The following is a 57,519-nucleotide window of genomic DNA, read 5'->3' on the forward strand; positions in this document are numbered from 1 at the left end:
GGGCCGTTGACGGCGGCGATGGTGACGTCGTGGTGGTCCTGGAGGAGGGGCAGGATGTCGGTTTCGGAGGCGCCGACGGCGACCATCGCGCCCCCCGCGGGCAGTGCCTGCATCAGCCGTCCACGAGCCGTGACAAGCGCACTCGCGTCCTCAAGCGTGAGTACGCCCGCCACGTGCGCTGCCGCGATCTCGCCGACGGAGTGTCCGGTGACGTAGTCGGGGGTGATGCCCCAGGACTCGAAGAGGCGGTAGAGGGCGACTTCGACGGCGAAGAGGGCGGGTTGGGTCCAGCCGGTGTCGTCGAGTGCGTCGCCGGAGGCGATGACGTCGGCGAGCGGCCGGTCGAGGTGCTGGTCGAGTGCGGCGCACACGGTGTCGTAGGCGTCGGCGAAGACGGGGAAGGCGTCGTACAGTTCCCGGCCCATCCCGGCGCGCTGGGCGCCCTGACCCGTGAACAGCACCGCCAGCGCGCCGTCCGACGGGCGGTCGGTGACCGTCGTCGGACCCGTACCGCCCTGGGCGAGGGCGCGCAGCTCGGCGAGGGCACGCTCCCGGTCGCCGGCGGTCACCACCGCCCGGTGCTCCAGATGGGCGCGGCTGGTGGCCAGCGCGAACCCGACCTCGCGGGCACCAAGCTCCGGACGGTCCGTCAGGAAGGCCGACAGCCGCGCGGCCTGGGCGGGCAGCGCCTCCGCCGACGACGCGGACAACGTCCAGGCGGTGACCGGGACCTCAGGGCCGTCGGCGGGCGCCGGGCCCTCTTCCACGGCCGGCGGCTGCTCGATGATGACGTGGGCGTTGGTGCCGCTGACACCGAAGGAGGAGACCCCGGCACGGCGGGGGCGGCCGGTCTCCGGCCACGGGCGGGCCTCCGTGAGGAGCTCGACCGCGCCCGCCGACCAGTCGACGTGCGGGGTCGGCTCGTCTACGTGCAGGGTCCGGGGCAGCACGCCGTGGTGGAGGGCCTCCACCATCTTGATGACACCGGCGACACCCGCGGCGGACTGCGCGTGACCGATGTTCGACTTCAGCGAGCCCAGCCACAGCGGACGGTCCTGCGGCCGGCCCTGCCCGTACGTGGCGAGCACCGCCTGCGCCTCGATCGGGTCACCGAGCCGGGTACCGGTGCCGTGCGCCTCGACGGCGTCCACGTCGGCGGAGGACAGGCCCGCGTTGGCCAGGGCCTGGCGGATGACCCGCTGCTGGGCCGGGCCGCTGGGCGCGGTCAGGCCGTTGGAGGCGCCGTCCTGGTTGACGGCGCTGCCGCGGATCACGGCGAGCACCTGGTGCCCGTTGCGGCGGGCGTCCGACAGCCGCTCCAGCAGGACCAGACCGACGCCCTCGGACCAGCCGGTGCCGTCCGCGGCCGCCGCGAACGCCTTGCAGCGGCCGTCGGTCGCCAGCCCCTGCTGACGGGAGAACTCCACGAACGACGTCGGCGTCGCCATGACCGCCACGCCGCCCGCGAGCGCCATCGAGCACTCACCGCCGCGCACCGCCTGCGCCGCCAGATGCAGCGCCACCAGCGACGACGAGCACGCCGTGTCGACGGTGACCGCCGGGCCCTCGAGGCCCAGGGTGTAGGAGATCCGGCCGGAGACGACACTGCCCGCCGTGCCGATGCCGATCTGCCCCTCGAGCCCCTCGGGCGTGCGGGGCAGGTTCGAGCCGTAGTCGTGGTACATCACCCCGGCGAACACACCGACGTCACTGCCGCGCAGCGACACCGGATCGATCCCGGCCCGCTCGAGGGTCTCCCACGCCGTCTCCAGCAGGATCCGCTGCTGCGGGTCCGTAGCCAGCGCCTCGCGCGGCGAGATACCGAAGAAGTCCGCGTCGAACTCGCCCGCGTCGTAGAGGAACCCGCCCTCACGGACGTACGACGTGCCGGTCCGGGAGGGATCCGGGTCGTACAGCTCGGCGAGGTTCCAGCCGCGGTCGTCGGGGAACGCCGAGACCGCGTCCACGCCCTCCTCCACCAGCCGCCACAGCTCCTGCGGCGAGGTCACCCCGCCCGGGAGCCGGCAGCCCATCGCCACGATGGCGACCGGCTCGTCGTCGTGGGCGGCACGCACCGCCGCGGTGACGGTGCCGGCGGGTGCGGTGCGCAGCAGCAGCGAGCGCAGGTGCCGGGCGACCGCCTCCGGGGTGGGGTGGTCGAAGGCGAGGGTGGCGGGCAGCGGCAGACCGGTCGCCTCGGTGAGCCGGTTGCGCAGTTCGACCGCCTGGACGGAGGTGAAGCCCAACGCCTTGAAGGCGCGCCGCGAGCCGACCGCGCCCGGTCCGTCCAGCTCGGCGGTGCGGGCCGCCTCCGTACGCACCAGCTCCAGCAGCATGCGCACACCGCCGTCGTCCGGCAGCGCGTCCAGGCGTTCACGCAGGGCCGCGGCGCGCGCGTCGTCGGCCTCGCCGCCGCGCGGCGCGGTGTCGACGAGGTCGTCGAAGAGCGCCGGCACGGCGTCCGCGTGCAGCGTGGCGGTGTCCAGCTGCACCGGGAACAGGCAGGTGGCGGAGGCGAGGTGGGCCGCGTCGAACATGGCGAGCCCGGTGTGCGACGCCAGGGTGCCGACGCCGGCCGGCAGCGGGCCGGACCCCGGCCGCTCGCCGCGCTGCTGCCACGGGCCCCAGGCCAGGGCGCGCGCCGGCAGGCCACGGGCGGCCCGGTGCTGGGCCAGGGCCTGCACGAACGCGTCGGCCGCGGCCTGCGCCGGGTCGGCGGCGAGACCGAGCAGACCGTCCGCCGAGGAGAACAGGACGAACGCCACCGGATCGGCCGCGCGGGTCAGCTCGTGCAGGTGGAGCGCGGCGTCCGCGGCGGCCCGCAGCGGGCCGGCGGACCAGGCGTCGTCGGGGTCCGGGGCGTGCACCACCGTCCCCACCGGTCGCTCCACGCCCGCCAGGACCACCGCGAGGGCCGCCCGGTCCGTGAGGTCACAGGCGTGCAGGGCCACCTGGGCGCCCTGCCCGGCGAGTTCGGCGCGCAGCGCCTCGGCGGCGGGGTCGGCCTCGCCCTGGGCGCTGATCAGCAGCAGGTGCCGGGCGCGGTGCGCCGCCACCAGGTGGTGGGCGGCCGCCGCGCCCCGGGGCCCGGCGACACCGGTGACCACGACGGTGCGCTGCGGGTCCACGAGCGGGCGCGGCACCTCGTCCACGGCGGCCGACACCCGGGCGAGCCGGGCCCCGAGCAGCACGCCGTCGCGCACCGCGAACCGGTCCTCGCCCGAGGCGAGCGCCGTGCGCAGCCCCGCCGCCACCGCGTCGGGCTCCGTACGCCCGTCGACGTCGACGAGCACGATCCGCCCGGGGTGGGCCGCCCGCAGCGCCTCCACATGACCGCGGACCGCGGCGTGCGCCAGGTCGGGCGCCTCGGTGTCACCGGAGGTGGACACCGCCCGACGGGTCGTCACCACCAGCCGGCCACCGTCCCGGCCCGCGTCCGCGAGCCACGGCTCGACGGCGGCGGCGACCGCCCGTACGGCACGCTCCACGGCCTCGCCGTCGGGGCGCGCGGAGCCCGCCGTGGCCTCGGCGACGATCCCGTCCACGGACAGGACGGTGACCGCGGGGACCGCAGCGCCCGAGGCGACGGCCGCGAGGAGGTCCGGCATGCCGGCGTACCCGACGGCCTGCCCGCCCGGCGCCTCGAAGGCCGCGGCATCCGTGCCGACCACCGCCCACGGCCCGGCCACCGGCGCCCCGGCCGGACGCGCGCGCTCGGACAGCGGCACCCAGTCGCAGCGCAGCAGCGCCTCGAAGCGGCCGCTGCCCGCCGCGCGCAGCCGCCCGGGGCGGGCCAGCAGCGCGTGCCGGGTGATCTTCCCGGACTGGGTGCGGGGCACCTGCTCGATCTCGTACAGCTCCTCGGGCACCTTGAAGTACGCCAGCCGCTCCCGGCACGTCTCGAAGACCAGTTCCGGGTCGATGCCCTCGGGGCCGGGCACCAGGAAGGCGACCGGCACCTCGCCGAGCACGTCGTGCGGCTTGCCGACGACCGCGCAGTCCGCGACGCCCGGCACCTTCCGCAGCACCTGCTCGACCTCGCCCGGGTGGATGTTCTCGCCGCCGCGGATGATGAGTTCCTTGATGCGTCCGGTGACGGTGAAGTAGCCGGCGCCGTCCCGGCGGGCCAGGTCACCGGTGCGGTACCAGCCGTCGACCAGCGCCGCCGCGGTCTCCTCCGGCTTGTTGTGGTAGCCGGCCATCACGTTCGGCCCGCTCACCCACACCTCGCCCTCCTCGTCGGTGCCGACCTCGGCCCCGCTCTCCGGGTCGACGAGCCGCACGTTCAGGCCGGGCACCGGCAGCCCGCAGGAGCCCTCGACACGGGCACCCGTGGGCCAGTTGATCGTGATCGAGCCGCAGGTCTCGGTCGAGCCGTACGCGTCGAGCAGCGGCGCCCCGAAGGACTCCTCGAACGCCTGCCGCAGCGACGCCGTGGTGATCGCGCCGCCGACCAGGCACATCCGCAGCGTGGGCGCCCGGAAGCCCCGCTCCCGGGCCGCCTGGACCAGGTAGTGGTACATGGTCGGCACGCCGCCGAGGAACGTGGTCCCGTCCTCCTGGAGCCCCTTGAGGATCTCCTCCGCCGAGAAACCGTCGACGATGCGGGCGGAGGCGCCCACCGAGGTCACGGCGAGCACGCAGAAGATGTGCGACAGGCTGTGGAACAGCGGCAGCGGCCACAGCACCCGGTCCGCGGCGCTCAGGCCCGGCACCGGCACGTAGCACGCGGCCACCGACCACAGGCAGTTGCGCTGGGTGGAGCGCACGCCCTTCGGCCGGCCGGTGGTGCCCGAGGTGTAGAGGATCCAGGCCACGTCGTCGAGGCCGAGGTCGTCCCGGGCCGGCTCGGCCGGTTCGGTGGTGGCCAGCCGCTCGTACGACGCGGCACCCACCGCCGCGCCCGCGCCGTCGGCGCCCACGACCACGATCCGCAGGGCCCGCCCGTCGGCGAGCAGCGTGCGCACCTGGTCCAGGTGGGCCGCGTCCGTGATCAGTACCCGGGCGCCGCTGTCCCGCAGCAGATAGTCCAGCTCGGCGTCGGTGGAACGGGGATTGATCGGCACCCCGATGGCGCCCGCCCGCACGATGGCGAGGTAGCTCTCGACGGTCTCCACCCGGTTGCCGAGCAGGATGGCGGCACGGTCGCCCGGCTGGAGCCGCAGCCCGGCCAGATGCCCGGCCAGCCGGGCCGTGCGCCGCTCCAGCTCGGCGTAGGTGACACTCCGCCGCTCGTCACTGAATGCCGTCTTCTTCCCGAAGGAATTCGCATGTGATTTCAGCAGTTCGGGCAACGGCTTTATCAGTTCCGTGCGCAGCATGACGGACACCCCTTGTTCGGAAAAGACACGAGTACGCGCTCGAAAGCCCAGTCTTGTCCGGTGCGAGGTGGCCGCACCCCCCAGCCCGCCCCCCTACAACCACCCTCATTCAGCGGGTTCATGGGCCGGTGGCGACCGCTCGATGGAAGCCGGATGACCGGCGCCCTACGCTCGGTCGCAGCCCGCTCCCGAAAGGGAGAGTACCGGGCCGAAAGGGAAACGCAACCGTAACCGACGGAGAATAGCGACGCTATTCCGAGGGGATCCGCGATGACGCACAACTGGCTGTTCTGCAGGCTGCCGGGACAGGCCTGGGCCGATACGGAAGCCGCTTCGGCACCCCGGCTGCCGGAGGGAGTCGCCGCGGCCCTGGCCGCGGTCCGTGACGAGCCGGACGGCCACTGGTTCTTCCACCCGTTCCGGGACGGCACCCCGGGCACCGAACTGTGGGTCGGCGCGGGCGACACGGCGGTCCGGAACATCCTCACGCGGCTCGTCGAGGAGACCGGCCGCACCGGCGGCCGGCTGCTGCACCGCTGCGAGGAGCGGGCCCCGGCCCCCACCGACGGCCTGTCCACCCGCTCCAGCGAACTGGCACTCGCGATGGCCCGCTCGGGCGGACTCACCGCGGCCGACCGGCTCGCCCTCGCCGTGCTGCACCTGCGCCACGCGGCCGGTCTGCTGCCGGCCGGCGACCGCTCCGCGTTCCTGTTCCTGTGCTGGCAGCACTGGGCCGCCCCGCTCGACGCCGGGCAGCGCCTCGCGCTCGGCCGGCGTGTCGCCGAGCGGGGCGAGGAGCTGATCGAGGCGTCCGCACTGCTCACCATGGACGCCGCCGTGGCCGAGGCCTGGCAGGCCTACCTGGCCGAACTCGCCGCCCTCACCGCCGACGACACCGAGGGCGAGCACCCCGGCCGGTACCTGCTGTTCGAGCACCTCCGCCTCACCCACCGGCGCCTGGGCGTCCCCGGCCGCACCGAGGCCCTCGCGGCACTGGCGGTACGCGGTGCGCCCGAGTCGGCTCTGGCCCCGGGCGGGCCGGTGCTGCAGAGCGCGTGAGCCGACTCCGGCATCCCCCATGTATTCCGACGTCATCGAAAGGGAGGCCACGTGGCCCTGACATCCGCGCCGGCGAGCGGCGCGCCCTCCGCGCCCCCGGAACAGCGGCGCAGCGTCGCCGTGAACCTGGGCGACCGCTCGTACACCGTCCACATCGGCCCCGGCGTACGGCGGTTGCTGCCCGGCATCGTCGAACAGACCGGCGCCCGCCGGGTGGTGGTCGTCTCCGCACGCCCCGAGGAGTGGGTGCCCGACCCGGGAGTGCCGTACCGGCTGATCGAGGCCCGCGACGGGGAGACCGACAAGAACCTCGCCTCCGTCGACGAGCTCTGCCGCGCCTTCGCCCGGTTCGGACTGACCCGGCAGGACGCGGTGGTCAGCTGCGGCGGCGGCACCACCACCGACACCGTGGGGCTCGCCGCCGCCCTGTTCCACCGCGGCGTGCCCGTCATCCACCTGCCGACCTCCCTGCTCGCCCAGGTCGACGCCAGCATCGGCGGCAAGACGGCCGTGAACCTGCCCGAGGGCAAGAACCTCGTCGGCACGTACTGGCAGCCGAAGGCGGTCCTGTGCGACACGGACTACCTCGCCACCCTCCCCGAGCGCGAACTGATCAACGGCTACGGTGAGTTGGCCCGTGCCGCGTTCATCGGCACCGGCGACATCCGGCACCTCCCGCTGTACGAGCAGATCGCGGCGAGCGTGGCGATGAAGGCGGCGGTGGTCATGGCCGACGAACGCGACAGCGGCCCGCGCCATCTCCTGAACTACGGCCACACGCTGGGCCACGCGCTGGAGATCGCCACGGACTTCGCCCTGAAGCACGGGGAGGCGGTCGCGATCGGCACGATCTTCGCGGCCCGCCTCGCCGCCGCCCTGGGTCGCATCGACGACACGCGGGTCGCCCAGCACCTGGAGGTGGTCTCCGGCTACGGCCTCCCCACCGCCCTGCCCCCCGGCCCCAGCCCCGCCGACCTGATCGCCCTGATGCGCCTGGACAAGAAGGCCACCACCGGCCTGGCCTTCGTCCTGGACGGCCCCCGGGGCCCCGAACTGGTCCAGGACGTCCCCGAACCGACAGTCCTCCACACCCTGCAGTCAATGCCCCGCCGCTGACCCCCACCCGAAGGAGCCCCATCCCCCAGGGATGGGGCTCCTCCCCATGCCCACCCTCACCCCGCGGAACGGACCGCCCCCGAAACCCTCTCCGCACCCGCCCGTGCACCCCAGGGCCGGGCCACACCCGATCGCTCCCGCACGCGCGAGCCGGCGAAGCCAGTCGGGCGTCCTCCGATCGCTCCCGCACCGGCAAGACGGCGGAAGCAGTGGGGCCGCCCCCGAACGCAACCGCACTCGCGATGCGGCGGAAGCGGTCGGGCCGCCGCCCGAACGCACCCGCACCGGCAAGACGGCGGAAGCGGCGGGCCGCCCCGAACGCACCCGCACTCGCGAGGCGGCGGGAGCGGGTCGTGGCGGTGCGGCGCAGCCCGTCGCTCAGCGCTGCACAGCCCACGTCCACTCCCACCAACGGGCAGCCGTACGCCCAACACGCGACGGGTTCGCCGCACCGCCACGACCCCGGCCCCACGACGACCCCCAGGCGACCGCCGCCAGGCGACCGCCCAAAGCTGCCCCCGGCAGCCACCCCCCCCCGCAGCCCCCGCAGCCGCCCCCGGCAACCACCTCCCCCGGACGGCGAACGCCAAAAGTCCCGGCCCCCGAAAGGGAGCCGGGACCAAGGCCCGCCCAGCCGAGCGGAGCTACACCGCCGGTGTCGTGCTGCCGAGCAGCCCGAGCAGACCCTCCGGGGACGACAGCACCGCATCCGGCCCGGCAGCCAACAGCTCCGCCTCGTCGACGTCCGCCCAGACCGCCGCGACCGCCGCCACTCCCGCCCCCCGGGCACTGCTCAGGTCGGTCACCGCGTCACCGACCATCAAGGCCTCGTGCGGCTCGACCCCCAGCAGGGTCAGGGCACGCCGCACGATGTCCGGCGCGGGCTTCGGCCGGGGCACCTCGTCCGAGCCGATGATCTCGTCGAAGAGGTCGAACACCCCGAGCTGGGACAGCAACGCCCGCGCCCGCGGCCCGCTCTTGCCGGTGGCCACCGCCGTCCGCACGCCCCGCGCCCGCAGCTCCCGCAGCAGGTCCACCACTCCGTCGAACAGCCGCACCTCGTGGGAGCGGCGATAACTCTCGCGGACGAAGGGCTCCTCCATGGCCGGAGGCAGTCCCATGATCCGCATGATGTCGGGAAAGTAGCGCCCCTGGTGCCGGTTGTACTCCTCGAAGGGCACCGCGCCGTCGCCGACGACCTCCCGGTACGCCACCGTGAAGGCGTGACGCATGACGGCGAAGCTGTCCACGAGGACGCCGTCGAGGTCGAAGACCACCGCCCGCACGTTGCGTTCACGCCAGTCGGCGGGCTCGACGACGGTCATGCCGGTGTTCTGGGTCATGGAACTGTCCTCAAGTGTCATGGAGCTGTCCTCAAGCGAGAGTCGGGGCAGGGGTCGCCTGCCCGCCCGTCCGGTTGCGGGGGCCCGCGGTGTCCCCGGCGCCTGCGGCGTCCGCAGAACCCACGGTGTCCACGGCGCCCACGGTGCCCGCGGAGCCCACGGCGTCCGCGGAGAGGGATCCCGCCGAGCCCGTGGTCCGGGCCGCGCGGGCGGAGTCGTACAGGCGCTCGATCACCTGGATGGTGCGGAGCGTCTCGGCGGCCGCACGGCCACGGCTCGCCGGGTCGGCCAGCAGCGCGGGGATGCCGTCGAGCTGGCGCATGTACTCGGCGCCCACCGGTTCCTGCGGGAACGGTACGGCGCTGACCTCGCCGTCCCGGGTGAGCGTGAGCTCGGAGTCCACCCGGTTCGGGCTGAACCCGAAGGTGCAGCGCAGTGTGGCGGTGCCCGCGCTGCCGTCGACCCGGATCAGGGTGACGTCCCGGGGCTCGTGCGAGGCCCAGCCGGCCCGCAGCGACACCGACACCCCGCCGTCGGCGACGATGAACCCCCGCACCGTGTCCTCGACATCACCGTCCACCTGCCCGTCGGCCGGACCGCCCGCCGGACCGCCCGCCGGACCACCGGCCGGACCGCCCGCCGCACCCGCCTCCGCACCCGCCGCCCCGGCCCCCACCGCACCGTCGCGCCACGCCGCCCGAGCCGCCGCACTGCGCACGAAGTCGTCGGAGACCGTCGCCAGCGCCTGCTCGAACCCGACCTCGCCGAGCAGCGGCGCGACCGTGTCGAGGAGGTGCCAGCCGAGGTCGACCAGGGCACCGCCGCCGGAGAGACTGCGCCGGGTGAACCAGCCACCGGCGTCCGGGATCCCGCGGGACCGTACCCAGGACAGTTCGACGTGCCGGATCCGGCCGAGCCCCCGCACCAGGTCGCGCAGTGCGAGCACGTCGGCGCGGTGGCGGGCGGCGGAGCCCGCGAGCAGCACCGCCCCGCCCGCGCTCTCGGCGACCATCAGCCGCCGGGCCTCGTCGGAGTCGAGACAGACCGGCTTCTCCACGAACACCGGGATGCCGTTGGCGAGCAGCCGGCAGGCGATGTCCGCGTGGAGATGGTTGGGCACCGCGACGATCGCGAGATCGGCATGGCGGGACGTCAGTTCGTCCACGCTGGACAGCAGGTGGGTCTCGGTGAGGGACTGGACGGCGTTGGCGCAGGCGACCGGGTCGGGGTCGACGACGGCGCTGACCGTGAAGGCCGGGTGGGCGTGCAGCCGCGGCAGCCAGATCGACTTGCCCGCCCAGCCGAGCCCCACCACCGCCACCCGCACCGGGGGCTGCGCCCGCGAGACGGAGCCCGGAGCGCTCATGCCGAGGCCAGGGAGGAGGAGACGACGTCGGCGACGGTCTCGGCGATCCGGTGGATCTGCTCCTCGGAGGCGAGCAGCGTGCGGTGGTGCAGCCAGATCGCGTCGTTGTTGATCGCCTCGGAGTTCGGGCAGCGGGCCGCGATCTGCTCCACGGTCTCCTCGGGCGCCCCGGTCTCCCAGAAGCCGTCGGAGCGGTAGATGGCGCGGAAGGCGATGAACGCCGGCAGCCCGGCCGCGACCAGCTCGTCGACCAGCGCGTTGCGCCGCTCCTCGCTGAGTCCCGGCACCCGGAACATCGCCATGTAGTGCGGGTGCGAGGTGACCCGCGGGTCGTGCTTCTGCGGCACGACACCCGGGATCTCGGCGAGCAGCGAGCTCAGCAGCGGGGCCCGCTCCTCACGGGTGGCGAGCTGCTCGGGGTAGCGCTTGAGCTGGGCGCGCAGCACGGCCGCGGAGAACTCGTTCATCCGGAAGTTGGACCCGGACGTCCGGTGCAGGTACTGGCGGTCGGTCGCGGGCCGGCCGCAGGAGTGGCGCAGGAACGCCTCCTCGTACAGCTCACGGTCGGGGAAGAGGACGAGTCCGCCCTCGCCGGCCGTCATCAGCTTGCCGTTCTGGAAGCTGAACGCGGCGACCGAGCCGAGGTCGCCGTAGCCGCGGTCCTGCCAGCGGCCGCCCTGGCCGTGCGCGGCGTCCTGGATCAGCGGTATCCCGTGGGCGGTGGAGATCTTCTCCAGGGCGTCCATGTCCGGGAAGTGGCCGGCCATGTGCACCGGCATGATCGCCCGGGTCCGCTCGGTGATGGCGGCCTCGGTGGCCGCGGGGTCCAGGCAGTACGTCTCGGGGTCGACGTCGACCGGGACGGCGACGGCGCCGAGCCGCTGGGCCGCCTGCGAGGAGGAGATGAAGGTGAAGGCGGGCACGATCACCTCGGTGCCCGGCCCGATGCCGAGGATCTGCAGGGCGAGTTCGAGGGCGTGGGTGCCGTTGGTGACGGCGAGCGCGTACTCGGCGCCGTGGAACTCGGCGAACTCCCGCTCGAACGTGGCGACCTCACTGCCGCCCATGCGCCACCACTGGCCCTGCTCCAGCGCCCGGATCAGGCCCTGACGCTCTTCGTCCCCGTACTGGGGCCACACCGGGATCTCGAGCGGCTTACGGTCAGACATGCGCAACCATTCCTTTTCGGGGAGAGGGTCGTCGAAGACGGCCCGGAATTCATCGGGCCCGGCGGGAAACATGACCAAAAAGGCCGAGGTATTCACACCGCCGCTAGCACGCTACACCGCCGATGACGAGGCTTCGCATCCCCTACCGGCCCCCCAGAAACGCCCCTGTCCCGCCCTGCGCGAACCCCTGGCATTTCCGGCGGATTCCATTCGATGCTACAAGTTTTCCCATCCTCCGAGACAGAAATCTCCGAGACAGAAAGGCGGGATCGTGACCGCGATACTCCTGCTGAACGGGCCCAACCTGGGCATCCTCGGGCGGCGCGAGCCCGAGATCTACGGCACGGAAACCCTGTTCGACATCGAGAAGGCCATCGAGAAGGAGGTCGCCGAGCGCGGCTGGGACATCGTCTCGGTGCAGCGCGACTCCGAGGGCGAGCTCATCCGCTCGATCCAGGAGCACTACTACACCGCGGGCGCCATCGTGAACCCCGGCGCGCTCATGATCAACGGCTGGGGGTTGCGGGACGCCCTCGCGAACTACCCCAAGCCGTGGATCGAGGTGCACCTGTCGAACGTGTGGGCCCGCGAGCAGTTCCGCCACGAGTCGGTGATCGCCCCGCTCGCCGACGGCGTGGTCGTCGGCATGGGAGCCCTCGGCTACCGCCTCGCCGCCCGCGCCCTGCTGGAACTGACACCGCCGATCGGCTGACCGCGTCCCCCGAGGTGAACCCCTGTGAACCAGACCGAAGTCGACCACGACACGTGGATACGGCGTTACCACCCGGCCCCGGACACCGCCGTCCGGCTGGTCGCCCTGCCGCACGCCGGCGGGGCCGCCACCTGGTACCGGCCGTTCTCGGCGGCCCTGACGCCGGACGTCGAGGTCCTGCCGGTGCAGTATCCGGGCCGGCAGGACCGCCGGCGCGAGGAGGTGATCACCGACGTCCACGACCTCGCGGACGCGATCACCGAGGCCCTGATCCCCTACCTGGACCGCCCGTTCGCCGTCTTCGGCCACAGCATGGGCGCGACGGTGGGCTTCGAGACCGTACGACGCCTTCAGGCCCGGGGGCTGACACCGCTCAGGTTCTTCGCCTCGGGCCGGCCGGCACCGTCGCTGGACCGGGACCATCTGGTACACCGGCTCGACGACGCCGGTGTCCTCGCCGAGCTGCGGACGCTCAGCGGCACCGACCCGCTGCTCTTCGAGGACGAGGAGCTGCAGCAGCTGATGCTGCCGGTGGTCCGCGGCGACTACCGCGCGGTCGAGACCTACCGCTGCGCGCCCGGCGCCACGGTGGACTGCCCGGTGACGGTGCTGGTCGGCGACAGCGACCCGAGGGTCTCCGTCGACAGCGCCGCCGCCTGGTCCCGGCACGCTCCGGCCGGCGCCGACCTGCACGTCTTTTCCGGCGGTCACTTCTTCCCGGCCGACCACCAGGAGGCGATCACCGCCCTGGTCCGCGACACGGTGCTGCCCGCGCCGTGACCGCGCGGGGGCGGCCGACGCCTCCCGGCCGCCCCCACCCCGTACGCCCGCCGACCGCGGCCCCGACCCGTTCTCACCGGTGCTTTTCCCGGGGGGCCGGGGGAGAGGCGGGCGGGACGTGCCCGACCGCGGCGGCGACGGCCTCGACCGACTGCACCAGGGCGGCCCGTAAGGGGGCCAGCGGGTCGGACGGGTGGTCATCGGTGCTTCCCGCGAAAATGCGCAGCACCGTTTCTCCCGCCGCGGCGGGACTTTCCGTACGCCACTGCTGCAGGGACATGGCTCCTCCGACTTCCCTGTCCGGTATTCGGCGTGGGTGGAACACTCTGCTGCCGAACGTATCCGTGACCTCCGGGACGCGATTCCCGGGAACACCCCCCTGCCCGCCCCCGGAAGAAAAGCCGGATGACCGGAGAAAAGAATTTCCCCGCACAGGAGAAGGGACGTCATGACTCACCTCGGAATGGACGTCGGCGGCACGAAGGTCGCCCTGCGTGCGCTGGCTCCCTCGGGCGAGCACACCGAGACCGTCTTCCGCTGGCCCGAGGAGCGCAGCGTGGACGCCGACCTGGCGGCGCTCGCCGCCCACACCCGGACGCTGGTGCCGGCCGGGGCCGTCGAGGCGGTCGGGGTGGCGATGCCCGCGACGCTGGACGCGGAGGGCCGGGTCGTCGCCTGGCCGGGGCGGCCGTTCTGGAGAGGGGTCGACCTGCGGGCCGAGTTGACCGGACTGCTGCCCGGCGCGCGGGTCGACTGCGCCGACGACGGTGACCTCGGCGCCCTCGCGGAGGCCGACGCGGCGGGCTGCCGCGACCTCGTCTACCTCGGTGTCGGCACCGGCGTCGGCGGAGGCATCGTGCTGGACGGCCGGCTCGTGCCCGGCCTCGGCCGGGGCTCCTGCGAGGTGGGACACATCGTCGTGGACCGCTCGGGGGAGCGGTGCGCCTGCGGGCGGCGCGGCTGTGTGCAGGCGGTCGCCTCGGGCCCCGCCACCCTGCGCCGGGCGGCAGGGCTCCGCGACACCCCGGTCGAGTTCACGGAGCTGCGGGACGCGTTCGTGGCGGGCGAGGAGTGGGCCACGGCCGCCGTCGACGAGAGCTGCGCGGCCCTGGCCGCGGCGGCGGTCTCCCTGACCGAACTGGTCCACCCCCGGCGCGTCGTGGTCGGGGGCGGCTTCGCCGCGGGCATCCCCGGTTACGTGGCGAGGGTGGCCGCCCACACGTCCGCCCTGGCCCGCCCCGGCGCTCCGGCCCCCGAGATCCACGCGGCACGCCTGGGCGGCCTGTCCTCCCTGACAGGAGCACTGCTCCTGGCCCGCACGGCGGAACCCTGACCCCCGGTCCCCCACGAGGACGCTGCCGCTCGGGCCCGCCCTTCCCGACGGGAGCGCTGCTCGTGCCCGGCCGGAACGGCCTTGGCGGCCCGTCGGGAGGGAGCCCTGCTCCCGTCCCGGAGGGAAGGCCCTGGAGGGGCCCACCCTTCCCGACGGGGGGACTGCTCCTGTCCCGGAGGGAAGGTCTTGGAGGTCCGCCCTCCCCGACGGGGGACTGCTCATGCCCTGCCCGGAACGGCCTCGGAGGCCCTCCCGTCGGGGCCCCGCTCCTGCCCCGGCCGAAACGGCCCCGGAGGCCCGCCCTCCCCGACGGGGCCCCGCTCCCGCCCCCGGCCGGACGGCCCTGAGGCCGGGGCGGGCAGCCCCAGAGGCCGGTTCCCCCGCCGGGTTTCAGGGGCGGAGCCCCTGAAGAAGACCCCGCCGTCGTGCCGGCGGCACCCTCACGCCGCCGTCCCGCTGCCCGTCTCCACGCCCAGCCCGGCCGGCAGGTCCTTGCGGCGCTTGATGCCGAGCTTGCGGTACGTCCTGGTGAGGTGCTGCTCGACGGTGCTGGGGGTGACGTACAGCTTGAGGGCGATCTCGCGGTTGGTGTAGCCGCGTACCGCCAGCGCCGCGACCCGGCGCTCCGCGTCGGTGAGTCCGGCGCCGGCGCCCGGCTCCCTGGCGGGAGACTCGCCGCCCAGCGCCTCGGGCGCGGACAGCAGTTCCTCGCACAGCGGCTCCGCCCCGCACAGCTGCGCCATGTGACGGGCCCGGCGGAACAGCATCCGGGCCCGGCGGCTGTCCCCGGCCTCGAACTGGGCGCGGCTGAGATCGGCCAGCACCCGGGCCTGCTCGTACTGGTCGCCGCACTCCTCGAAGAGGTCGAGCGCCTCGTTGAGGAGGGCCGGCATGCGCTTGACCGGGCTGACCGCCGCCATCATGCGCAGCGCCAGCCCCCGGGTGTGCGGCCGGGCCGCGTCGGGCCGGCCGAGCTGGTCGTAGGCGAGCTTCTTCGCCTGGTCGGCGTTGCCCAGCCGCAGCCAGGCCTCCGCCGCGCCGGTGCGCCAGGCGGGCAGGCCCGGTCCGTCCAGGCCCCAGGCCCGCATCCGCTCGCCGCAGGCCATGAAGTCGGCGAGGGCCGCGTGGCTGTGTCCGGTGGCCAGCCTGCAGTGCCCGCGGGCGTACAGGTAGGAGACGCCGTAGCGGCTGGCGAGCATGGCGTCGGGGACCGACTGGGTGAGCTGCCGCGCCACCTCCTCGAAGTCGCCGGTGCGGGCGGCGGCGAGCAGCAGGCTGCCGAGCGGCAGCCCGACCGCGGTGCCCCACGCCTTCGCCGGCAGCAGCACGAACGCGAGCCGCGCCTGCTCCAGCGCACCGGCCAGCTCGCCCAGCCGCAGCGCGGCCTCCGCCCGTGCCGCCGCGATCAGGGCGCGGGTGGTCACCGGCAGCAGGTGGACGTCCTCGGCGACCAGCCGTTCGCACCAGGCGAGCGCGTCGCCGGGCCGGTCCGCGGCGGTGAGCACCGTGAGCGCGGTGAGCATGGCCTCCGCGCTCCACTCCCCGGCCCGGCTCCGCGGCAGGTCCCCGAGGACCAGTTCGGCGAGGTCGGTCACCCGCTGCGGCCGGCCCCGGGTCAGGGCGTCCGCGAGCACGCCGGTGACGTGCAGCAGCGGGCCGGAGCGGGTCGGCGCCCCGAGGAACGGCGCGGTCGCGGCGGTGGCCTGCGGCCGGTTGTCCATGGCGAGTTCGGGGTGGTTCCAGGCGAGCCAGTGCTCCAGGTCGAGCAGGTCCGTGCGCTGGCCCGGCTGCGGGGTGCGGGCGGTGGCGCGCAGCCGTTGCAGTACCCGGCCCGCCTCGTCGGTGCGGCCGTGCCACAGCAGCCGCTGGACCAGCGCGAGACGCTCCGGCCGTTCCAGCCGTCCGGCGTCGGCGGCCACGCCGAGCGCGCTGAGGTGCCGGGCCGCCCCGGCGGGGCTGCTCAGCCATTCGGCGTGCAGGAGCCGGGCGAGGATCGCGGGCCGCTCGCCCTCGTCCGCGCACGCCCGGTGCGCGAGTTCCAGACAGGCGACGGCGGTGGCCCGCTGGTCGGCGACGAGCGCGCGTTCGGCCGCCTCGCGCAGCGCCTGGACGGCCCAGTCGCCGGGCGCGGACTGGGTCTCGACCAGGTGCGCGGCCACCCGGGAGACCGGCCCGCCGCGCTGGTGCAGCAGCCGCGCGGCGGCCAGGTGCAGCCGGTCCCGTTCGGTGTGCCCGAGCGCCTCCAGTACGGCGATCCGCGCGGCCGGGGCCCGGAAGTCGCCCTCCGCGAGCAGCCCCGAGCCGTTCAGCGTGGCCAGGACGGTGCCCACCTCGGCCTCGGACACCCCGGCCAGCTCGGCGACCTCGGCCGGGCTGCGTTCGGGTCCGAGGACGGCGAGCGCGCGGACCACGGCGAGCGGGGCGGCGTCGCCGCGCTCGAGGTGCCCGGCGAACGCGGCGCCGTACCCCTGTGCCCGGATGCCGCCGCTGGTGGTGAAGTCCTCGATCAGGCTGCTGAGCAGCAGGGTGTTGCCGCCGGTCAGCCGGTGGAAGTCGGGGGCCAGCGCCGGTGCCCGCTCGGCACCCAGCCGTTCGGCGACCAGTTCGTGCACCCCGGCGGCGGTGAGCGGCTCCACGGCCAGCCGGGTCACATACGGCTGGCGCTGCAACTCCCCGCGGAAAAACGGCAGTTCGGTGGAGGTAGCGGTGTCGTCGCCGAGCACGACGTACACCGGGAGCGATCCGATGCGGCGGATCAGGTGCAGCAGGCAGTGCAGGCTGGCCGCGTCGGAGTGGTGCACGTCGTCCACCGCGAGCAACAGCGGTGCGCGCGTGGCGATTTCGAGGAAGACGCGGCAGAGGCGGTCGAAGAGCTGCACCGCCTCGGTTCCCGGCGCGGTGTCCACGGCCGGCCCCTCGGCGGCCCGTTCGAGCCAGGTGGCGGCCTGCCGGCCCAGGTCCCCGGGCAGGGCGGCACCCCGCACCAGCTGGGCCATGATCCCGAGCGGCAGCGCCCGTTCGGGCCGCGCTCCCACGGCCCGCAGCACCTGGAAGCCGAACTGTTCGGCCTGCCCGATGGTGTGGTCGAGCAGCTCGGTCTTCCCGTTCGGGCCGGTGCCGTGCAGAACCACGGCGCGGCCTCGGCCCGTTGAGCATTCGGACATCAGACGGCTGAGCGAGTCGATGTGCTGATGTCGTTCCGCCAGTCCCACGCGTATCCCCCTTGAACTGGTGCCCGCGCCCGGCGCGAGGCGATCGATCAGGAAGCGGTTTTGACGCTAGCCGCGGCCGGGTAACTGGATCGTTCATCGGGCGCCACCGCCGGAGAACCGTCGCGCGCCGCCGTGGCAACCGGCCGGTAATCGGCCGGGCACCGGCGCTCCTCGGCCCCCTTCCCGGCGTCGCGGACGCGGCTAGAGTGCGAGCAGGCCATCGATTCCGGCCTTGACCTGGTCCGGTGTCAGGTCCTGTTCGACCGTGAGGTGTTCGAACAGGCTCGGCACGAACGGCGCGAGCAGCAGGTGCGCCAGGACCGTCGGGTCCTCCTCCGGTCTCAACTGCCTGACCAGCATGGCCACATGGGTGTGCATGGTGAGGTAGGCCCCGCTGGAGTAACGGGCTTTCGGTGACGCGGCCTCGGCCGCGCGCATGATCGTCAGTTGCTCGACGATCCGGTCGGCGACCGCGTGCAGGAACGCGCGGAGCCGCTCGGCGGGCGGGGCGCCGGGGCCGAGCGGAGGGGGCCCGGTCATGAACGCTTCCTGGAAGCGCTGCTCTCCGTCGTCGAGCAGGGCGAACAGGAGCCGGCTGACGTCGCCGAAGCGGCGGTAGACGGTGCCGACGCCCATGCCGGCGGCGTGGGCGACGGCGTTCATGGTCACGGCCTGCGGGCCCTCTTCGGCGACCAGGCGCGCCGCGGCGTCCAGGATCTTCCGGCGGTTGCGGGCGGCGTCCGACCGCTCCGGCGGTGTCTGGCCGATGACGGGGAGTTCGGGGGTCATGGTTCGAGGTTAGCGGATACCTATCCGTTTTCCTCTCCTGAACCGCTTGTAAACCGGATCGCTATCCGTTTTACTCGAGGTACGACGAAGCGGATACCGATCCGCTTCGTCGCGGCAGTCTGTTTCGCTCTTAACGATCTCTGCTTGGAAGGGGCCTCATCATGAGTGCCAAGGTCGCGGTCATCTACTACTCGTCCACCGGTAACGTCCACAAGCTCGCCACGGCGGTCGCCGAGGGTGCGGAGAAGGCCGGCGCCGAGGTCCGGCTGCGCCGGGTGCCGGAGCTGGCCCCGGAATCCGCCATCGACTCCAACCCGGCCTGGCGCCAGCACGTCGAGGCCACCAAGGGCATCGAGGTCGCCACGCTCGACGACCTGTCCTGGGCCGACGCCTACGCCCTCGGTTCGCCGACCCGCTTCGGCAACATCGCCGCCCAGCTGAAGCAGTTCATCGACACCTCCGGCGGCCTGTGGCAGCAGGGCGTCATGGCCAACAAGCCCGCCACCGGCTTCACCAGCGCCTACAACACCCACGGCGGCAACGAGTCGACGACGCTCGCCCTGTACAACACGTTCCACCACTGGGGCTCGCTGATCGTCGCCCCGGGCTACGCGGACCAGGTCGTCTACCCGGCCGGCGGCAACCCGTACGGCACCTCCCACGCGGGCGCCGACGCCCCGTCCGAGGAGACCCTCGCCGCCGCCCGCTACCAGGGCGAGCGCCTCGCCACCATCACCGCCCGCCTGCTGGCCGGCACCAAGTGACACCCTGACCGCACGCAGGTCCCGGTGGCCGCCCCGATCCACGGGGCGGCCACCGCTGCTTTCCCCGGCGCCCCACCGTCCCCGACCTCCCCTGGTGACCATGGAGTTACGCCGGCGAGAACCCGGCATTCCCGGCCTCTGTTTGCATGATCGGAGTCGCAGGCAACCGACGCCGTACCAGGGGGAGGAACGATGGCCGTCCAGACGGAGCAGCCCACGGAGCAGCCCACGGACCAGCCGACGCAGCGGCGGACACAGCGGCCGGCACAGCGGCCGGCGGACGCGTCCGGCACCACGCACGCGCCCTTCTGCGTCCTGCTCGGACCGGACTACGCGGGCAAGTCGTCGGCGCTCGGGCACCTCGGCCGCAGCGAACCCCGGTGGCGGATGCTCTCCGTCGACGACGCCTTCCTCGCCCCGGAACACGCCCTCATCGGCAGGCTCCGCCGGCACGCCCTCGAGGACGTGGCCGCCCACCAGAACGCCTGGTCACCCGAGTTGTTCGCCACCCTGGTGCAGGCCGGCGTGGTCCACCTGCGCGACGAGCTGCTGCGCGCCGACCCGGACACGCCCGTGCTGGTCGACTCCTACTACTACAAGCTGCTGGCCAAGTGCCGGCTCGCCGGCGCGTCCGACGGCCCGCTCTTCGCCTGGTGGCGGACCTTCCCCCAGCCGCTGCGGGTCGTCTACCTCGACGTCACGCCCGAAACCGCCTGGCAACGTTGTCGGCGGGGCGCCGACCTGAACCTCCTGGAGTACTACGGCCCCCACCCGGAGTGGGACGCCTTCCGCCGCTACCAGAACGACCTCGCCAAGAGCCTGCTCGGCGAGATCCAGCACCTTCCCCTGACCGTGATCGCAGAACAGGACCGCCCGGAGGACACCGTGGCGGCGATACGAGAGGTGCTCACCCGTGAGTTCGCCTGACGCCTGGACGGACCCCGACCGGCTGCGCCGCTACCGCGACCGCGTCCTCACCGAACGGCGGCGCCTGCGCGCCGCGTTCACCGACCCCGACGCCCACCAGCGCCGGGTCCTCGCCGACCTGCTGGAGTACAACTCCCGCACCGCGTACGGACAACGGCACGGCTTCGACCGCATCCGCACCCTCGAGGACTACCGCAGCGCCGTACCGCTCCAGACGTACGCGGACCTCGAACCGTACATCGAGCGGGCCGCCGCCGGAGAGCCGGACGTCCTGACCGCCGACCGCCCCGCGGTCTTCTTCACCAGCAGCGGCAGCACCGGCGCGCACAAGAAGATCCCCGTCACGCCCCGCTTCATGCGCACCACCTTCTTCCCCTTCTACTACGCCGCCTGGGCGCCCCTCATCGAGCACGTCCCGGAGGTCCTCGCGCACCCGGCCGCCGTCCTCAACCTCAAGCACGACCCTGTCGCCGCCCCGCCCACCACCGCCTCCGGGCGCCCCCACGTGGGCGCCAGCCAGGTCGACTTCGGGGCCACCTTCGGCGAACCCCTCTCGGCGGAACCCGGCACCGGCGCCTCCTGGGCGACCCTGCCCGTCCCGGTCGCGGCCGGCGACCACACGGAGAAGATGTACCTGCGGCTGCGCCTGGCCGCGGAGCACGACGTGCGGTGCGTCATCGGGATCAACCCGGCGATGGTCGCCGCCCTCCCGTACCAGCTGCGCCTGTGGTGGCCGCGCATCCTCAAGGAGATCCACGACGGCACCCTCGGCGGACTGCCCCACGGCTCCCCGAACCCCGCCCGCGCCGCCGAACTCGAGCAGCTCGCCGGCCGTCACGGCACGGTCCGCCCCGCCCACGTCTGGCCCCGGATGCGCGCTCTGTTCTGCTGGACCACCGCCGTCGCCTCGCTGTACATGCCGCGGCTGCGCGAGGAGTTCGGCACCCACGTCACCGTCCTGCCCGCCCCGGTCGCCGCCTCGGAGGGACCGGTCGCCGTCCCGCTGGACCGCCACCCCACCGCGGGCAGCCTGGTGGTGACCGCCTCGGTGTACGAGTTCGCCGACGCCGACGAGGACCTCGCCCCGGACACCGCCACCCTGCGCCCGCACGAGCTGGAGGCGGGCCGCGACTACCACGTCGTCTTCAGCCACGTCGGCGGCCTGTACCGGTACGCCGTCGGTGACGTCGTCCGCGTCGTCGACCACCAGGACGGCGTGCCCCGCCTGGAGTACGCCGGCCGCGCGGTGCGCTCCGACCACGCCGGGGAACGGCTGCGCGACGCGCAGGTGATCCGGGCGCTGTCCGCCGCCCTGTCCGCCACCGGCCTCGAACTGCGCAACGCCGCCTGCCGGGTGCCCAGCGGCCCACGGCCGGCCTACACGTTCGCCCTGGCCCCGCTCACCCCGTGGAGCCCGGAGGAGTCCGAGCGCTTCACCGGCCTCCTCGACCAGGCCCTGGCCCGTGAGTCCTCCGGTTACCGCGCGGCCCGCGCGGACGGACGGCTCGCCGCGCCCGCGCTGCTGCTCCTGGACCCGGAGGCGTTCCAGCGCGACTGGCAGGACCGCGTCGACAGCGGCATCCGCCCCACCCAGGTCAAGGACCGCCTGTTCCGCCAGGACCCCGGCCAGTGGTCCCGCCTCACCGGCCGCACACCCGCCTAGCACCCCCGACCGAGAGAGGGACACCCCCATGACCGCACGACTCGACGCCGTCGAGCGGACCGCGCTGCTCACCGCCGCCCTGCGGGCCGCCGAGACCCGCCGCCCGGACCGCCTGTACGCCGACCCGTTCGCGGACCGGCTCGCCGGGGACATCGGCCCCGACCTGCTCGCCGAGGTCGTCGCCGCCACCTTCCCGCCGGGCCGGCGACGGACGCTGCCCAGCACCCCCGACTACAACGCGATCCGCACCCGGTTCTTCGACGACTACCTCCAGGACGCCGCCCGGGACCCGCACACCACCCAGATCGTCCTGGCCCCCGCCGGCATGGACTCGCGCGCCCACCGCCTCGACTGGCCCGACCGGGTGCGCTGGTTCGAGGTCGACCGGCCCTCCGTCCTCGCCTACAAGGACGACCGCCTCGGCGACGCCGAGCCCCGCGTCCGCCACCACAAGGTCGCCGTCGACCTCACCGACCCCGACTGGGCCGACCGCCTCCAGGACGCGGGCTACGACCCGGCCGTCCCCTCGACCTGGCTCCTCGAAGGGCTCCTCTACTACATCCCCGAACCGGACGTGCACCGCATCCTGGAGCAGGTCGCCGCCGTCTGCGCCCCGGGCAGCCGCATCGCCGCGGACGTCGTCAACGCCGCCGCCCTCACCCTGCCCGGCATGCGGGGCCTGCTGGAGGTGTTCGCCGGCTGGGGCTGCCCCTGGCTGTTCGGCACCGACGAGCCGGAGGCCCTCTTCGACGCGTACGGCTTCGACGTGCGGGCGGTCCAGCCGGGGGAGGAGGGCGCCGACTTCGGGCGCTGGCCCGACCCGGTGCCACCCCGCTCCGAACGCGAGGTGCGCCGGGTGTTCTTCGTGCACGGCAGGCGCCGCTGACATGGCGACCGCAGTCATCGCGGGCGGCAGCATCGCCGGGCTGGCCGGCGCCCTGGCCCTGTCCCGGCTCGGGCTGAGCGTCCTCGTCCTGGAACGCGCGTCCGCACCCCCCGAGGGCCCGCTCGACGAGGCGATCGCCCGCTGGGAGCGCCCCACCGTGCCGCAGGCCCACCACTCGCACACCCTCACCTCGCTCGGCGTCCGCGTCCTGCGCGAGCGCGCCCCCGGCCTCCTGGCCGAGGCCCGGGCCGCCGGAGCCGCCCTCCTCGACCTGACCGACGCCCTGCCCGCCACGGCCGGCGACCGCACGCGCCGGCCCGGCGACGAGGACCTGGTGGCCCTCGGCTGCCGCCGCGCCTGCCTGGAGCTGCTGCTCCACCGCGCCGTCCGGGCCCTGCCCGGTGTCACCGTCCGCCACGACACCGCCGTCGCCGCCCTGGAACTGGACCGGCGCACCCCACGCGTCCGCGCCGTCCTCACCACCACCGGCGAGCGGATCCCCGCCGACCTCGTCCTGGACGCCACCGGCCGCAGGGCCCTGTCCCGCACCTGGCTCGCCGACGCCGGTGTCCCGATCGCCCCGGACCGCACCAGCCCCTCCGGCCTGACCGGCTACACCCGCTTCTACCGCCTCGCGTCACCGGTCCTGCCGGGCCCGTTGAACCGCGGCAACGCGGCGGGCGACATCTTCGGCCACTACGCCGGCGTCCTGCACCCCGGCGACCACCACACCTTCTCCGTGGCCCTCGCCACCCTCCCCGGCGACCCCGCGCTGCGCCCGCTGCGCACCGAGGCCGGGTTCACCGCGGCCGCCCGCGCCACCCCGTGGCTCGCCCCCTGGCTCGACGACGACGCGAGCACCCCGATCTCCGGCGTGCGCGCGATCACCAGCCCGCCCAACACCCTGCGCGGCACGGCGGGCCCCGGGCAGCCGCCGGTCGCGGGCCTGTTCCCGGTCGGCGACGCGGCCTGCGTCACCAACCCGCTGTTCGGGCGCGGCATGTCCCTCGCCCTCGACCACGTCTTCCGCCTCGCCGACCTGCTGGCCGAGCAGCCCGACATCACCCTCGCCCAGCGCCGGAACGCGGCCCTCATGACGTACGAGGTGTTCACGCCCTGGTACGAGCACGCGGCGGCCGCCGACCAGCGGCGCATCGCACGCTGGCGGGCCGCCGTCGACGACACCGCGCCGCCGGTCCCCGCCGACGACACCGCCGAGCGGATCGCGGCCGCCGCCCGCACCGACGGCACGGTCTGGCGGCAGGTCACCCGCATGCTGATGTCGCTCACCCCGCCCGCGGAGTCCTTCGCCGGCGAGGCGTTCGGCACCCGCGTCCGGCTCGCACCGGCCCCGGCGCGGACACCGGTCCCGCCCGACCGCACCACCCTCGTCCACCGGGTCGCGGCGGCGGAGGCGGCGGCCCGCGGGGAGGCGGAGAGAGGAAGCCCCCGGGAGGCGGCGGAGGAAGAGGCCCCCCGTGAGGCGGCGGCGGAAGGAGCCCCCGTATGACGGCGCTCGCCGCGGAGCGCACCGGACCGTCCCCGGCCGCCGCGCCCGCCCACCGGGTCCTGCTCGCCCCCGTCACCGTCACCCCGTCCAAACCCCTGACCCCCAGCCACCTCAAGGGGCTGCTGTGGACGGACGTGATGTACCGGGCCACCCGGCCCCTCGCCCACGTCACCTACCGCTACAGCCACACCACCTACCACCCCACCGAACAGACCCTGGGCTTCTGGGAGTTCCTCGACCGCACCCGCGGCGACACCGACTACGACGACCTCACCGAGGAGGACATCGGCGACCTGTACGTCGCCTTCCGCGCCGCACCCCGCCCCGCGCCGCACGCCCTGCGTCCCTACGCCGAGGCGGCCGAACACGGCTGGGTGCACCCCGCGGCCACCCGTGTCCTCACCCTCTGGAGCGGGCACTACGCCCGGCTCGGCCTGCACGATCCGGGCCTGCTGCGCCACCAGCCCCCGGGCCTCGGCCTGGACGCCGCCCTCGACCGCCTCGCCGACCTCGGCATGTGCCTGGACCAGCGGGCCGTCGGCGGCCCCGTCCACCTGGACCCCACCCGCCACGGACTGCCCCTGCGCCGCCTGGTCACCCCCGACGGCCGCCCCAACTACCTGGCCTGCGCCCTGCGCGAACTCCTGCCGCTGGCCGCCGGCTTCGACGAGGTCGTCCTGCTCTACGACGGCGAACTCGACCCCGACTACCAGCTCCTGGAACGCGTCCTGACCACGCTGGGCCCCCGGGTCCGCCGGGTGCCGATCGGCCGGGTGCCCATCGACGGGCAGATCCGCTCCGCCCGTCACGGAGGCTGGCAGGACCTGCACGCCGGGGCGCTCCTGAAGGCCGCCGCCGGCCACGACCCGGCCGCGGTGCGCCTGGGCATGCGGCTGTACTTCATCGCCGTACTGGGCCCCGGCCGGCAGCAGTCGTTCCGCGCCGACCTGCTGGCCCAGTGCCTCCGACGGGCCGAACGCCTCCTGGAGACGGCGGAACCCGAGCAGCCGCGCCCGCTCGCGGAACGCCTCGCACCGCACCGCAAGGACCACACGTACGTCGACCCGTACCGGCTCACCGCCGGCCTGCTCGGCAGACGCCGCGCCGCCCCGGCCCTCGACCTCCTGACCACGGTGTTCCTATGACCTCGACCCAGCGCGCCCTGCGCGAGCACACCGCCGCCCGGATCCGCTCGGCCCGCCCCGGCCTCGGCGCCCGGCACGACCTCACCACGCACGACGGCCTGGTCGCCGCCCAGCACCACATCACCGCCGAGGAGCCGGCCGACGAACAGGCGCAGGTCGTCGTCGTGATCGGCGACCTCGACCTGGCCCACTGGGCCCGCGACACCTGCGCCTTCGCCCTCGGCCTGCCGCCCGGCCCGGCCGCCGCCTGGCGCGCCTCCTTCACCCGCACCGTCTTCCTCGCGGGCAACCCCCGCAACCTGCGCGACCGCTTCGCCTTCGCCCACGTCGGCGACGGCCACCGCACGGCCTGGACCGCGCCCGGCCCCGCCGCCGACACGGCCTCCCTGCGCCGCCTGCTGAAACTCCTCCACGCCCCCGCCGGCCTCCCGCCCGCTCCCGCCGAGCACATCGGCGTGCCCGGCGCCCCACGGCCCGGCCGCGCCCCCGCCCGCCACGGCGTGTACCTGGCCACCGCCGGATGCGGCGTCGCCGAGGCCCTGGTGCACCTCAACCACCTGCTCGTGGAAGCCGTCCTCGACGGCCTGATCGCCCCCGGCGACCACCTCACCCTGCACCGGGTGCCCCGCATCGTCGGCCTGCCCCGGCCCGCCGTCCGGGTGCGCGCCGTCCCCGAACCCCACCTGCCCGGCCGGCTCAGGGCCGCCGCGGCGCTGACCCAGGAGGCCGACCATGCCTGAAGCCACCCGCACCGTCCCCCGCCCCGCCGCCGGCCGGCGCGTCATCCGCTTCGGCTACCACGGCTCACCCCACGTGGCCACCCGCATCATCCGCCGCGCCGGCTGGCACGAGACCGCCGTCGACCTGTCCGAGTACGACATCGCCGCGCCCTTCCACGCCCTGCGCACCGGACGGCTGGACGTGATGACCGCCAAGTTCGCCGTCCGGGAACCCGACCTCGTCACCAGCCGCACCCTCGCCGAGGACGCCCGCGCCGTCGTCGTGGCCGCGGATCACCCGCTCGCCGCCCACGACAGCGTCTCCGTCGAGGACCTCGCCGCCTACGACTGCTTCGACCGGCCCGGAGACCTCCCCGCCTACGTCTGGGACGAGGTCGTGCCCCGGCGCACCCCCGCCGGCCGGCCCCTGCGCCGCCGCCACCGGGTCACCGCCATCCCCGACATGATGCGGCTGGTGGCATCGGGCGCGGCGGTGCACCTGTCCCTGATCTCCCTCGCCGACATCGCACCCCCGGGCATCCGCGTGATCCCGGTCCCCGACCTGCCCCCGGCCCCGGTCACCCTGGCCTGGCCCCGAGGCGCCGGACTGCCCGACCACGTCCGGCGGTTCATCACGGCGGCGGAAGCGGGAGCGAACCGATGACCACCACCGCGGACCGCCTCCCCGTCGTCCTCCTGCACGCCCTCTCCCTCGACGCGTCCATGTGGCGGGAACCCGCGGACGCCCTGCGCGCCCTCGGCCACCCCGTCCTCGCCGTCGACCAGCGCGGCTTCGGCGCCACCCCCCTCGGCACCGCCGAGCCCTCGCTCGACGTCGTGGCCGACGACCTCGCCCGCACCCTCGACGGGCACGGCATCGACCGGGCGGTCCTGGCCGGATGCTCCATGGGCGGGTACACGGCGATGGCCTTCCTGCGCCGCTTCCCCGACCGGGTCGCGGGCCTCGCCCTGCTCGCCACCCGCGCCACCGCCGACAGCCCCGAAACCGCCGCCCAGCGGCGCCGCTTCGCCCACCTGGTCCAGGACGCCGAGCACCGTCCGGCGCTCCTCGCCCACACCACCCCGAGCCTGGTCGGCGCGACCACCCGCGCGAGCCGCCCCCGGGTGCTCGCCCGCGTCCGGGCCGACGTCGAGGCGGCCGACCCCGCCGCGCTGGCCTGGTCCCAGCTCGCCATCGCCGCCCGCCCCGACGCCACCCACGTCCTGGCCGGCGCCCGCACACCAGCCGTCGTCATCGCCGGCGACGAGGACGAACTGGTCCCGGCCGAGGAGGCCAGGCACCTCGCCCGCACCCTCCCCGGCGGACGCCTCGTCACCCTCACCGGCACCGGCCACCTCGCACCCCTGGAGACCCCCGAGGCCGTCGTGCGGACCCTGCACGCCTTCCTCACCGAGATCGGAGACACCGCATGCGCACCGACGACCACCGCCAGTGGGGCCACACCTCCTCGACCGGCCTCGGCTTCACCCACCACACCGTCGTCGACACCCACTTCCGCGCCTGCGAACACACCTACCTGAGCCTCCTCGACGCGGCCGGCCTGCGCCCCGGACAGCACGTCCTGGACGCCGGCTGCGGCCCCGGCGACTACCTCCCGCACCTCGCCTCCCGCGTCACCGGGACCGGCCGCGTCACCGCCGTCGACCTCGCCCCGGAGAACGCCCGCCTCGCCGAACAGCGCGCCCGCGACGGGCGGCTGCCCTGCCCCGTCGAGGTGGGCCAGGGCGACCTGCGCCACCTGCCCCACCCGGACGACACGTTCGACGCGGCCTGGTGCGCCAACACCGTCCAGTACCTCGACGACACAGAACTCTCCGCTGTACTGGCCGAGTTGAAGCGCGTCGTACGTCCGGGCGGCACGATCGCCGTCAAGGACCTGGACGCCCACCTGATCACCGCCCGCCCCGCCGACCCCCACCTGTTCACCGACTTCTTCCGCACCGCGGGCGCCGCCCCCGGCTACGCCCGCCAACTCCTGCGCACCCGCGACCTGTACCGCCACCTCCGGCAGGCGGGACTCGCCGACGTACGCCAGCACACCGTCCTGATCGAGCACTACGCCCCCCTCACCCCCGCGGCCCGCGACTTCTACGCCACGGCCTGCGCCCGCATCGCCCACCAGGCCCTCGGCCTGGGCCTCAGCGACGAATGGCACCGCTTCACCGACCCCGCCTCCCCCCTCCACCCACTGGACGACCCGGACGGCTACATCAGCGAGGGCAATGTGCTGGCGGTGGGAACCGTGCCCGGATGAAAAACGGTCGCGCCCGTGCGCGCGGCCCTCCTAGGATGAGCCCGCTTCCCGCGGTGGCCTCCGGGCCACTGCCACCACCCCGACGAGGAACCAGGAGGTGTGACCGATGACTGTCGCCACGGCGGGTGCTGTCCGCAGCAGCCAGACGTTCGTCCACTCCACCTCCGCGGTCTCCGGCTGACCACCTCTCACCTTTCGCGCCCACGAGCGCGCCGCCGGGACCGCCCTGTGAAGGGTTTCCCTTGAACCTCTCCTCCTCCGTGGATGCCTCTTCCACGGATCCCTCTGCCACGGATCGCTCCTCCGCGCATTCCCCGGCCACCTCGGCTGCCCCGCACCCCCTCGCCCCCTACGGCTGGGACGAGGGATGGGCGGCCGAGTTCGCCGGCCACGAAGGGCGCGGCCTCGTGCCCGGCCGTGTCGTCCGGGTCGACCGCGGGCAGTGCGACGTCGTCACCGGCGACGGTGTCGTACGGGCGGACACCGCGTTCGTCACCCCGCACGACCCGCTGCGGGTCGTCTGCACCGGCGACTGGGTCGCCGTCGACGCCGACGGCACCCCGCGCTACGTCCGCGCGTACCTGCCGCGCCGAACCGCCTTCGTGCGCTCCACCTCCTCCAAGCGGTCCGAGGGGCAGATCCTCGCGGCCAACGTCGACCACGTCGTCGTCGCCCTGTCCCTGGCCGTCGAGCTCGACCTCGGGCGGGTCGAGCGGTTCCTTGCGCTGGCCTGGGAGTCCGGCGCCCAGCCCGTCGTCGTGCTCACCAAGGCCGACCTCGTGTCCGACCCGGCCGCACTGGCGTACCTCGTCGAGGACGTCGAGCGCAGCGCGCCCGGGGTGCCCGTGCTCACCGTCAGCGCGCTGGAGGGAGAGGGCGTCGACCGGCTGGCGGGTGTCCTCGGCCGGGGCACCACCGCGCTGCTCGGAGCCTCCGGCGCGGGCAAGTCCACCCTCGCCAACGTGCTCGTCGGCGCGGACGTCATGGACGTGCGCGCCACGCGCGACATGGACGGCAAGGGACGGCACACCACCACCACCCGCAACCTGCTCCCGCTGCCCGGCGGCGGCGTCCTCATCGACACGCCCGGACTGCGCGGCGTCGGCCTGTGGGACGCCGGCGGCGGCGTCGGCCAGGTCTTCTCGGAGATCGAGGAGCTCGCCCGCGGCTGCCGGTTCCAGGACTGCGCCCACCTCCACGAGCCCGGATGCGCGGTGCTGGCCGCCCTGGACAGCGGTCAGCTGTCGGCGCGGCGGCTGGACAGCTACCGCAAGCTCGTCCGGGAGAACCAGTGGATCGTCGCCAAGTCCGACGCCCGGGCGCGAGCCGGCCTCCGGCAGGACTGGAAGCGGAAGAAGGCCGAGGGGCGTGCGGCCTGGCGGGCCAAGCGGGGGGAGTGGGCGTGACGGCCACCGGCCCGCGGCCGCCCCTCACCACCCCGTCCGATTTCCGCTAGCACCCTCCCCGTCGCGGGCGAACACTGGAACCCGTGATGGACGAGGAGAGCAGGTACGAGGCGGTGCGCAGCAGGGACGCGCGGTTCGACGGCGTCTTCTTCTTCGCCGTCGAGACGACCGGCATCTACTGCCGGCCCAGCTGCCCCGCCGTGACGCCGAAACGGCGCAACGTGCGGTTCTTCGCGACGGCCGCCGCCGCGCAGGGCTCGGGTTTCCGGGCCTGCCGGCGGTGCCGGCCGGACGCCACGCCCGGCTCGGCCGAGTGGAACGTGCGCGCCGACGTCGTGGGGCGCGCCATGCGGCTGATCGGCGACGGGGTCGTCGACCGGGAGGGCGTCGCCGGGCTCGCCGTACGCCTCGGCTACAGCGCCCGCCAGGTGCAGCGGCAGCTCACCGCCGAGCTCGGCGCCGGACCCGTCGCCCTCGCGCGGGCGCAGCGCGCGCACACCGCGCGGGTGCTGCTGCAGACGACCGGTCTGCCGGTCACCGAGATCGCCTTCGCGTCCGGGTTCGCCAGCGTGCGCCAGTTCAACGACACCATGCGGGCCGTGTACGCGCAGACCCCGACCCAGCTGCGCGCCGCCGCCCCACGCCAGGGCCGCACGGCCGCTCCCGGCGCCGGGATCCCGCTGCGCCTCGCCCACCGGGGCCCGTACCACGCGGCCACCGTCTTCGACCTGCTGGAACGGGAGGCCGTCGGCGGCGTCGAGGAGATGACCGGCCCGCCGGGCGACCGCACCTACCGCCGGACGCTCCGCCTGCCGTACGGCAGTGGGATCGTCGCCGTACGCGAGCGGGCGGGCTCCGCCCCCACCTGCGCCGTCCACCCCGGCGGGTGGCTCGACGCGCGCCTGCACCTCACCGACCCCCGCGATCTCACGACCGCGGTCCAGCGGCTGCGGCGGCTCTTCGACCTCGACGCCGATCCCTACGCCGTCGACGCGCGGCTCGGCGCCGACCCGCGGCTCGCCCCGCTGGTCGCCGCCCGGCCCGGACTGCGCGCGCCGGGCGCCGCCGACCCGGAGGAGTACGCGGTGCGCGCGCTGGTGGGCCGCACGGAGGCCGAACGCCTGGTCCGCGCCTACGGCAAGACCCTGGACGCGCCCTGCGGCGGCCTCACCCACCTCTTCCCGGAACCGGCCGCCCTCGCCGAGGCCGAGCCCACCGGCGCCCCGGGCGTCCTCACCGCCGCCCTCGCCGACGGCACCGTACGCCTCGATCCGGGCGCCGACCGGGACGACGCCCAGGAGGCGCTGCTCGCCCTGCCCGGCCTCGACGGCCGTACGGTGGCGGCGATCCGGTCGCGCGCCCTCGGCGACCCGGATGTCGCGCCGCCCGGCGCGGACGTCCCCGACACCTGGCGCCCCTGGCGCACCTACGCCCTTCACCATCTGCGCGCAGCGGAGGAACACCGTGTACTGGACTAGCGTCGACGGCCCGCTCGGCCCCCTGCTCCTCACCGCCGCCCCCGACGGCGCCCTGACCTCGGTGTCCGTCCCCGGCCAGAAGGGCGGCCGGACCGTCCAGGAGGGGTGGCGGCACGACCGCGGCCCGTTCCGCGCGGCCGAGGAGCAACTCGCCGCCTACTTCGCCGCCGAGCTCGAGGAGTTCCGCCTCGACCTGCGCGCCGAGGGCACCGCCTTCCGCGCACGCGTGTGGGCCGCCCTCGACACCGTCCCCTACGGGACGACCACGACATACGGCGAGATCGCCGCCCGTATCGGCGCCCCGCGGGCCGCCGTACGCGCCGTCGGCGGAGCCATCGGCGCCAACCCCCTCCTCGTCGTGCGCCCCTGCCACCGCGTCATCGGCGCCGACGGCTCCCTGACGGGCTACGCGGGCGGCCTGGACCGCAAGGTCCGGCTGCTCACGCTGGAGGGGGCGTTGTGAGGCGGCGCCGGCCGGCGCCACGACATCAGGGACGCGCGAGCAGCTCCACCACCCCCGTCGTGTCCTCCTCCCCGTGCCCGTCGGCCAGCCGGCGCTCCATCAGCGCCATCCACGGCGTCAGCAGCTCCGGGCTGACCCCCTGCTCGCGCGCCGTGCGCACCAGGGTCGCGTTGCCCGCGACCTGCATCGCCAGATTGGACACCACGCCCTTGCCGTAGTCGCCGCTCTCCAGCTGCGCGGCCGCCTGGTGCGCCATGGGAGCCATCGCGCCGAGCCACGACACCAGCAGCGGGGCGAAATCCGACGGGGCGATGTCCTCGCGGCGGATCAGGGCGAAGGCGTGCAGGATGCCCGCGAACATGCCGTTCATCGCGCTCAGCAGCGCCACGTCGTGCAGGGCGGCGAACCCGGCGTCCGCGCCGACGTACACCGCCCCGGCGGGGACCGTGAGAGTCTCCCGATGCTCCTCGAACAAGTCGGCGGAACCGCTGTAGAAGACGTACCCCCCGCTCTCGGGGGCCCCGATCATCGGCGGTACGGCCATGATCCCGCCGTCCACGAAACGCGCGCCGCGCGCCTCGGCCCAGGCCGCCCGGGACCGGCCCTGCGCGGGCGTGCCGGTGGTCAGGTTCACCAGGTCACGGCCGGCGAGGTCCGTCCCCGCGAGGGCCTCACCGACGGACGCGTCGTCGAGCAGGCAGACGACCACCAGCCGGTTCGCCGCCACCGCCCGCGCCGCGCTGTCGGCGACGGTGGCACCCTCGGCGGCGAGGGCCTCGGCCCGGGCCGGAGTGCGGTTCCAGACGGTGACGGGGTGCCCGGCGGCCAGCCAGGCGCGGGCGAGCGCGGCGCCCATGGCGCCGGTGCCGAGAACGGTGATCGGGGAAGGGGTGTTGTCGGTCATGGCCACTAGGCTCGTTCGCGGCGACCGCCCTGCTCAAGTACGTACTTACGAGTGGGTGGTTACCGCCGGGAAAGCATCCAGGCAGGGGAGGGACGGTATGGCGATCGGCCGGCGGCCGGGGGCGTACGTGTGCGGGATCGACGCGGCGATGGACGTCATCGGCGGGAAGTGGAAGGTGCTGATCCTCTGGGCGCTGCACGAGAGGCCGTACCGCTTCGGTGAACTCCGGCGCGGCCTGCCGGGCGTCACCGAGAAGGTCCTCGCCGCCCAGCTCCGCGAACTGGAGGCCGACGGCATCGTCCACCGCGAGGAGTACGACGAGGTCCCCCCACGCGTCGAGTACTCCCTCACCCCCCGCGGCGAGTCCCTCAACGAGGCGCTGGGCCCGCTGGGGGAGTGGGGCCGCAAACACCTGCTCACCGACGCGCCGGCGTTGCAGTAGGCGCCGCCCCGAGGGCCGCGCCGCGTCACCCCCACAGCACCGCTCCCAGCCACGCCCCCATGATCAGCAGGCAGGTGAACAGTTCCGCGAGGACACTGGTGCCGCCCGCGCGCATCGCCGTGCGCAGGGAGGCGCGGGCCGCGCCGGGGCGGCCGAGGCGGAGTCGTTCGGCGAGGTAGATCCCGCCGATGAAGCCCGGGACGGCGCCGAGGACGGGGACGAGGAAGAACCCGAGGAACGCCCCGGCGCCCGCGTAGACCGCCATGCGGCGGGTGGCGCCGCTGACGCGCAGCCGGCGGGGCGGCAGGACCCAGCGCACCGCCTGGGAGACGAGCAGCGCGACCGTCGCGCCCACCAGCACCCACCAGGCCACCGGCTGCGGGTCCTGCAGCGCCCACCACAGGACCGCGGCCCACACCAGCCACGACCCCGGAACCCCGGGCACCAGCACTCCGCACAGGCCGAGCAGGATGACCAGCCCGACCAGCAGGAGCTCCCACACTCCCATCTGTTCAGCGTGCCGGAACCCAGCGGAAGCCGCAGGTCAACACGGCCGCCGCGGCCCACCGCTCCCGCCTGCCGCGCGCGGCAGGCCGCTACCGCTCCCGCGTCACCCACCCGCGTTCGTACGCGTGCCAGCCCAGTTGGAGCCGGGTCGTCACACCCGTCAGCTCCATCAGCCGCTTCACCCGGCGCTGTACGGTCCTCAGGCCCAGGTCGAGCTGCTTCGCCACGCTCGCGTCGGTCAGGCCGGCCAGCAGCAGGGACAGGATCTCCAGGTCGGCGGCGTCGGGGCCGTCCGGGCCCTGCTCGACGACGCCGGCCGCGCCGAGGCGCAGCGGCAGCGCCTCCCGCCACACCGACTCGAACAGCCCCGACAGCAGCTCCAGCAGCCCGCTGGCGTGCACCACCAGCGCGGCCGGCTCCCCGGAGCGGCCGGTCAGCGGCACCAGGGCGAGCGAGCGGTCCGCCACGACGAGTTTCGTCGGCACCCGGTCCACCACCCGCACCTGCTCGTCCCGGCCCAGCGCGGAGGTCAGCTCCCTGATCCCGTCCGGCTGGTCGAGGACCGCCCGCTCGAGGACGACGCGGTAGCGCACCCCACGGGCCGCGGCCTGCTCCTCCGCGTCGTTCTCCACGCCCGTCACGGCCACCGGCGTGCCGGTGACCAGCGCGCACACCTCGTCGCTCGCGCCCAGCTGGATCTGCAGGAAGCGCTGCGCGACCGCCGCGGCGCCCGTCACCACCTCGACCAGGTCGTGCACCGACGGCTCGGCCGCCGCAGCCCGGTACTCCTCGGCGAGCAGCGCGGCCGCCAGCTCAGCCTGCTCCAGCTCGTGCCGCCGCTGGGTGAGCAGCGCGGCCAGCGCGACGCCGGGCGGCGCGGCGACCCAGCGGCCGGGCCGCCCCGACGACTGCGCCACCAGCCCGTGCCGCTCCAGCCGGCGCAGCGCGCCCTCGGTGTCCCGCTCGCCGAGGGCCAGCCGGCGCGCGAGATCCGGTACGTCCGCGGCGCCCACGGACACCAACGCCCGATAGGCCGACTCGTGCGTCTCGTCGAGCCCGATCGCTCCCAGCATCCGGTGCCGTCCTCCCTGACCGCCGCGCCGTGTGTGGCGGGAAGCCGCCACGGCGCAATTCCGCCGCGGCACATCATCGCCCCGGACGGGTTCACTCTGCCAAGGTGTGGCCACGGCGGTCGCCGGTGATCATCCCGCGGCCGTGACCACGAGCATCCGTCACAACGGATCTCCAGGTGAGCGGGGCACATTCGTGCGGCCGGCCGCATCGGTACGGCGCAGGTGGGCACCCGGAACGTGATCCGGGCTCGAGACGCGCAGGGGCGCATAGGGGATCTGAGCCCGGATCACCCGAAGTCACCGGGCGGTTCTCCCGTGGGGGGTGGAACCGCCCGGTGACCTCCCCCACCCCCTCCTCGCACCCCTGTTCGGCATGTCGCTCGCTGTGCCGGTCGACACGCCGGTCGGCGCGGGGGCGGGGTCGCATTTTCCTGATGCCCCGTTCTCACACGGCCCGTGCGGTGGACAATCAGGGGCATGAGTCAGCAGGGGGGAAGGCCCACCGGTCACGAGGACGACTGGTGGGGGCAGTTGTACGACGACTTCACCGAGGACACCGGACCGACGGCCGCCGCCGACTCGCTGGACGACCGGTTCGCCTCGGCGGCGGGGGCGGTGCGCCCGGCGGAGGGGGCCAAGCCGACGGATCCGACGGAGCCGCCGAAGCCCACGGAGCCGCCGAAGCCCACGGATTCAGAGGGTGCCGCGGATCCCGCAGATGCCGTGGATCCGGCGGGCGGGGCAGGCGGCGCGGGCGAGGAGCGGGAGGGTGCGTCCGGCGCGGTGCCGGGGGCGCGTTCCGAGCACCCGGTGCGGCTCGGCGATCCGAAACACACCGGTGGTCCCGCGCGGGCCGAGCGGCCCGAGTTTCCCGAGCGCCCCGACCATTGCGAGCGCCCGGAGCGCCCCGGCCGTCCCGACCGCCCCCAGCGCACCGAGCAGACCGACTGGTGGGCGCCGCAGGACCGGCTCCCGTCGACCCCGCCGACTCCCACGGCACCACCCCGCCCGGCCGCGACTCCACCCCGCCCGACCCCCGTGCCACCCCCACCGGCCTCCCCACCACCCCCACCGGCCACCGCTCCACCCCGCCCGGCCACCGCTCCACCCCCACCGACCCCGGCATCGCCCTCGGCCCCCACCGTCCCGCCCCCGCGCAGCGCAACCGTCTCCCACCCCGCCGAAGGTCCGCCCCCCGGCCGTGACGCGAGCCCTCCCAGCGGGCCGGACCCGAGCCCCGCCCCCGACGCCGCCCCTCCCACACCCCCCACCCCCACCCGTCCCGCCGTACACCACCGACGCGCCCCCTCGGAACCCCCGCAGGCCTCACCGCCCGGCCCCACCTCCTTCCCGCCCGGCCCCCTGCCCCGGGGCTTCGACGAACGGACACCCCACGGCCGGGACCCGGACCCGGCGGATCCTGTCGGCCGTACCTCCACGGATCCGGCGCCGACCCCCTCCGCACCGGCGTCCCCACCGCCCCCACCGCCCTTCGCCCCCACCGTCTCCGCCACCGGCACGGCGACCCCCTTCGGGCAGCCGGCCGGCGCGCCGTCCACCGCGCGCCCCACCGCCCAGCCCCACGTCGGCTCCCGTCCGCCCACCTACGACGCCGAACCCACCGCCCTGCCGCCCGCCGACCCGGACGAACTCGACGACCTGGTCCCCGACACCGTGCTGGACGGCGCCCGGTACGGAACCTGCGTCCTGCGGGCCGCCTCCGTGCGCGGGGACTCCGCGCGCTACCGCGGCGAGCCGCGCCGCGACTCCCTCCTCACCGCCCGCTTCGGCGCCGGCGAGCAGGCGCTGATCCTGGTCGCGATGGCGACCGGCGCACGGGCCACCCCGGGAGCGCACCGGGCGGCCGCCGAGGTGTGCCGGTGGATCGGGCGGGCCGTGGGCCGCAGTCACGTCCGGCTCGCCGAGGACATAAGGGCCGGGCGGCGCGGCGACCTGAAGTCGGGCCTGCACCGTCTCACCGACCGCAGCCTCGGCCGGCTCCGCGCCGCCGCCGCCGGACAGGGCCTGGAGCCGCAGGAGTACGCGGCCACCCTGCGCTGCCTCCTGCTGCCCGCCGACCCCGCCTGCCGGACGCGCGTCTTCTTCGGCGTCGGCCCCGGCGGACTGTTCCGCCTCCGGGACGGCGCGTGGCAGGACATCGAACCGAAGGCCGGCGAGGTCGCGGGGGAGCCGGTCGTCGGGTTCGGCTCCCCGCCCGCCGAGACGCCCGAGGGCGACCGCCTCACCATGGACCTGGGCATCCCGACCCCGCCGAGCCCGTACGAACCGGTCCCCGGGCCGCCCCGCGAACCCTTCCGTTTCCGGGCCTCCGTCGCCCGGCCGGGTGACAGGCTCCTGATGTGCACCGACGGCCTCGCCGAGCCCCTGCGCGGCGAGCCCGAACTGCTCGCCTGTCTGGCGGAGCGGTGGTCCGAGCCCGTCCCGCCCGGCCTCGCCGCCTTCCTCGCCGACACCCAGGTCCGGGTCAAGGGGTACGCGGACGACCGTACGGCCGCCGCCGTGTGGGAGGCATGACGGCGTTCGCCGTGAATTCATGGAACCCACAGGGGTCCCGGGGGATCCACGGACACCGAAGGGGCAGGAGAGCAGCATGGCCAAACAGAACGTCGCCGAACAGTTCGTCGACATCCTCGTCCGCGCCGGAGTCGAACGCCTCTACGGCGTCGTGGGCGACAGCCTCAACCCGGTCGTGGACGCCGTCCGCCGCAACGCGGCCATCGACTGGGTCCACGTCCGGCACGAGGAGACCGCCGCCTTCGCCGCGGGCGCCGAGGCCCAGATCACCGGGAAGCTCACCGCCTGCGCGGGCTCCTGCGGGCCCGGCAACCTGCACCTCATCAACGGCCTGTACGACGCCCACCGCTCCATGGCGCCCGTGCTGGCCCTCGCCTCCCACATCCCCTCCAGCGAGATCGGGCTCGGCTACTTCCAGGAGACCCACCCCGACCGCCTCTTCCAGGAGTGCAGCCACTACAGCGAGCTGATCTCCAGCCCGCGGCAGATGCCGAGGCTGCTGCAGACCGCGATCCAGAACGCCGTCGGCCGCAGCGGCGTCAGCGTCGTCTCCCTCCCCGGTGACATCGCCGCCGAACCCGCCCCCGACAAGGCCGCCGAGACCGCCCTCGTCACCACCCGGCCCACCGTCCGCCCCGGCGACGCCGAGATCGACCGGCTCGCCCGGATGATCGACGAGGCCGACCGGGTCACCCTGTTCTGCGGCAGCGGCACGGCCGGAGCGCACGCCGAGGTCATGGAGTTCGCGGGGAGGATCAAGTCCCCGGTCGGGCACGCCCTGCGCGGCAAGGAGTGGATCCAGTACGACAATCCCTACGACGTCGGCATGAGCGGCCTCCTCGGCTACGGCGCCGCCTACGAGGCCACCCACGAGTGCGACCTGCTGATCCTGCTCGGCACCGACTTCCCGTACAACGCCTTCCTGCCCGACGACGTCACCATCGCCCAGGTCGACGTCCGGCCCGAACACCTCGGCCGCCGCTCGAAGCTGGACCTCGCCGTGTGGGGCGATGTGCGCGAGACCCTGCGCTGTCTCATCCCGCGCGTGGCGGAGAAGCAGGACCGGCGCTTCCTCGACAAGATGCTGAAGAAGCACGCCGACGCGCTGGAGGGCGTCGTCAAGGCGTACACCCGGAAGGTGGACAAGCACGTCCCGATCCACCCCGAGTACGTCGCCTCCGTCCTCGACGAACTCGCCGACGAGGACGCCGTGTTCACCGTCGACACCGGCATGTGCAACGTGTGGGCGGCCCGCTACATCTCGCCCAACGGCCGCCGCCGCATCATCGGTTCCTTCTCCCACGGCTCGATGGCGAACGCGCTGCCCATGGCGATCGGCGCCCAGTTCACCGACCGGGAGCGGCAGGTCGTGTCGATGTCCGGCGACGGCGGATTCTCCATGCTCATGGGTGACTTTCTGACCCTCGTCCAGTACGACCTGCCGGTCAAGGTCGTCCTCTTCAACAACTCCTCGCTGGGCATGGTGGAGTTGGAGATGCTGGTCGCCGGACTGCCCTCCCACGGCACCACCAACAAGAACCCCGACTTCGCCGCCGTCGCCCGCGCCTGCGGCGCCCACGGGGTGCGCGTCGAGGAACCCAAGGACCTCCCCGGCGCCCTGAAGGAGGCCTTCAGGCACAAGGGCCCGGCCCTCGTCGACATCGTCACCGACCCCAACGCGCTGTCCATCCCGCCCAAGATCAGCGCCGAGATGGTGACCGGGTTCGCCCTGTCCGCCTCGAAGATCGTGCTGGACGGCGGAGTCGGCCGCATGCTCCAGATGGCCCGCTCCAACCTGCGGAACGTGCCGCGGCCGTAGGGCGCCGACGCCGGTGGCGCGGGCTCAGCCGGCCAGGGGAACCCACGTGAGGGAAGCAGGGGAGCGGATTCCGGCCAAACTTCGCCGCCGCAGGCGCGCCCGACAGGGGGCAGGGACCGCGGCGCCGGGGCGGGGCGCCCGGGTCCCGTGACGGCGGACCCGCCGGGGATCCCCGCGTACCCCGGCTGCTCCAGCGCCGTGTCGGCCGTCCCGCCTCCACGCCTCGCCCTCCCCATCCCTTTCTCCCCGCCCCTCCTCCCCATCCCTTCCTCGCGTACGGCCACGTCGGCAGCGGGGCATGGGGCGGGTGGCCGATGCCCGGCGGTCAGGGTGTCCCGCCGTCGCGTAGACCCGCATGCGTGCAGGTCGGCCGGATCGAAGGCCGACCCGCAGAGTGTGTGCACCGGCTCACCTCCCTGGGCGGGGGCGGCGACCGCCGGTCGGCGGCCGCGCGGGTGCGCGCCCCTCGGGGGACCGCCCGCGCCGCCGTACGGCAGCTCCTGCGCGCCGAGGCCGGCCCACTTGCCGGGGAGCCGGCTGTCCACCGTGACCACCCCGGCGACCAGGGCATTCGCCGGTCCGAGCCGGTCACGGAGGGCTCATGGGCGGCCCGGAGGGACCGGTCCACCGCCACCGGTTCGCCGGCCGCCCGTCCTCACGGACGGGGCCCGGCGTCCGCGTCCCGTTGCGCGCTCGGACGCCGCGCACGGCACGCTCACCGGTGGTCCGGGCGGCGGCGCCGGCCTGTCATCTGCCGTTGGAATGCCCCCCTGGCCCGCCCCGACATGGCCGAACACCTGGGCGTCGCCGATTGGACATGACTGGCCCAGGGCCCACGGGGCAAGCATCCCCGTGAACGTGTTCGAGCAGGAGGGGAACCGACATCGGCACGCGGGCGGGGGTCATGAAGAGGCAGGCACGAGGCAGCGGTTCGACCGTGATCGCGGGTACCTCGGCGGGGGAGACAGCGGAGGACAAGGCCGACGGGGACGGGCAGACGCGGGCGCAGGCGCCCCAGCTGCGGCGCAGACTCGGACGGGCGGACCTGAGAGCCGTTCCCGAGACGCGCCGGGCGCTGCGCGAGATGCTGCGGCACTGGGGGAAACCCGGACGATCGGACATCGCGGAACTGCTCACGAGTGAGCTCGTCACCAACGCGCTCGTCCACACCGACCACGAAGCGGTCCTGACGGCCACCGTGGGACCGGCCGGTCTGCGGGTCGAGGTGCGGGACTTTGTCTCCCGCCGCCCGCAGCCGCGGACGCCGAACACCGGCGACGGCACGCACGGCCGCGGCCTGGTCCTGGTGCAGTCCCTCGCGGACGCCTGGGGGGTCCGGGCACACGGGGTCGGGAAGGCGGTCTGGTTCGAGCTGGGCGCGGACGCGGCGTGAACCCACGGGAAGGGGGCGCGACCCATCGGGTCGTGCCCCCTTCCCGTGCTCGCGTACCGGTCAGCCGAACTGCTGCTCCAGGTCCTTGAGCTTGCGCTCCAGGGAGTCCAGGCGCGGCAGGGCCATCGTGTCGTCCTCCGCGGTGAGGTCGACGGTGATCGGGTCAGAACTCTGGCGTACGGGCTGCAGGGAGGGCCGTGAGGGGACGGGCAGCTGCTCCGGCGCGCTCGCTATGGCAGGCTCCGCGGAGACTCGATCGCCGGCCCGTTCCAGGGTCGCCTGTCCCTCCAGCTGACGCCCGCCGCGGCCCGGGAAGCCCCGGTGTCCCCGGCTGATCGCCTTCAGCTGCGCCCGCTCCACGCGCTGCTGCTCGCGGCGGTGGCGGCGCGCCTGCTCCTTCTGGCGCTTGTCCTCGCGGACCTCCTCGACGGCCTCGTCCAGGCTGCGCACGCCCTCCAGGAGCATCAGCGACCACGCCTTGTAGGTCTCGCGGGGGGCCCGCAGCCAGCGCACGACGCGGATCTGCGGCAGCGGGCGCGGCACCAGGCCCTGCTCGCGCAGCGCGGCCCGGCGGGTCTGCTTCAGCGCCCGGTCGAAGAGCACGGCCGCCGACAGCGACATGCCGGCGAAGAAGTGCGGGGCGCCGTCGTGGCCCAGGCCCCGGGGCGCGTGGACCCAGTTGAACCAGGCCGCGGCGCCCGCGAACGTCCACACGAGTATCCGGGAGCCGAGCGCGGCGTCACCGTGGCTGGCCTCGCGCACCGCGAGGACCGAGCAGAACATCGCGGCCCCGTCCAGGCCGAACGGCACCAGGTACTCCCAGCCGCCGGACAGGTTCAGGTTCTGCCGGCCGAAGCCGACCAGGCCGTGGAAGGAGAGCGCGGCGGCCACCGCCGCGCAGCAGAACAGCAGCACGTAGGAGGCGGTGCCGTACAGGGCCTCCTTGCGCCTGCGGCGCTCCTCGCTGCGCTCCCACGAGTCGTCCGCGCTCGCGTTCTCCCCGGAGGAGCGCTTTCCGCGCGCGAGCACCGCCACCGCCGCCAGCATGCCCAGGAGCAGCACGGCGCCCGGAAGCAGCCAGTTCAGCGATATGTCGGTCAGTCTCATCTGGGGTCCCTTGCATTGGGATAGGGCGTAACGCCCGCCATAGTGGCCCAATCCCGCCGAGCCTCAGGGGGTTTCGGGGCAAGAGGCCGCCAAGGAGGTGCAAGGGAATGCCCAGGGCGACGTTCTGCTCGAACTGCCGCTTGAGGGGCGGGAGTTGAGTTCGAACAAGACTACCCGTACGGGTGGTTCCACGGAAAGTTCCTGTGCCTGGTGAGGGAATGGTGAAACACCTGTCACCGAGCGGGAGTCTCGTTCGGGTGATCTTACGGGACGCGGCGGAGGGCAGCGGTCCGGGGGTGCCCCACCGGCGCCGGTCCGAGGGCCCGTCAACTCACCGCGGAGGCCGTGAGCTTGCTGACGCGGTCCGCGTCACAGGTGCGCGGGCAGGTGGCGCAGGTGTCCTCGGGGCGCACCGTGTAGAACATGCAGCAGCTCGCCCGGTCCCGGGTGGGCAGCGACTCGCCGTCGGGTCCGGTCAGCTCGCGGAAGGCCGCCGAGCCGACGTACGGCCGGGTGGCGCCCGGCAGCAGCAGCTCCAGCTCGCGCCGCGCCCGCCGCTGCTCGTCCTCGCCGAGCAGGTGGGCGACGTACCAGAGTCCCTCCACCACCTCGTCCGTGACCATGCCCCACAGGGCGCGCCCGCGCCGCCGCGCCCGCGGCCCGAAGCCGGCGAGGACCGGTTCGTGGTGCTCGGCGATCGCGGCCCGGACCTCCGCCCGCAGCGCCTCCTCGTCCGCGACCACGCGGGCGCCGGGCAGCGCCGCCGCGGGGTCGTCCGGCAGACAGGCGAACGAGGCGGGCGCGCGGACGGCCATCCGCATGCCGTCGCCGGTGCGGTCGTACGAGACATGCGTCACGGGGAAGCGGGGCACCCGGCGGTGCAGGAACCACGGGACGGTGATCAGCAGACAGGCGGGCCAGGCGTAGCGGTGCAGTCCGAAGCTCGCGACGACGTCCGGGCGGGCCTTCTGTCCGTAGTCCCGGACCACCTGGGCGTCGTCCCAGGCGAGAAAGGCCTCCAACGCCGCTCCGCCCTGCGCGAGGTCGGCCGCCGCCACCCAGCCGCCGCCCCGCGGTGCCGGCTCGCCGTCCCGCAGTTCCCGGACGGTGAGACCCGGGAAGACCTCCGTGAGACGGGCGTAGGCGTCCGTCACGGGCGACGGCGCGCAGGGGTGTGCGGGCATACCGGAACCACCGATCCACGAGTGAGTGCGAGGTAAGCCTTACCTTACTCAGTATGGGCGGAATTTGAACTGACGACCAGTACGCCTAATAAGGTGCTTGACGGACGAGTAACAACCCGCCGTAATGACCCCAAGTACCGACACGTCCCGAGGAGGACCCGTGGAGCAGAGCGCACAGGGCTTTGCCCGGGCGGGGATCCCGGACGGACGTGCCGACGCGGCCAGGGTGCCGGCGCAGCCGCGGGCGGCGGAACGCGGGCGTGGCCCGGCCGCCCCGGCTGGGGACGCGCGGGTGCCCGGCGCCGTGCGCGGGGAGCACACGCACAGCGAGGTGCCCCTGCCCCGGCCCGTCGTGCAGCGCGCCTCGGTGCGCGGCCAGATCCTCGACGCCCTGCGCACCGCCCTCGTGTCCGGGGACCTCGTCCCGGGCGAGGTGTACTCGGCGCCGGTCCTCGGCGAACGCTTCGGGGTGTCCGCGACGCCGGTCCGCGAGGCGATGCAGCAGCTCGCGCTGGAGGGCGCGGTCGAGGTGGTCCCCAACCGGGGCTTCCGCGTGATCGTGCGCGGCACCCGCGAGCTGGCCGAGCTGGCCGAGGTGCGCGCGCTCATCGAGGTCCCCGTGATGCTCCGGCTCGCCCGGACGGTCCCCGCCGAACGGTGGGCCGACCTGCGCCCCCTCGCCGAGGCCACCGTCCGCGCCGCGACCTCCGGCTGCCGTGCCACGTACGCCGAGTCCGACCGCGCCTTCCACCGCGCGGTCCTCGCCCTGTGCGGCAACCAGCAGCTGGTCGGCATCGCGGAGGACCTGCACCGCCGCTCGCAGTGGCCGCTGGTGGGCGGCCCGGTGACCCGGGGACGCGCGGACCTCGTCGCCGACGCGGCCGAACACCTCGCGCTGCTGGAGGCTTTGACGGCGGGCGACCTGGACGTGGTGCAGGCGCTGGTACGCGAGCACTTCGCGGGCGCGGGCTGAGGACGACCGCCTCGCCGGGGAGCGCCCAGCGCGCGGCCGGGTCGTCCACGTGCCGGCCCGCCCCCGCCCCTTCGAGGACACGGTTGGCGAGTCCTGGGCTGAACGTCGGTCCTCATGCTCCGTTGTGGTCGTGAAGGCCGACGTTGTGTTTGGGGAGGGTGTCGGTGTCGTTGCACGTCAGGAAGATCGACGGGGTTCCGGAGGAGACGGCGCGGGTGGCGCCGGGCTGCGTTTCCGAAGGGCAGCCTGGGGATGCGGATCCGTGATGAGTTGGGCGAGTGCAGCTGGTGCCGCATACCCGACCGGATGCCGGCTCTCGCATGGCGAGAGTTGGACCTCACCAGCAATCAGATCGACGCCTCGTCGGTCAGCGAAAGTACGGCGCACGGACGGAGGACCATGAGCGAGTCTTCCGAGGTCGCCACCATGGCAAAGGGGAACCGGTCGAGCTCAAGACAGAGTGCGACGTCATCAGGATGGACTCCTTGACGCACACCCTCCGCCAGCTCGGCGGCGGCGCGCGACTCGGCAGCGCGGCGGACGAACTCAGAAGCATCCGTCCCGGCCTCGGTGGCCCTCCGAGCGATGTATTGAGCGCACGCCAGATCCTCATCGGCCTGCCCATCCTCGCCAGTGACCACGAACGTGACACTGTCACTCTTGCGTGTCCGCAAGAGCCGAGCCGTTGCCTCCGCCACCACGAAGCTGGCGCACAGCACCAGCGACGCCTCCTTGACCGCGAGGGCACCGACCGTCCCTGCCGTGGTCTTCTGCACAACGGTCCGTCCGTCAAGGTCAACAGACCGCAGCAGGCCCGGCGAGTTGACGGTGTCGAACCCTGGCGCGGGCGGACCGTCTTTGAGCGCCACCCAATCCTGGTGGCGAGCCTTGAGTGCCAGGGCTTCGTCCAGCGACTCAGCAAGAACGATCTTTTCAGCCCCCTGGGCAAAGGCCCAGGCAGCCACGGTGAAAGCACGCATGACGTCGACTACGACCGCCACGGACGGGGCTTCGACCAGCTCAGGGATGCCAAGGAAACGAGAGTCCATTCCGATCATGATCGCGCATGCCCGACCCCAAGCACTCAGAGAGTGATACGCATCACATTCACGGTCTCGGGACGCAACACCTCCGGCTGCCTGCGTCGCGAAAGTGGTCCGCAACGGCCCGCCTGCTCAATCGTCACACGGGGTCACCCGCACACGGCCTCTGCAGGCACAAGGCGCTCCCCCTCCGTCGCCGCCACGCCCGATGACACTACCCATGCGGTCATCCGCTCAGTGAGTAAGGCCGCCGTCTCAGGCCCGCCCCCCCGGCGGCGAAGTTCATCCGGAAGAGTCCGCACGGCAGTGCTACGCACAACGCGACGGATTGAATTCGCCAACAGTGTCCTTCGAGCGGCAGGGTCGACCGCGTGCCGCTCCGCCCCCCTTCGAGCGGCCCGTGACCGCGTGCCGCTCCGCCCGCTCCACCAGGACGACGGAACCCGGCGCCCACGCGACCCGACGGCCCTGCACCGGGCCGTGGGCGACCGCCATGGGCCGGCCCCGCCTCCGGCGGGCCCTCCTCGACGGCCGTCCGCCGCACGTCGTCACCGAACCCAGGGCGCCCGAGCGGTCCCGGACCGCGTGCCCGATCCACGGTGGGCGGACGGTGCCGTACGGCGGAGGTTCCCGGAGGCCGGGCGAGTACCGGACGGCGTGCGTCTTCCACGCGGTGCCAGGCCCGGTGTGCGTCTCCCGCGCGGTGACCGGCCGCCGTGCGTCTTCCACGCGGTGACGGGCCTGCCGCGGGCCACCTCGCCCCGGGGGCGCCCCGGCGAGGTCGCCGCCGCCCCCGTGCCGGCCGACCCGGTGGACGTGCGGCCCAACCCCGGTGACGCCGACGTCCCCGGGGCCGGACGGGAGGTGCCCCCGCCGTACGAAGACCCCTACGCCGTCGCGGCCGGCGGGGCCAACTGCCGGGCCAGCCACGTCGGTACGCCCCCGAGGAGACGGAACAGCCGACGGGCCTCCTCCCGCAGGCGTGAGGCCTCCGGCTCGGTCTCGGCGTCCGCCAGCGACGCCAGGGCCGGAGCGGTCCCCACCAGATAGCCCAGCTCCTCCCGGATCCGCAGCGACTCGGTGAAGCCGTGCCGGGCCTCGGCCACCTCGCCGTCGCGCAGGGCGAGGCGCGCGAGGTGGCGCCAGGTGAAGGAGAGCAGCAGGGCGTCGGAGTGGGCCGCGGCGGCCGTGTGGGCGCGCCGGTAGGCGGCGCGGGCGGCCTGCGGGGAGCGGGCGATGTTCTCCGCGAGCAGCCCGCGGCGGAAGTCCAGCAGAGCCCGGCCCGGCGCCTCCGGGTGGATCAGCGCGGCCGCCCGCCCGAGCGCGGCCCGCGCCTCGTCGACGCGGTCGCGGACCCCGTGCACCGTCGCCGCGTACGCCAGGTGACCGCGTTCACAAGCGGCGGCGCCGCGTTCCTCGTCGGTGTGGGCCAGCGCCTCCGCCGTGCGCAGCGCGTCCTCCGCCTCCTGCCAGCCCTGCTCGGTGTACAGGCACCGCTCCACGAGCAGCGCGGCCCGCTGGAGCGAGCCCGCCGGGGTGTCCGGCGGGAGCAGGGCCGCCGCGTCGGCCCAGCAGGCCCGCGAGCGCAGCCGCCATACCGCGGTCTGGAGGGGATCGTCACCAGCGGTCGTTCCGTTACCAGACATGGCGGGATGCGCCACGTTGCCCTCCTCGAGCGCGCCGTCGAGCTTTGAGTTGGTGGCGGCATCTCAGCACGGATCACGGCACCGGGCCAAGGGGGCGGGTGAAGGATTTCACAAAGTCGTGGGACTCCCCGGCCCCCGAGGTTTCGGCCCGCGACCGCCGATCCGTCAGCTCATCCGCAACGCCAGGAAGAAGTCCAGCTTGTCCTCCAGCCGCGACAGGTCACGGCTCGTCAACTGCTCGATGCGGCCGACCCGGTAGCGCAGCGTGTTGACGTGCAGGTGGAGCCGGGACGCGCACCGGGTCCACGAGCCGTCGCAGTCCAGGAACGCCTCCAGCGTCGGGATCAGCTCGGCGCGGTGGCGCCGGTCGTAGTCACGCAGGGGGTCCAGGAGGCGGGCGGTGAAGGCCCGGCGGACGTCGTCCGGGACGAACGGCAGCAGCAGGACGTGCGAGGCCAGCTCCTGGTGGCCCGCCGCGCACACCCGGCCGGGACGGGCCGCCGCGACCCGGCGGGCGTGCCGGGCCTCCTCCAGGGCGCCCCGCAGTCCCTCCGCCGAGTGCACGGCCGCGCTGACGCCCAGCGTGACCCGGCCGTCGCCGTCCAGGCCCGCCGACAGCGGCTCCCGTACGGAGGCGAGGAGGGCGTCGGCGAGGACGCCGGACTCCGAGCCGTCGTGCTCGGTGGAGACCGCCGGAAGGGGCACGAGGGCGACGGCCTCGTCGCCGGTGTGGGCGACGGCGATGCGGTCGGAGGGCTCGGGTCCGGTGGCGTGCGGGTCGACCAGGATCTCCTCCAGCAGCGCCTGGGCGACGGGGCCGCCCTGGATCTCCCCGGCGTCCCACTCGACGCTCGCCACGACGACCTGCCAGTGCGGGGCGGCCCCCAGGCCCGGCAGCAGCACCGGCGCCGCCACCCGCAGCCGCGCGGCGATCTCGGCGGGCGCCGCGCCCGTCTGCACCAGCTCCAGCACCTCCTGCGCGAGCCGTCTGCGCACCGTGCGCGCCGCGTCCCGGCGGTCCCGCTCGACCGCGATGAGCTGGGTGACGCCCTGGAGCAGGTCCAGGCGCTCCTCCGCCCAGTCCCCGGCGTCCGCCTCGACGGCCAGCAGCCAGTCCGACAGCACCGTCTCGCGCACGTCCCGCGAGACCTGCGCGGAGCGGCCGCCGGAGCGGACCGGGAAGAGCGAGTACGTCGTCTGGCCCACGATCACCCGGTGCGGGCCGCGGCGGCCGGTGCGGGCGGCCGTCAGGTGCTCCGCCGCGAGCTTCGCGCACACCTCGGACGAGGGTCCGGGGCCCGCCACCTTCGGGCCCGCGACGAGCCGCCCGGTGGGGGAGAGGACCCAGGCGCGCAGGTCGAGGTCGGAGCCGAGCAGGTCCAGGACCACGTCGGGGCCGCCGCCCGCCGGGCCGGAGGTCATCATCCGCCGGTGCCGGTCGACGACGGCCGCGAGGTCCCCGGCCCGCTCGCCGGACACCTGCCGCACGACGTGCTCGGTGATCGTGGCGAACGCCACCGACTCGTGCACCGCGAACAGCGGCAGCCGGTGCCGGGCGCAGGCCACGACCAGGTCTTCCGGCACATCGCCCAGCTCTGCCTCGCCGGCGGCGAGCGCCGCCACGCCGGCCTGCGCCAGGATCCGTACGAACGGCTCGGAGTCCGCGGCGTCCCGGCGCCAGGCCAGGCCCGTCAGCACCAGCTCGCCCCCGGAGAGGTAGCGGCTCGGGTCCCGCAGGTCGGTGGTCATCACACCCCGTACGGTGCGGTCCAGCTCGTCCTCGCCGCCGAGCAGCCGCAGGCCCAGCGCGTCGGTGTCCAGCAGTGCGCGCAGCCGCATTCTCGTCGCCGCCGTTCTTTGTCTCGAAATCTACGATGAAGCGTGTGGCCCCACCGGGTGCGGAGGTCCCGCCGACGGGCGCCCGGCCCGCGGGAGCGCCCTTCGAGCCGCATTCTCCGGTCGCCGGGCTGTTTCCCACGTTTCCACAGGAAATCCAGGAGGTTATCGATGGCCTCCGTTCATACGAATCTACAAGATGCCCGGCTCGACCAGCCAACTCCTTCATGGGTTCCGTGACTGACCCCGTCGGAGTACGCCGCTGTGTACTGACTGCGATCCGCGTGAACAGCACATGAACGAGCCGGGCCCGCCGCACCCGATCTGGCTCGATCCGAACGACCCACGAGACGAAGAAGAGAGCCGGTCATGGACTTCCTTCGCCCCGCCAGCTGGGAGGAGGCGCTCGCCGCGAAGGCCGAGCACCCCACCGCTGTGCCGATTGCGGGTGGCACCGACGTGATGGTCGAGATCAACTTCGACCACCGGCGGCCCGAGTACCTCCTCGACCTCAACCGCGTCGGTGACCTCTACGAGTGGGAGGTCGGCGAGGAGAGCGTGCGGCTCGGTGCCTCCGTCCCCTACACGGAGATCATGGAGAACCTGCGGGCCGAACTGCCGGGCCTGGCCCTCGCCTCGCACACCGTGGCCTCCCCGCAGATCCGCAACCGCGGCGGCGTCGGCGGCAACCTCGGCACCGCCTCCCCGGCCGGCGACGCCCACCCCGCCCTCCTCGCCGCCGGCGCCGAGGTCGAGGTCGAGTCGGTGCGCGGCTCCCGCCGCATCCCGATCGACGCCTTCTACACCGGCGTGAAGCGCAACGCGCTCGCCGCCGACGAGCTGATCCGGGCCGTCCACGTCAAGAAGGCCGACGGACCCCAGCAGTACTCCAAGGTCGGCACCCGCAACGCCATGGTCATCGCCGTGTGCGCCTTCGGGCTGGCCCTGCACCCCGGGACCCGCACGGTCCGCACCGGCATCGGCTCGGCCGCGCCCACCCCCGTCCGGGCGAAGACCGCGGAGGAGTTCCTGAACGCGGCGCTCGACGAGGGCGGCTTCTGGGACAACGGAAAGATCATCACCCCGTCGGTCGCGAAGCGGTTCGCGGACCTGTGCGCCGCCGCCTGCAACCCGATCGACGACGTCCGGGGCACCGCGAGCTACCGCCGGCACGCGGTCGGCGTCATGGCCCGCCGCACGCTGACCTGGACCTGGGAGTCGTACCGCGGCACCGACCGCGCCTCGCGTCAGAAGGGGAGTGCTGCGTAATGCGCGTCAACTTCACCGTCAACGGACGTCCGCAGGAAGCCGACGACGTGTGGGAGGGCGAGTCCCTGCTGTACGTGCTGCGTGAGCGGCTCGGCCTGCCCGGCTCCAAGAACGCCTGCGAGCAGGGCGAGTGCGGTTCCTGCACGGTCCGCCTCGACGGCGTCCCGGTGTGCTCCTGCCTGGTCGCGGCCGGCCAGGTGGAGGGCCGCGAGGTCGTCACCGTCGAGGGCCTGGCGGAGCACGCCAGGCAGCGGTCCTGCTCCACGGGCGCCCGCGCAGGCACCTCGCTCGACGAGGCCCGGGGGTGGCAGGCCGGGGGCGGCGACTCCCACACCGGGGAAGGAACCGAACTCGCCCCGATCCAGCAGGCGTTCATCGACGCCGGCGCCGTCCAGTGCGGCTTCTGCACGCCCGGCCTGCTGGTCGCCGCCGACGAGATGCTGGAACGCAACCCGAACCCGTCCGACGCGGACATCCGCGAGGCGCTCTCGGGCAACCTGTGCCGCTGCACCGGCTACGAGAAGATCATGGACGCGGTCCGGCTCGCGGCCGCCCGGCAGGCAGAGGCGGTCCGACGATGACTTCCGCGGCTTCCCCCAACGGCACCCCCACCCAGCTCACCCAGGGTTCGCAGACCAAGGGCGGCATCGGGGAGTCCACGCTCCGGCCCGACGGCATCCTCAAGGTCACCGGCGAGTTCGCGTACTCGTCCGACATGTGGCACGAGGACATGCTCTGGGGCCAGATCCTGCGCTCCACCGTCGCCCACGCCGAGATCGTCTCGATCGACACGAGCGAGGCCCTGGCCACGCCGGGCGTGTACGCCGTGATGACGTACGACGACCTGCCGACCGACGTGAGGAACTACGGCCTGGAGATCCAGGACACCCCTGTCCTCGCCCACGGCAAGGTCCGTCACCACGGCGAGCCGGTCGCCATCGTCGCCGCCGACCACCCCGAGACCGCCCGCCGCGCCGCCGCCAGGATCAAGGTGGAGTACCGCGAACTGCCGGTCGTCACCGACGAGGCCTCCGCGACCGCCCCCGACGCGATCCTGATCCACGAGAACCGCGACGACCACCACATCGGCCACGTCCCGCACCCGAACATCGTGCACCGCCAGCCGATCGTCCGCGGAGACGTGACCGAGGCCGCGAGGAAGGCCGACGTGATCGTCCGCGGCGAGTACTGCTTCGGCATGCAGGACCAGGCCTTCCTCGGCCCCGAGTCCGGTCTCGCCGTGCCGGAGGAGGACGGCGGCGTCCACCTCTACATCGCCACCCAGTGGCTCCACTCCGACCTGCGCCAGATCGCGCCCGTCCTCGGCCTGCCCGAGGAGAAGGTACGGATGACCCTGGCCGGTGTCGGCGGCGCCTTCGGCGGGCGCGAGGACCTGTCGATGCAGATCCACGCCTGCCTGCTGGCGCTGCGCACCGGCAAGCCCGTCAAGATCGTCTACAACCGCTTCGAGTCCTTCTTCGGACACGTCCACCGCCACCCGGCACGGCTGTACTACGAGCACGGCGCGACGAAGGACGGCAGGCTCACCCACGTCAAGTGCCGCATCGTCCTCGACGGCGGCGCGTACGCCTCCGCCTCCCCGGCGGTCGTCGGCAACGCCTCCTCGCTCGGCATCGGCCCCTACAAGGTCGACGACGTCGAGATCGAGGCCGTCGCCCTCTACACCAACAACCCGCCCTGCGGCGCGATGCGCGGCTTCGGCGCCGTCCAGGCGTGCTTCGCGTACGAGGCGCAGATGGACAAGGTGGCGAAGCGGCTGGGCATGGACCCGGTGGAGTTCCGGCAGCGCAACGCCATGGAGCAGGGCACCCTGCTGCCGACCGGCCAGGTCGTCGACTCCCCGGCCCCGGTCGCCGAACTCCTGCGCCGCGTCAAGGCGATGCCGATGCCGCCGGAGCGCCAGTGGGAGAGCAGCGAGGGCGCGGACGTGCGGCAGCTGCCCGGCGGTCTGTCCAACACCACGCACGGCGAGGGCGTCGTCCGCGGGGTGGGCTACGCGGTCGGCATCAAGAACGTCGGTTTCTCCGAGGGCTTCGACGACTACTCGACCGCCAGGGTGCGCATGGAGGTCGTCGCGGGCGAGCCCGTCGCCACCGTGCACACGGCGATGGCGGAGGTCGGCCAGGGCGGAGTCACCGTCCACGCGCAGATCGCCCGCACCGAGCTGGGCGTCGCCCAGGTGACGATCCACCCGGCCAACACGGAGGTGGGCAGCGCCGGTTCGACGTCCGCCTCGCGGCAGACGTACGTCACCGGCGGCGCCGTGAAGAACGCCTGCGAACTGGTGCGCGAGAAGGTGCTGGAGACCGGGCGCCGCAAGTTCGGCTCCTACCACCCGGCCTGGGCCACCGCCGAACTGCTCCTGGAAGGCGGCAAGGTCGTCACCGACGGCGGTGAGGTCCTCGCCGACCTGGTGGACGTCCTCGGCGACGAGGTCGTGGAGGTCGAGGAGGAGTGGCGGCACCGGCCGACCGAGCCCTTCGACCTGCGCACCGGCCAGGGCAACGGCCACGTCCAGTACTCCTTCGCCGCCCACCGGGCCGTCGTCGAGGTCGACACCGAGCTCGGCATGGTGAAGGTCGTCGAGCTGGCCTGCGCCCAGGACGTCGGCAAGGCGCTCAACCCGCTGTCCGTCATCGGCCAGATCCAGGGCGGCACCACCCAGGGGCTCGGCATCGCGGTGATGGAGGAGATCGTCGTCGACCCGAAGACCGCGAAGGTGCGCAACCCGTCCTTCACCGACTACCTGATCCCCACCATCCTCGACACGCCGACCATCCCGGTCGACGTCCTCGAACTCGCCGACGACCACGCCCCGTACGGGCTGCGCGGCGTCGGAGAGGCCCCCACCCTGTCGTCGACTCCGGCGGTCCTCGCGGCGATCCGCGACGCGACCGGACTGGAGCTCGACCGCACGCCGGTCCGTCCCGAACACCTGACCGGCACCGCGTGACAGACCCTCCGGGCGGCGCACGGAACGTCACACACTCCGCGCCGCCCGGAGTGACCCAGATCGTTCGTCTCGGGCCGTCCCCCGGGTCGTGCGGCCGCAGCACCTTCCCAAATCCCGCAACCGCCGACGGCGATCCGCGGGTGTCCCTTTGAACCTTGGGAGCAGGCCCACATGACCCAGCAGTCACTGGAGCCGAGGACCACAGCCGACGACGCGGGCGAAGGCACCCGCGTCCCGGCCGGCAGGTCCTGGCTCGACCGGTACTTCCACATATCCCACCGGCGATCCACGGTCGCGCGTGAAGTGCGCGGCGGCGTCACCACCTTCATGGCGATGGCGTACATCCTCCTGCTCAACCCCCTGATCCTGTCCGGCAGGGACGTGGCGGGGGACACGCTCGGACAGAAGGCCCTGATCACCGCGACCGCGTTCGCGGCGGCCCTCACCACGCTGCTGATGGGCTTCTTCGGCAAGGTGCCGCTCGCCCTGGCCGCCGGCCTGTCCGTCTCCGGCGTCCTGGCCTCCCAGGTCGCCCCGCAGATGACCTGGCCGCAGGCGATGGGCATGTGCGTGCTGTACGGCGTGGTCATCATGCTGCTCGTGGTCACCGGCCTGCGCGAGATGATCATGAACGCGATCCCGCTCGCCCTCAAGCACGCGATCACCATGGGCATCGGCCTGTTCGTCGCCCTGATCGGCTTCTACAAGGCCGGCTTCGTGCACCAGGGGAAGGCGACCCCCGTGTCGCTCGGACCGACGGGCGAGCTGGCCGGCTGGCCGGTGCTGCTCTTCGCCGTCACCCTCCTCGCCATCTTCATGCTCCAGGCGCGCGGCGTCCCCGGAGCGATCCTGATCGGCATCGTCGGCGGCACCGTCCTCGCCGTGCTGCTGAGCGCACTGGACGTCATCGCCCCGCGGCAGTGGGCGAGCGGCGCCCCCGCCCTGCACGGCAGCGCCGTCTCGATGCCCGACTTCTCGCTCTTCGGGAAGGTCGAGTTCGGCGGCTGGGGCGAGGTCGGCGCCATGACCGTCGGCATGATCGTGTTCACGCTCGTCCTCGCCGGGTTCTTCGACGCGATGGCCACCATCATCGGCGTCGGCACCGAGGCGAAACTCGCCGACGAGCAGGGCCGGATGCCGGGCCTGTCCAAGGCGCTGTTCATCGACGGCGCGGGTGGCGCGATCGGCGGCGTCTCCGGCGCCTCCGGTCAGACGGTTTTCGTCGAGTCGGCGACCGGCGTGGGCGAGGGAGCCCGTACCGGACTCTCCTCCGTCGTCACCGGCGTCCTCTTCGCGGCCTGCCTGTTCTTCACCCCGCTGACGGCGATCGTGCCGGGCGAGGTGGCCGCCGCGGCCCTGGTGGTGATCGGCGCCATGATGATGATGAACGCCCGGCACGTCGACTGGGCCGACCGGGCCACCGCGATCCCGGTCTTCCTGACCGTCGTCATCATGCCGTTCACGTACTCCATCACCGCGGGCGTCGCGTCCGGCGTCATCAGCTACGTCGCCATCCGGGCGGCCCAGGGCAGAGCACGGGAGATCGGCGCCTTCATGTGGGGTTTGACCGTGATCTTCCTGGTCTACTTCGCCCTCGACCCCATCGAGAGCTGGCTGGGCGTGCACTGACCCGTCGACCGACACCCTCCACACGACCGCAGACAAGGAGACCGAGACATGCTGGACATCGCCGAGGAGCTCAACCGGTGGGTCGAGCAGGGCCGTGACTTCGCCGTGGCCACCGTGGTGGCCGTCGGCGGCAGCGCGCCCCGCCAGCCCGGCGCCGCCCTCGCGGTGGACGCCGACGGCACGGCGATCGGCTCGGTCTCCGGCGGCTGTGTGGAGGGCGCCGTCTACGAGCTGTGCCGACAGGCCCTCGAGGACGGCGAGACGGTCCTGGAGCGCTTCGGCTACAGCGACGACGACGCCTTCGCGGTCGGCCTGACCTGCGGCGGCGTCATCGACATCCTCGTCACACCGGTCCGCGCCCAGGACCCGGTCCGCCCGGTGGCCGCCGCCGCGCTGGCGGCCGCCGCGCGCGGCGAGGCCGCGGCGACGGCCCGGATCGTCGCGGGCCCGCCGGAACTCCTCGGCCGCGCCCTGCTCGTCCGCCCCGACGGCTCCTACGACGGCGGCTTCGGCGCCCACCCCGAACTGGACCGCACGGTCGTCGCCGAGGCCGGCGCCTTCCTCGACGCCGGCCGCACCGGCACCCTCCACCTCGGTGCACAGGGCTCCCGCTGCGGGGCCCCGCTCACCGTGCTCGTCGAGTCCTCGGTGCCGCCACCCCGGATGATCGTCTTCGGCGCGATCGACTTCGCGTCGGCGCTGGTACGGATCGGCAAGTTCCTCGGCTATCACGTGACCGTGTGCGACGCCCGCCCGGTGTTCGCGACGAAGACCCGCTTCCCGGAGGCCGACGAGATCGTCGTCGAGTGGCCCCACCGGTACCTGGAACGCACGGACGTGGACGGCAGGACCGTCCTGTGCGTCCTCACCCACGACGCCAAGTTCGACGTCCCCCTGCTCCGGCTCGCCCTGCGCCTCCCGGTGGCCTACGTCGGCGCCATGGGCTCGCGCCGCACCCACCTCGACCGCGACGAGCGGCTGCGCGCCGTCGGCGTCACCGAGCTGGAGCTGGCGCGGCTGCGCTCACCCATCGGCCTCGACCTGGGCGCCCGTACGCCGGAGGAGACCGCGCTGTCGATCGCCGCGGAGATCGTGGCCGGCCGGCGGGGCGGCAGCGGGGTGCCGCTGACCGGCGCGCACACCCCGATCCATCACGACGTGACGTCGGTGCCGGCCGGGAGGATCGGGTCGGTCGCCTGAACCGTGAGCCGGCGGACCACCGGCTGGTCCGGCCAGGCGAACGCGTAGTGCGGATCGCCCGACTCGCTCAGCCGGACGAAGCGCAGCAGCTCGCGCACGATGCCCGCGGTGCCCGCACCCCAGCCGGTGCGCGGCTCCAGGGTGCTGGGGGCGGCCCGGTGCTCGACGTTCGACCAGCGTGCCCCGTCGGCGTCCCGGGTGGCCCGGGCGACCAGGTCCGCGACGAGGACGCGGGCGAAGTCCGGGGAGTCGCCCCGCTCCGCCATCCGGTCGCAGGCCAGCGCCAGTACGCCCGCGGTGCCGCAGCAGCGGGCGTTGTTGTCCCAGAAGCCGGGCCGCAGCCGGCGCGGCAGACCGGAGTGCGTCACGGTGTGCCAGCAGCGGTCGGCGAGGTCCTGCCAGGCGGGCTCGGCCGCGACGTCCCGCAGCAGCCGGAAGACCTGGGCGTCACCGGCCGGGCCGTGGCACCAGCCGTAGCTGTACCGCTCGACCACCTCGGGGACGTGCTGCGGGTCGGAGTGGGGGACCAGGAAGCCGTACGGCCCCGCCTCGTCGCGGGCCACGACGTCCGCGGCGCCGGCCCGCGCCATGTCGACCAGGTCCGCGCGGCCGGTGGCCGCGCCGACGGCGGCCAGCCCGTACACGATGCCGAGCGTGCCGTGCGAGATGTGGTGCAGCCGGGCCGGCACACCGGGCCGGTGCGCCCACTGCACGCCCGCCGCGGTCGCCTCGGCCGTCCGCGCGTACGGCTCCAGCGCGAGCACGGCCAGCTCGGGGTCGCCGAGCGCGAGCGCGCCGAGACCGATGCCCGCGTTGCCGCCCATCAGCTCGAACAGCTCGCCCCAGCGCGTCCCGTCGAAACGTGACCGCACCCGCGCCAGGGCCCGGCCGGCGGCGGCCCCGGCGGCGCTGTCGCCCAGCTCGCGGTGGACGGCCCGCAGCACGAGCGCCATGCCGGTGCGGCCGAAGTACAGTGAGTCGTCCCGGCACTCGTCGACCGCGACCGTCAGGCTCCGTGCCGCGCGCAGGGCGGCGTCGCCGTAGGCGTCGTCCCCGAAGTGCCGGCGCGCCTCCAGCAGCACCGGCACGATTCCGGCGGTGCCGTCGTAGAGCATCGGTTCGAGCGTGGGGTCCGAGGGCCGGGAGGGCCAGCCGAGGCCGCCGTCACCCGTCTCCCGGGCGACCCCCAGCAGCCAGCGCAGACCCTCCACCGCGAGCGCCTCGACCTCGTCCACCGCTGTCATGCGACCACCCCCCGTCCTGCGTCCACCCTGGCACGCGGTCCGGCACCTGCCCAGGGGGCCGGTGAGGGGCCGGGGGCCGGTCCGGGTCAGTCGCGCAGCACGAAGCAGCGCGGGCCGCCGGGCTCCAGGTCGTACCAGTGGCCCCGGCGCCAACCGTCCGTCACCGTCGCCACGTCCTCGGGCGTCAGGCCGATGGAGCGGCGCGCCTCGGGCAGCCGGCCGGTGAGCGAGGAGGTCACCAGCCACACCCCGCCGGGCGCCAGCAGCGTGCGGACGAGCTCCGCGACGGCCGCCTTGTCGGGCAGGAAGGCCAGCACCAGCCGCATCGTCACCAGGTCGAAGGAGCGTGGCGGCAGGGTCGCGGCCTCGGTGGCGTCCGTGAAGTCCAGCCGCCGGACGCGCAGGCGCGGTGCGAGGTCGGTGTACCGGTCACGGGCCGCGGCCACCGCCGCCTCGGACCAGTCCACGGCGAGGGTGTCACAGCCGAGCCCGGCGAGGGCGGCGGCGTACCCGCCGAGCCCGCAGCCGACGTCCAGGGCGCGGGTGCCCGGGCCCGGCCGTACGGCGTCGGTGAGCAGCCGCAGTTCGTGCTCGTCGGTGCCCCGGAAGCCGTGGCCCGCGGCGAAGAGCTCCTCCCAGTGCGCCCGGCCGGGCGGGCCGGCGCGGGTCACGGGCGGCGCAGCAGACGGTTGGCCGCCCGCCCGAACACCGTCCGGGCCGTGGCCCGCAGCAGGGGATCGAACGGGGACGGCAGGAGCCGCAACCGCAGCTCCTCCCGCCATACGACGCGGGTCCGGCCGCCCGGCCCGGGCCGTACCTCGATCTCGGCCCAGCCCCGGACCGTCCGCCCGCGTTTCTCCAGCCGGCACAGGCCCGGCTCGTCCTCGGCCGGAGGGCACCAGACGGTGACCTCCATCCGGTCGTCGAAGGTGAGCGGCCCGATCCCGGACCGGGCCACGATCACCGTGCCCTCACGGGTCGGCCCGGGAGTGACCACGGTGACGCGAGTCAGCGGGACCACGTCACCGTGCCGGGGCCACTCGGTGAGCCGGCGCCAGGCTTCGTCGAGGGGCAGCGGTGCCGTGCGTTCGAACTGGAAGGTGACCACGGGGAGATCGTAGGGACTCCGGGCGGCCGGGCGGCACGTTCCCCGACGGGTCACACGCTTGGCCCAGCCGGGGTCAGCGGTACACCTTCCCCGGCTCGGCCTTCCCCGGCGCCAGCAGCTGCGGCACCGTCACGAAGACGAACCCGCGCTCCTTCAGCGCGTCGATGATCCCCGGCACGGCGGGCACGGTCCCGGC

The 57,519-nt window shown here is 74.3% G+C and carries 47 protein-coding genes (1 of these 47 only partly in view); 28 read left to right on the plus strand and 19 right to left on the minus strand.

Annotated elements, in window-relative coordinates:
* A partial coding sequence (locus tag ACIBBD_RS24075; protein WP_399421560.1) for a beta-ketoacyl synthase N-terminal-like domain-containing protein occupies positions 1-5,321 on the minus strand: 5,321 nt, incomplete at its 3' end.
* A 270-nt stretch (positions 5,322-5,591) separates the two neighbouring features.
* Here ACIBBD_RS24075 and ACIBBD_RS24080 point away from each other — a divergent pair.
* Positions 5,592-6,380 (plus strand): hypothetical protein, encoded by a 789-nt coding sequence (locus tag ACIBBD_RS24080; RefSeq protein ID WP_399421561.1) that lies wholly within the window; start codon positions 5,592-5,594, stop codon positions 6,378-6,380.
* Between the two features lie 57 nt (positions 6,381-6,437).
* Positions 6,438-7,496 (plus strand): 3-dehydroquinate synthase family protein, encoded by a 1,059-nt coding sequence (locus tag ACIBBD_RS24085; RefSeq protein ID WP_399421768.1) that lies wholly within the window; start codon positions 6,438-6,440, stop codon positions 7,494-7,496.
* Positions 7,497-8,140: 644 nt separating this feature from the next.
* On the opposite strand, the gene ACIBBD_RS24090 is transcribed toward ACIBBD_RS24085, so the two are convergent.
* From ACIBBD_RS24090 to ACIBBD_RS24100, 3 genes are read right to left on the minus strand one after another with little or no spacing between them, the layout of a single operon-like run.
* The gene (locus ACIBBD_RS24090) at positions 8,141-8,839 is read right to left on the minus strand and encodes an HAD-IA family hydrolase (protein ID WP_399421562.1); all 699 of its coding nucleotides are present in this window, start codon (positions 8,837-8,839) and stop codon (positions 8,141-8,143) included.
* Positions 8,840-8,870: 31 nt separating this feature from the next.
* Positions 8,871-10,205 (minus strand): Gfo/Idh/MocA family protein, encoded by a 1,335-nt coding sequence (locus ACIBBD_RS24095; RefSeq protein ID WP_399421563.1) that lies wholly within the window; start codon positions 10,203-10,205, stop codon positions 8,871-8,873.
* Positions 10,202-11,374, minus strand: coding sequence for a DegT/DnrJ/EryC1/StrS family aminotransferase (locus tag ACIBBD_RS24100; protein ID WP_399421564.1), 1,173 nt, complete (start codon positions 11,372-11,374; stop codon positions 10,202-10,204). Before ACIBBD_RS24100 ends, ACIBBD_RS24095 begins: the two co-directional genes overlap by 4 nt.
* Before the next feature lie 271 nt (positions 11,375-11,645).
* Here ACIBBD_RS24100 and ACIBBD_RS24105 point away from each other — a divergent pair, with 271 nt between their 5' ends.
* Positions 11,646-12,086 carry a type II 3-dehydroquinate dehydratase gene (locus ACIBBD_RS24105; protein ID WP_399421565.1) on the plus strand — a complete coding sequence of 147 codons (441 nt, stop codon included), beginning with the start codon at positions 11,646-11,648 and terminating at the stop codon, positions 12,084-12,086.
* Between the two features lie 24 nt (positions 12,087-12,110).
* Positions 12,111-12,866 (plus strand): thioesterase II family protein, encoded by a 756-nt coding sequence (locus ACIBBD_RS24110; protein WP_399421566.1) that lies wholly within the window; start codon positions 12,111-12,113, stop codon positions 12,864-12,866.
* A gap of 73 nt (positions 12,867-12,939) precedes the next feature.
* Here the strand turns inward: ACIBBD_RS24110 and ACIBBD_RS24115 are convergent, their stop codons facing one another.
* Positions 12,940-13,146, minus strand: a complete 207-nt coding sequence (locus ACIBBD_RS24115; RefSeq protein ID WP_399421567.1) for a hypothetical protein — start codon at positions 13,144-13,146, stop codon at positions 12,940-12,942.
* 168 nt (positions 13,147-13,314) lie between these two features.
* Between ACIBBD_RS24115 and ACIBBD_RS24120 the strand changes: the two genes are divergently transcribed.
* Entirely contained in the window at positions 13,315-14,199 is an 885-nt protein-coding gene (locus ACIBBD_RS24120) for an ROK family protein (protein WP_399421568.1), read from the plus strand.
* 440 nt (positions 14,200-14,639) lie between these two features.
* Here the strand turns inward: ACIBBD_RS24120 and ACIBBD_RS24125 are convergent, their stop codons facing one another.
* Both ACIBBD_RS24125 and ACIBBD_RS24130 read right to left on the minus strand, forming a co-directional pair.
* Complete coding sequence (locus ACIBBD_RS24125; protein WP_399421569.1) at positions 14,640-17,411, minus strand: AAA family ATPase; 2,772 nt, start codon at positions 17,409-17,411, stop codon at positions 14,640-14,642.
* A 201-nt stretch (positions 17,412-17,612) separates the two neighbouring features.
* A complete protein-coding gene (locus tag ACIBBD_RS24130) occupies positions 17,613-18,200 on the minus strand; it encodes a TetR/AcrR family transcriptional regulator (protein ID WP_399421570.1) in 588 nt (195 codons plus the stop codon).
* Positions 18,201-18,361: 161 nt separating this feature from the next.
* Here ACIBBD_RS24130 and wrbA point away from each other — a divergent pair, with 161 nt between their 5' ends.
* The 13 genes from wrbA (at position 18,362) to ACIBBD_RS24195 (ending at position 31,437) form a co-directional block, all read left to right on the plus strand.
* The gene (gene wrbA / locus ACIBBD_RS24135) at positions 18,362-18,964 is read left to right on the plus strand and encodes an NAD(P)H:quinone oxidoreductase (RefSeq protein WP_399421571.1); all 603 of its coding nucleotides are present in this window, start codon (positions 18,362-18,364) and stop codon (positions 18,962-18,964) included.
* 192 nt (positions 18,965-19,156) lie between these two features.
* On the plus strand, positions 19,157-19,891 hold the full coding sequence (locus tag ACIBBD_RS24140; protein ID WP_399421572.1) for a hypothetical protein: 735 nt from the start codon (positions 19,157-19,159) through the stop codon (positions 19,889-19,891).
* Positions 19,878-21,554 (plus strand): GH3 auxin-responsive promoter family protein, encoded by a 1,677-nt coding sequence (locus ACIBBD_RS24145; RefSeq protein ID WP_399421573.1) that lies wholly within the window; start codon positions 19,878-19,880, stop codon positions 21,552-21,554. The genes ACIBBD_RS24140 and ACIBBD_RS24145 overlap by 14 nt, the downstream gene beginning before the upstream one ends.
* Before the next feature lie 28 nt (positions 21,555-21,582).
* The gene (locus tag ACIBBD_RS24150; RefSeq protein ID WP_399421574.1) at positions 21,583-22,440 is read left to right on the plus strand and encodes a class I SAM-dependent methyltransferase; all 858 of its coding nucleotides are present in this window, start codon (positions 21,583-21,585) and stop codon (positions 22,438-22,440) included.
* A 1-nt stretch (position 22,441) separates the two neighbouring features.
* Positions 22,442-23,950 carry an NAD(P)/FAD-dependent oxidoreductase gene (locus ACIBBD_RS24155; protein ID WP_399421575.1) on the plus strand — a complete coding sequence of 503 codons (1,509 nt, stop codon included), beginning with the start codon at positions 22,442-22,444 and terminating at the stop codon, positions 23,948-23,950.
* Complete coding sequence (locus tag ACIBBD_RS24160; RefSeq protein WP_399421576.1) at positions 23,947-25,095, plus strand: hypothetical protein; 1,149 nt, start codon at positions 23,947-23,949, stop codon at positions 25,093-25,095. The genes ACIBBD_RS24155 and ACIBBD_RS24160 overlap by 4 nt, the downstream gene beginning before the upstream one ends.
* Positions 25,092-25,835 (plus strand): DUF6182 family protein, encoded by a 744-nt coding sequence (locus ACIBBD_RS24165; RefSeq protein WP_399421577.1) that lies wholly within the window; start codon positions 25,092-25,094, stop codon positions 25,833-25,835. Before ACIBBD_RS24160 ends, ACIBBD_RS24165 begins: the two co-directional genes overlap by 4 nt.
* Positions 25,828-26,478, plus strand: coding sequence for a LysR substrate-binding domain-containing protein (locus tag ACIBBD_RS24170; RefSeq protein WP_399421578.1), 651 nt, complete (start codon positions 25,828-25,830; stop codon positions 26,476-26,478). The genes ACIBBD_RS24165 and ACIBBD_RS24170 overlap by 8 nt, the downstream gene beginning before the upstream one ends.
* Positions 26,475-27,356 carry an alpha/beta fold hydrolase gene (locus ACIBBD_RS24175; RefSeq protein WP_399421579.1) on the plus strand — a complete coding sequence of 294 codons (882 nt, stop codon included), beginning with the start codon at positions 26,475-26,477 and terminating at the stop codon, positions 27,354-27,356. Before ACIBBD_RS24170 ends, ACIBBD_RS24175 begins: the two co-directional genes overlap by 4 nt.
* Positions 27,245-28,090: a class I SAM-dependent methyltransferase gene (locus tag ACIBBD_RS24180; protein ID WP_399421580.1), complete on the plus strand. Its 846-nt coding sequence runs from the start codon at positions 27,245-27,247 to the stop codon at positions 28,088-28,090. The genes ACIBBD_RS24175 and ACIBBD_RS24180 overlap by 112 nt, the downstream gene beginning before the upstream one ends.
* A 260-nt stretch (positions 28,091-28,350) precedes the next feature.
* A complete protein-coding gene (gene rsgA / locus ACIBBD_RS24185) occupies positions 28,351-29,496 on the plus strand; it encodes a ribosome small subunit-dependent GTPase A (RefSeq protein ID WP_399421581.1) in 1,146 nt (381 codons plus the stop codon).
* Between the two features lie 86 nt (positions 29,497-29,582).
* Positions 29,583-30,974, plus strand: a complete 1,392-nt coding sequence (locus ACIBBD_RS24190) for a bifunctional transcriptional activator/DNA repair enzyme AdaA (RefSeq protein WP_399421769.1) — start codon at positions 29,583-29,585, stop codon at positions 30,972-30,974.
* Positions 30,871-31,437 (plus strand): methylated-DNA--[protein]-cysteine S-methyltransferase, encoded by a 567-nt coding sequence (locus tag ACIBBD_RS24195; protein ID WP_399421583.1) that lies wholly within the window; start codon positions 30,871-30,873, stop codon positions 31,435-31,437. Before ACIBBD_RS24190 ends, ACIBBD_RS24195 begins: the two co-directional genes overlap by 104 nt.
* Before the next feature lie 25 nt (positions 31,438-31,462).
* Here the strand turns inward: ACIBBD_RS24195 and ACIBBD_RS24200 are convergent, their stop codons facing one another.
* Positions 31,463-32,341 carry an NAD(P)-dependent oxidoreductase gene (locus ACIBBD_RS24200; RefSeq protein ID WP_399421584.1) on the minus strand — a complete coding sequence of 293 codons (879 nt, stop codon included), beginning with the start codon at positions 32,339-32,341 and terminating at the stop codon, positions 31,463-31,465.
* A gap of 97 nt (positions 32,342-32,438) precedes the next feature.
* Here ACIBBD_RS24200 and ACIBBD_RS24205 point away from each other — a divergent pair, with 97 nt between their 5' ends.
* A complete protein-coding gene (locus ACIBBD_RS24205) occupies positions 32,439-32,783 on the plus strand; it encodes a winged helix-turn-helix transcriptional regulator (protein ID WP_399421585.1) in 345 nt (114 codons plus the stop codon).
* Between the two features lie 25 nt (positions 32,784-32,808).
* On the opposite strand, the gene ACIBBD_RS24210 is transcribed toward ACIBBD_RS24205, so the two are convergent.
* Together ACIBBD_RS24210 and ACIBBD_RS24215 are read right to left on the minus strand one after the other, a co-directional pair.
* Positions 32,809-33,291: a DUF456 domain-containing protein gene (locus tag ACIBBD_RS24210; protein ID WP_399421586.1), complete on the minus strand. Its 483-nt coding sequence runs from the start codon at positions 33,289-33,291 to the stop codon at positions 32,809-32,811.
* A gap of 88 nt (positions 33,292-33,379) precedes the next feature.
* Positions 33,380-34,363 (minus strand): helix-turn-helix domain-containing protein, encoded by a 984-nt coding sequence (locus ACIBBD_RS24215; RefSeq protein WP_399421587.1) that lies wholly within the window; start codon positions 34,361-34,363, stop codon positions 33,380-33,382.
* 477 nt (positions 34,364-34,840) lie between these two features.
* On the opposite strand from ACIBBD_RS24215, the gene ACIBBD_RS24220 reads away from it, so the two are divergent.
* The 3 genes from ACIBBD_RS24220 (at position 34,841) to ACIBBD_RS24230 (ending at position 40,110) form a co-directional block, all read left to right on the plus strand.
* On the plus strand, positions 34,841-36,898 hold the full coding sequence (locus ACIBBD_RS24220) for a protein phosphatase 2C domain-containing protein (RefSeq protein WP_399421589.1): 2,058 nt from the start codon (positions 34,841-34,843) through the stop codon (positions 36,896-36,898).
* A 76-nt stretch (positions 36,899-36,974) separates the two neighbouring features.
* Complete coding sequence (locus tag ACIBBD_RS24225) at positions 36,975-38,717, plus strand: pyruvate dehydrogenase (protein WP_399421590.1); 1,743 nt, start codon at positions 36,975-36,977, stop codon at positions 38,715-38,717.
* Positions 38,718-39,621: 904 nt separating this feature from the next.
* Positions 39,622-40,110 (plus strand): ATP-binding protein, encoded by a 489-nt coding sequence (locus ACIBBD_RS24230; protein ID WP_399421591.1) that lies wholly within the window; start codon positions 39,622-39,624, stop codon positions 40,108-40,110.
* Between the two features lie 60 nt (positions 40,111-40,170).
* Here ACIBBD_RS24230 and ACIBBD_RS24235 read toward each other — a convergent pair whose 3' ends face one another.
* Together ACIBBD_RS24235 and ACIBBD_RS24240 are read right to left on the minus strand one after the other, a co-directional pair.
* Positions 40,171-41,217, minus strand: a complete 1,047-nt coding sequence (locus ACIBBD_RS24235) for a DUF2637 domain-containing protein (RefSeq protein WP_399421592.1) — start codon at positions 41,215-41,217, stop codon at positions 40,171-40,173.
* Between the two features lie 326 nt (positions 41,218-41,543).
* Positions 41,544-42,401 carry a (2Fe-2S)-binding protein gene (locus ACIBBD_RS24240; protein ID WP_399421593.1) on the minus strand — a complete coding sequence of 286 codons (858 nt, stop codon included), beginning with the start codon at positions 42,399-42,401 and terminating at the stop codon, positions 41,544-41,546.
* A gap of 160 nt (positions 42,402-42,561) precedes the next feature.
* On the opposite strand from ACIBBD_RS24240, the gene ACIBBD_RS24245 reads away from it, so the two are divergent.
* Positions 42,562-43,374 (plus strand): GntR family transcriptional regulator, encoded by an 813-nt coding sequence (locus tag ACIBBD_RS24245; protein WP_399421594.1) that lies wholly within the window; start codon positions 42,562-42,564, stop codon positions 43,372-43,374.
* Positions 43,375-43,721: 347 nt separating this feature from the next.
* Here the strand turns inward: ACIBBD_RS24245 and ACIBBD_RS24250 are convergent, their stop codons facing one another.
* From ACIBBD_RS24250 to ACIBBD_RS24260, 3 genes are all read right to left on the minus strand, one after another.
* Positions 43,722-44,423 (minus strand): 2-phosphosulfolactate phosphatase, encoded by a 702-nt coding sequence (locus ACIBBD_RS24250; RefSeq protein ID WP_399421595.1) that lies wholly within the window; start codon positions 44,421-44,423, stop codon positions 43,722-43,724.
* 881 nt (positions 44,424-45,304) lie between these two features.
* Positions 45,305-46,078, minus strand: a complete 774-nt coding sequence (locus tag ACIBBD_RS24255; RefSeq protein ID WP_399421596.1) for a hypothetical protein — start codon at positions 46,076-46,078, stop codon at positions 45,305-45,307.
* 150 nt (positions 46,079-46,228) lie between these two features.
* On the minus strand, positions 46,229-47,902 hold the full coding sequence (locus ACIBBD_RS24260; protein WP_399421597.1) for a PucR family transcriptional regulator: 1,674 nt from the start codon (positions 47,900-47,902) through the stop codon (positions 46,229-46,231).
* 366 nt (positions 47,903-48,268) lie between these two features.
* Here ACIBBD_RS24260 and ACIBBD_RS24265 point away from each other — a divergent pair, with 366 nt between their 5' ends.
* The 5 genes from ACIBBD_RS24265 (at position 48,269) to ACIBBD_RS24285 (ending at position 54,971) form a co-directional block, all read left to right on the plus strand.
* Positions 48,269-49,168, plus strand: coding sequence for an FAD binding domain-containing protein (locus ACIBBD_RS24265; RefSeq protein WP_399421598.1), 900 nt, complete (start codon positions 48,269-48,271; stop codon positions 49,166-49,168).
* Entirely contained in the window at positions 49,168-49,749 is a 582-nt protein-coding gene (locus ACIBBD_RS24270; RefSeq protein WP_399421599.1) for a (2Fe-2S)-binding protein, read from the plus strand. Before ACIBBD_RS24265 ends, ACIBBD_RS24270 begins: the two co-directional genes overlap by 1 nt.
* Entirely contained in the window at positions 49,746-52,142 is a 2,397-nt protein-coding gene (locus ACIBBD_RS24275) for a xanthine dehydrogenase family protein molybdopterin-binding subunit (RefSeq protein WP_399421600.1), read from the plus strand. Before ACIBBD_RS24270 ends, ACIBBD_RS24275 begins: the two co-directional genes overlap by 4 nt.
* Before the next feature lie 171 nt (positions 52,143-52,313).
* The gene (locus ACIBBD_RS24280) at positions 52,314-53,771 is read left to right on the plus strand and encodes an NCS2 family permease (protein ID WP_399421601.1); all 1,458 of its coding nucleotides are present in this window, start codon (positions 52,314-52,316) and stop codon (positions 53,769-53,771) included.
* Between the two features lie 48 nt (positions 53,772-53,819).
* On the plus strand, positions 53,820-54,971 hold the full coding sequence (locus tag ACIBBD_RS24285) for an XdhC family protein (protein WP_399421602.1): 1,152 nt from the start codon (positions 53,820-53,822) through the stop codon (positions 54,969-54,971).
* Here the strand turns inward: ACIBBD_RS24285 and ACIBBD_RS24290 are convergent.
* From ACIBBD_RS24290 to ACIBBD_RS24305, 4 genes are all read right to left on the minus strand, one after another.
* On the minus strand, positions 54,923-56,215 hold the full coding sequence (locus tag ACIBBD_RS24290) for a lanthionine synthetase LanC family protein (protein WP_399421603.1): 1,293 nt from the start codon (positions 56,213-56,215) through the stop codon (positions 54,923-54,925). The genes ACIBBD_RS24285 and ACIBBD_RS24290 overlap by 49 nt on opposite strands.
* Before the next feature lie 86 nt (positions 56,216-56,301).
* Complete coding sequence (locus ACIBBD_RS24295; RefSeq protein ID WP_399421604.1) at positions 56,302-56,886, minus strand: class I SAM-dependent methyltransferase; 585 nt, start codon at positions 56,884-56,886, stop codon at positions 56,302-56,304.
* Entirely contained in the window at positions 56,883-57,323 is a 441-nt protein-coding gene (locus tag ACIBBD_RS24300; RefSeq protein WP_399421605.1) for an SRPBCC family protein, read from the minus strand. Before ACIBBD_RS24300 ends, ACIBBD_RS24295 begins: the two co-directional genes overlap by 4 nt.
* Before the next feature lie 73 nt (positions 57,324-57,396).
* Positions 57,397-57,519, minus strand: partial view of a polysaccharide deacetylase family protein gene (locus ACIBBD_RS24305; protein ID WP_399421606.1) — the end only. 687 nt of this gene lie beyond the right edge of the window; 123 of the gene's 810 nt are visible here — the last part of the coding sequence; its start codon lies beyond the right edge, outside the window; its stop codon occupies positions 57,397-57,399.

Origin of the sequence: Streptomyces sp. NPDC051315, from assembly GCF_044455165.1 — a bacterium.
Lineage (GTDB): Bacteria > Actinomycetota > Actinomycetes > Streptomycetales > Streptomycetaceae > Streptomyces.

Bases quoted from the DNA above. Each gene is read 5' to 3' on its own strand.
- ACIBBD_RS24080 (WP_399421561.1), top strand. From the start codon at position 5,592: ATGACGCACAACTGGCTGTTCTGCAGGCTGCCGGGACAGGCCTGGGCC.
- ACIBBD_RS24090 (WP_399421562.1), bottom strand. From the start codon at position 8,839: ATGACCCAGAACACCGGCATGACCGTCGTCGAGCCCGCCGACTGGCGT.
- ACIBBD_RS24095 (WP_399421563.1), bottom strand. From the start codon at position 10,205: ATGAGCGCTCCGGGCTCCGTCTCGCGGGCGCAGCCCCCGGTGCGGGTG.
- ACIBBD_RS24100 (WP_399421564.1), bottom strand. From the start codon at position 11,374: ATGTCTGACCGTAAGCCGCTCGAGATCCCGGTGTGGCCCCAGTACGGG.
- ACIBBD_RS24115 (WP_399421567.1), bottom strand. From the start codon at position 13,146: ATGTCCCTGCAGCAGTGGCGTACGGAAAGTCCCGCCGCGGCGGGAGAA.
- ACIBBD_RS24120 (WP_399421568.1), top strand. From the start codon at position 13,315: ATGACTCACCTCGGAATGGACGTCGGCGGCACGAAGGTCGCCCTGCGT.
- ACIBBD_RS24130 (WP_399421570.1), bottom strand. From the start codon at position 18,200: ATGACCCCCGAACTCCCCGTCATCGGCCAGACACCGCCGGAGCGGTCG.
- wrbA (WP_399421571.1), top strand. From the start codon at position 18,362: ATGAGTGCCAAGGTCGCGGTCATCTACTACTCGTCCACCGGTAACGTC.
- ACIBBD_RS24140 (WP_399421572.1), top strand. From the start codon at position 19,157: ATGGCCGTCCAGACGGAGCAGCCCACGGAGCAGCCCACGGACCAGCCG.
- ACIBBD_RS24150 (WP_399421574.1), top strand. From the start codon at position 21,583: ATGACCGCACGACTCGACGCCGTCGAGCGGACCGCGCTGCTCACCGCC.
- ACIBBD_RS24155 (WP_399421575.1), top strand. From the start codon at position 22,442: ATGGCGACCGCAGTCATCGCGGGCGGCAGCATCGCCGGGCTGGCCGGC.
- ACIBBD_RS24160 (WP_399421576.1), top strand. From the start codon at position 23,947: ATGACGGCGCTCGCCGCGGAGCGCACCGGACCGTCCCCGGCCGCCGCG.
- ACIBBD_RS24165 (WP_399421577.1), top strand. From the start codon at position 25,092: ATGACCTCGACCCAGCGCGCCCTGCGCGAGCACACCGCCGCCCGGATC.
- ACIBBD_RS24170 (WP_399421578.1), top strand. From the start codon at position 25,828: ATGCCTGAAGCCACCCGCACCGTCCCCCGCCCCGCCGCCGGCCGGCGC.
- ACIBBD_RS24175 (WP_399421579.1), top strand. From the start codon at position 26,475: ATGACCACCACCGCGGACCGCCTCCCCGTCGTCCTCCTGCACGCCCTC.
- ACIBBD_RS24180 (WP_399421580.1), top strand. From the start codon at position 27,245: ATGCGCACCGACGACCACCGCCAGTGGGGCCACACCTCCTCGACCGGC.
- ACIBBD_RS24190 (WP_399421769.1), top strand. From the start codon at position 29,583: ATGGACGAGGAGAGCAGGTACGAGGCGGTGCGCAGCAGGGACGCGCGG.
- ACIBBD_RS24195 (WP_399421583.1), top strand. From the start codon at position 30,871: ATGTCGCGCCGCCCGGCGCGGACGTCCCCGACACCTGGCGCCCCTGGC.
- ACIBBD_RS24200 (WP_399421584.1), bottom strand. From the start codon at position 32,341: ATGACCGACAACACCCCTTCCCCGATCACCGTTCTCGGCACCGGCGCC.
- ACIBBD_RS24205 (WP_399421585.1), top strand. From the start codon at position 32,439: ATGGCGATCGGCCGGCGGCCGGGGGCGTACGTGTGCGGGATCGACGCG.
- ACIBBD_RS24210 (WP_399421586.1), bottom strand. From the start codon at position 33,291: ATGGGAGTGTGGGAGCTCCTGCTGGTCGGGCTGGTCATCCTGCTCGGC.
- ACIBBD_RS24215 (WP_399421587.1), bottom strand. From the start codon at position 34,363: ATGCTGGGAGCGATCGGGCTCGACGAGACGCACGAGTCGGCCTATCGG.
- ACIBBD_RS24220 (WP_399421589.1), top strand. From the start codon at position 34,841: ATGAGTCAGCAGGGGGGAAGGCCCACCGGTCACGAGGACGACTGGTGG.
- ACIBBD_RS24225 (WP_399421590.1), top strand. From the start codon at position 36,975: ATGGCCAAACAGAACGTCGCCGAACAGTTCGTCGACATCCTCGTCCGC.
- ACIBBD_RS24230 (WP_399421591.1), top strand. From the start codon at position 39,622: ATGAAGAGGCAGGCACGAGGCAGCGGTTCGACCGTGATCGCGGGTACC.
- ACIBBD_RS24235 (WP_399421592.1), bottom strand. From the start codon at position 41,217: ATGAGACTGACCGACATATCGCTGAACTGGCTGCTTCCGGGCGCCGTG.
- ACIBBD_RS24240 (WP_399421593.1), bottom strand. From the start codon at position 42,401: ATGCCCGCACACCCCTGCGCGCCGTCGCCCGTGACGGACGCCTACGCC.
- ACIBBD_RS24250 (WP_399421595.1), bottom strand. From the start codon at position 44,423: ATGGACTCTCGTTTCCTTGGCATCCCTGAGCTGGTCGAAGCCCCGTCC.
- ACIBBD_RS24260 (WP_399421597.1), bottom strand. From the start codon at position 47,902: ATGCGGCTGCGCGCACTGCTGGACACCGACGCGCTGGGCCTGCGGCTG.
- ACIBBD_RS24265 (WP_399421598.1), top strand. From the start codon at position 48,269: ATGGACTTCCTTCGCCCCGCCAGCTGGGAGGAGGCGCTCGCCGCGAAG.
- ACIBBD_RS24270 (WP_399421599.1), top strand. From the start codon at position 49,168: ATGCGCGTCAACTTCACCGTCAACGGACGTCCGCAGGAAGCCGACGAC.
- ACIBBD_RS24275 (WP_399421600.1), top strand. From the start codon at position 49,746: ATGACTTCCGCGGCTTCCCCCAACGGCACCCCCACCCAGCTCACCCAG.
- ACIBBD_RS24280 (WP_399421601.1), top strand. From the start codon at position 52,314: ATGACCCAGCAGTCACTGGAGCCGAGGACCACAGCCGACGACGCGGGC.
- ACIBBD_RS24285 (WP_399421602.1), top strand. From the start codon at position 53,820: ATGCTGGACATCGCCGAGGAGCTCAACCGGTGGGTCGAGCAGGGCCGT.
- ACIBBD_RS24290 (WP_399421603.1), bottom strand. From the start codon at position 56,215: ATGACAGCGGTGGACGAGGTCGAGGCGCTCGCGGTGGAGGGTCTGCGC.